Raw genomic sequence first — 40,895 nt, 5'->3', positions numbered from 1 at the left:
TCGAAAGAAGCTGTTGCGCGTGTATCGACAGGCGGGCCTGAGCGTGAGGCGCCGTAAGCGCAAGCGCATAGCGGGCGTGGAGCGGCAATTGAAGGTTCAGGCGACGATGCCCAACCAGAGCTGGTCAATGGACTTTGTATCGGATGGATTGGCTGATGGCCGCCGCTTGCGCTGCCTGAATATCGTGGACGACTTCACCAAGGAATGCCTGGCTATCGAGGTGGATACGTCGCTGCCAGGCACACGGGTTGTATCGGTGCTCTCACGGCTATCAGAGCTTCGAGGATTACCGCAATCGATTACCATCGACAACGGTCCCGAGTTCGCCGGCAAGGTGCTCGATGCCTGGGCCTATGCACACGGATTGAAGCTGAACTTCATCGAGCCAGGCAAGCCGCAGCAGAATGCCTATATCGAGAGTTTCAACGGCAAGTTCCGGGATGAATGCCTGAATGAACATTGGTTTGTTTCGATGCGGCATGCTCGTGAAATCATTGCGGCCTGGCGACGGGAATACAATTCCGAGCGGCCGCACAGTTCGCTTGGATACCTGACGCCGCAACAGTTTGCAAAGACTTTTTTAACCGCAGACTCCAAGTCGTTCTCGTACTAAATTGGGGAGCAGGTCACAATCAGCGTGGACAGCCATTGCTGCACCTGGCTCGCCGGAACGCGAGGCAGCATGCTCAGGTCATGGCCACATGAGCACAACCCAATGTAAAGCCGCTCCCCAGACAGATGCTTCCCACAGGCATCGCATTGGTCGACCAGTTGTATGCGATGCTGCGGACACGCTGTGACATAAGCGTGTTCCCAGTGATGTCGTAGGTGAGGTGATTCAGCCAGACACGCAGGGCAGACCGCATCCGAGTGCGCCCGATGTAGTCGCCCCCAATGGTGGCATTGGTCTTCTTTCTGACGGGCAAAATCCACCCATGTCCGCTCCAGACCAAGATTGCGTGCGACATCATCGGTACGCATCAGCAATGCGCGCCGATTTCGCTCGACGCCCGCCGTGATTGTCAAATGACGCCATCCGAAAAGCGCATTATCTGCCGTGAGTCGGCGGTAGTACCCGATTCCAGATTCGTCGTCTTTGGGTGCATAGGTAACGATGAGGCTCATTGCTTATCTCCTGACTTTTTACGAACTGGTACGGATGCCGCGTTACTGGTCAATACATGCACATATGCTTGTTTCATGGCAGCTGGTGGTACATCAGTATCGTCAGAGCCAGAAGTTAGGAAGGCCAATTGGTGCGGTGACCCCGCATGATTCACCTCCTCACATGCCATCTGGCAGTCAAGGTATGTGATGGGACGTGGAGCTTCATTTTTCACCACGCTGGCCAGCTCACTCATGAAATCTGCAAGGACTCCAATCAGACCACCAGTAAGCAAGTAGCTTTGTTGCACTAGCACGCGCGGACTTACTTGAATGGGATAGCCCGCAGCAGTAAACAATCGAGAATAGTTCATTACACATGCCGCATATGCCGACATCTGCTTAACATCTGCTGCGTCGTACGGTAGGAATGACCGCGGGGGACTGGCGCGGCCACGCAACTGTTCGTTCGCTAAGAAAATCCGTTCAAGTCGTGGAATGCCGAAGAGGATGAGCGTCATCTCGAGTTTGTCAGATAGAGTCTTCAGCCAATCACTGGCTGCGCGCGGTGGCACGCGCGACCCTTCATCAACAAGGTGAGATATTTCATCAAAAATCACGACACGAGTCCGAGCTAGCCGAAGCTGCGTCAGCATCAAATCGAACATCGCTGCCGCCGTCGTTCGCGGAGATACCTGGATGCCTAATGCTTCTAGAACACTCTTGGGCAGCATCTTGGCTGTTGCAGCCTGAGGAACCACTACAATCAATACAGGCACATGACGTCGACCGTCAGTTCGCGCTTCAGGGTAGTTGCGCGACAATGTCGTAATAAGCGAAGACTTGCCGACACGACTCGGACCAGGTATCCGAACGATTTTTGGTGCGAAGCCTTCAAGAGCATCATCGATGCGTCGCTTGAGCCGCGAGAGGTGCTCCATATACATGGGATGCGGGAGCTCGCAGGTCTGAATATCTCGGCGCAATTGTTCAGCAGGTGTCACAGCAGTTTTTCTCCGGTCTTTCGATTTACAATGGTCATTGATGGCGCTTCGTCATAAGAAACGGCGGTGAGCTGAGGGTCCTCAGCGGATATCGATGTGTTAGTTGAAGGCGCAGGCCCAAACGGTGCATCCGACGACAGTGGCCGTTCGATTGCACGTTCGCTGGCTGCATGCACCTTGGCACGACGTACGGTTTCCTTGTTTTCCTCGCGCTTGCTGCGAGATTTGGATTTCTTGGCGTTGCTACTTCTAGTGACCACATCGTCCAAGTCGCGCAGAAAATTCATCTTTTCGGATGGGACCGTCGAGTCAGTCTTCCCGGCGTCGAAGCGCGCTTTAGCTTCCGCAAAGGTCCATGCCGGTGTGTCCGGACGGACGTGCTCGTGCGTTAGCGTAACCAGAGGAAGACTATCGTCTTCGAACACGTACGCTTGGCGGAAATCATCGGGGTTGTAGAACACATGGAGTGGCGCGTGGTCACCGTACTTTCCCAAGAGATATGTCATGGCTTCACCTTTGTAACGGAAACCATGTTCAAGGGTGATACCGGTTTTGGCGCTCAACTTACGTTTCCTATGCTCATAGAGCGCCATCATCCATTGCTGGCGAGACGGAGGCATTGTGATGGGATGGCCCATCTCTTCAGTCATGTATTTCAGGCGCTCAAACAGTGTCTTACCTTTGACCGAATCCACCAACAATTCGTCCCAACGTAAACGCTCTAGTTCTGTATGGACCCAGCTCTCGTAAAACCAGCGGACAATCCATTTCTCAAGCTCATCGAGGGTCATCAGCTTATCGCCCAGTGCTACCGGGTCACGTACTCCATCCTGCCCCTCAAAACGTGTACAACCCGGTTGCCGCTGCAATGCCTCCTTAAGCGCCTTGTGGAGGCGCTCGATAAATGGCTTGCCTTGCGCTGCCATTGCTTTGCAGTGCATGACGTCCACCTCCAGTACCTTCAAGCGAAGGATTCGGCCACCTTTTGTCTCTGGGCCGTTATCAAAAACGAGAACACTTGGCGTGCCGTATATGTTTATTGCATTTGTAAGACCTAATTCCTTGAATCGGCTCGCTTTAGCAGGTGTGAGATACATCTCTAGGCACGACAAGGAGTCCATTTCACGCGGTGCGCCGATGACGAGATGCCATCCCACTGGATATCCTGTACATACGTCAACGGCCGAGACCAGATAGACGTTCCTAGCGATACCGTGCGGTGTGATGACCACAAACGGAAGATGCATAGCATCTTGCTCAATGCGAGCGAAAGGAAATGGGGCCCTGATTCGTCTTTTAGCGAATGATTTGCCGGCGACCCGCATTAACGGGTCCATGCGGTCGTACTCTGCATCAGCGGTCAGACCATAAATTCTGCTCGTTACAAATTTTCGGCTGATAGTGTGCTTCGCAACATGTAAGCCCCGAGAGCGGGCCTCACGGTTGATGTAATCAGTCAGGTCACGAGCCGTCCACCTCGACTCTGTAACCAGATAGAAATCCTGAATGGCCCCATCGACAAATTCACAGAGTTCGGATGAATACCTATTCGTCCTGTTGCCTTTATTCTTATCGCCTTTGAGAACCGGCAGACCAGAACTCTGTTTGTTCTGTGCACGGAATAGAGTGGCGCGCGAGGGAAACGCTAATTTCAACGGGTCATCTGCGTGTTCCTCTAAGTAGGCTTCGCGAGCAAAAGGTATTGCCGCGTCGAAAGAGATATGCTGTTTCGCCTGGATTGCCACGATGCGACGCAGACTCTCATATAAGAAGCGAACCCTGGCGTGTAATGCCGGATTATCGTACTGAGCACATACGCTGACAGCCGGCATTCCCTTGCGACGCAGTACCAAACTTCCGTTAGAAATACCAGCCCGAATGGTGGCCTCGTCGACATAACGGGATTCGCGCTTCTGTGCATCGAAAACGTTAATAGTCCCGGCGTGAATGCGGCTATCAAGCACTTCGAAATAAGCATCGGGCTTGCCAGCAACCAGCAGCTTGTCGCCCGGACGTAGGTCGGACATCATTGCTGCAATCCCTCAATAAGGAATAGGTGACCGAGGTCACCGTAAGCTGCCGATAGCTCAAGACTCGAGCAAATACGGAAATGCGCCACATCTGCTTGTAAAGCACCAACAGCTAGCAAAAGTGGAATCCATGCTGTCGGAATCTGAAGTTCCTCGCACAACGTACGCTGTAATACCGGTCCGGATTCACAGTAGCGCTCCACGCGGTCGATGAGGTCGGGCCGAAGAAAGTCACGGGCCCGCGGTATTGCTGCTTTAAGCAATTGTGCATTAACAAGGATGGGATGACGCTCGTCAGCCGGAATGACTATCGTGTGAAGCGGAAAGCAATAAGCTTCCATGATTTCACGTGCGCGCTCGATTTTCTTCCAGTAGTCAGCGTTCCCCTCGTAACCTTGCAGTTTGACTTCATACGCTTGCTGCAGCCCGTCAATTTGAACCGTGGAAAAGTCCGGCGTGTACTCCGCGGCGCCCGTACGGCTGCCACGCATTTTGCGTGCCTCTGACACTTCTTCTCGGGTGAACAGCAGTCGTTCGCCAATCAGGTCAACAGTGAACGGTTGCGGCTTGAACGACCTAACGCGAGGGTCAACGCTCAAGATGTGCGCGACCAAGCGTTCCGCTTCGGATTCCACATTGATGTGGCCGCCAGCTTTTTCTGTAAATGTGCCGATACGAGCTTTGCCATACGTGGGCGCAATCGTGCGGACGCCCGGGTTCGTGGCATGGCGGCGGCTGCGCAGGCCATAGGAAGGTGCGCTTTTCATGTCGCGGCTCCGATAGCCTGCAAGAGGGCAGGGGTCTCATTGGTTGCAATAAGTGCAACGAGTTGGTGTCGAATCCGCTTAGGGATGGGTGTGGTTTTGGCTGGCAATTTTTCCTCGCAAAAATGTCTTGCAAAGGAGGTGTAGCTCTCGCAAAAGCCAACCGGTCGTATACGACTGAAAATACTCGTGAGAAAATACCTGGAGGGCAGAGACAAGGGCTGAGTGGCGGCCGTGGGGGAAAGATGAACAGAGAGCCAGGCTCGGGTGGTCTGCGGCCTCAATCTTATGAGGCTTGGGAGCAGACGGCGAAAGAGCTGATAGAAATAGAGATGATGAGACGCGGCATCCGATACAAGCAGCTGTCCCGTCTGCTGGAAGTGCAAGGAATCTACGAGACGCCTGACCAGATAAACCGTAAGGTCAACCGCAAGCGCTTCAGCGCGGCGTTCTTGATTGCCTGCTTGTGCGCCATGGGAGTAGAAACGCTCCCCCTCAAATAGGGACAGAGTGCCGCAACACCATTGTGCTATGGTCCATTCCGTCCAGTTCGACTCTAGCCAGACCTCTTCCATGCCAGCCTCCCGCTTTCGTACCCTCTCATAAATAGGGGATACAACCGTCCAAGCGGTAAATAAGACTGGTAATGGCTCTTTTTCAGGTTACCTGATGCTGGCGTTGTACCAGCGCAGGTTTACAAACTAGGCAATAGCGCAGGGATTTTCAAGCTACCTTGCACTGCCGCATCGTCACCGCGCCCTTTTTTCGCTGCTGAGCCTAAACAGACACCAGTCATATCTCACGGTCCAAGTCTGCGGCAATTTGTGGACGATGTCTGCCGGAGGGCTTGACCGCAACAATACATTAATGCAACATGAGTGCATATGTAACGCATCATTAGGTGCAAAGTATTAACTAACGCGTTTCCAACGCTGTGCGGCGAGGTGAAATGAGCTGTGTGGAGCAAAAAACAGAGACGTTGAACCTCAGGGTTTCGCCCAAACTCAAAGCGGCCTTGCAAGCGGCTGCTCGCCGCGAACATCGAAGCATGGCGAATATGGTTGAGCACTTGGTTCTTGGATATTGTGAAGAACATGGGCTTGTCCAAGAGCTCGTCTCGGAGAATAGCGGCGACGCCTCACTGCACATCTGATGCGAATATGATGAAACTCGATGAAAGCTCCACGGGCACCCCTGCATTAATGCTGGATGGTTCGTCCATATCTCCTTGTGAACAGGCCATAGCCATACCTAATCCACAAACAAACGCAACGCTGAACATGCTTGACCTGTTTTGCGGCACGGGTGCATTGTCGTATGGCTTGGAAAATGCATCTGAAAAGTTGAAAACTGTCGGCGGAATCGATGCTGACCAAGCAGCCGCTAAAACAGCAGCACTTAATCATCCCAAGGCGAAAATAACGTGCCAGCAAATCGAGTCTCTTCGACCAGAAGAAATGCTCGCACTTTCAGGCGTTAGCAATATCGACGTCATCGTCGGGGGCCCTCCATGTCAAGGATTCTCGTCTCTCCGCCCAAGCCGCGGCGCCGGTCTTGATGACCCGAGAAACTCCCTGTACAAAGAGTTCGTTAAATATGTGCGCACACTGAGGCCCCGTGTTTTCCTCTTGGAGAATGTAGTGGGAATGCTGACAGCTGGCGAAGGAAAATTAGTTACCGAAATGCTCGCTGGATTTAAGCGCGCGGGCTATGAGGTTGACTGGCGGGTTCTAAATGCAGCCAACTTTGGTATTCCTCAAAAACGAGAGCGATTCTTTCTTCTCGGTGTTCGCAAAAATCTGGGTACAAAAATCTTGCCGGAATTTCCTATCCCGACACATTGGTTCGCTGGAAAAGTTATCGGTACGAGAATAAAGGACCGGTATGTGGTTAACCAAGAATCCGGTCTTCCCCCGGTAACCGTTTGGGATGCAATCTCTGACCTCCCCCGTCTGAAGTCCGGTGAATCCTCTACTTCGTATCTAATGGATGCACCAAACGACTACCAAGCGGCTCGACGGCGGAATAATGGGGCTGTTCTCACGCTTCATAACGCTGCCACACATAACGAAAAAATGCTTGAAGTCATTAGACACGCTGGCTCCAGCATTCACGCGCTACCGAAGGGACTGGTGAGTAGTGGATATAGCTCGTGCTACTCGCGTTTGGCTCCAGATGAGCCATCCACCACAATAACGGTCAAATTTACATCTCCAGCATCTAGTAAGTGTATCCATCCATTCGACGACCGGGCAATTACACCAAGGGAAGCCGCTCGAATTCAATCGTTTGATGATTCGTTTCTTTTTGCCGGGAGTAAGACCGATATCGCTTCCCAAATTGGAAACGCGGTCCCTCCGCTTTTCGGGGAGGCATTCGGTCCAATTATCGAGCGATTACTGGATGCCCAAGGAATCGGCGAATACTGATATATATGTCTCTCAATCACTGCGTACATCGCCCCAAAGCGGCTAGTCTTTTCTCATCTGCTGGCATTGGGGAACTTGGAATTGAAGCGGCCGGGTTAGACATCGTTCTTGCAAACGAACTTCTACCTTCGCGTGCAGCGCTCTATCGGGCCAACTTTCAACACGAGATGCTCGAAGGTGATATTTCCGAAGTGAGGGACCAGTTCATAGAGCAAACTCGCGCTCAATTGGTTGGAGACGAACTCTTCCTTCTTTACGCGACACCACCTTGCCAAGGCATGTCCAGCAATGGCATGGGTAAACTTAAGGCGGAGGTCGCCTCCGGTCGGCGCCATGAAGAGGACCAGCGAAATCGGCTCATCATTCCGGCAATGGATGTCGCAGTGGCCCTAAAACCGCGTTGGCTTTTGCTTGAGAACGTTCCTGGGATGGAAACGACTGAGATTCGAACAAATGGCAAGCGTTGGGAAAACATCATATCCTACGTCCGGAGACGGCTTGGCCAGGACTATGTGGGCGGTCCCCAGGTAATCGCATGCGATGACTTTGGCGTGCCTCAGCGGCGCAAGCGACTAATAACAATTTTCACAAGGGACGCTCACGCCAAGCAATTCTACGAGAACAATGACGGAAGTTTTTTCCCCACCGAAATGAGAGAGCCGCGCGTAACTCTTCGAGACGCCATAGGGTCCGCACCTCCACTTGATGCCAAGGCTGGGCAAAACGAGGCACGTTGGTTTCACCCGTACCACTATGTTCCAGTGATGGCGGAGCTTAAATACCATTGGGTTCAACACACTAAAGAGGGAAACACTGCGTTCAATAACCAGTGCATCAATCCGGCCTGCGGAAGCACCAATAATCCTGGTCACAGAGATGTGCAAATTGACGGCAAATGGGTTTCATCAAAAGAAATCCCTATTCATTGTCTCAAGTGTGGTCACCTTCTTCCGCGGCCGCATGTCCTAGAAAATGGGAAAGCGAGGCTACTACGTGGCTTTCACTCTGCATATCGAAGAATGAAGTGGGACGAAACAGCTCGGACGCTTACACAAAACTTTATTTATGAAGCTTCGGACAATAAGATTCATCCTACTCAGAATCGTGTTCTCTCCATCTACGAGGCAATGGTTCTTCAGACCATAGACCGCTACGAGTATGTGTTCCAAGTCAACGGAAAAGACATCAGTACCGCCCAAATTGCCGAGGTTATCGGAGAGTCTGTGCCGCCTTACCTGATTGAGAAAATTTGTCGAATGATGTTGGTGGCCTCATCCGTAAAAAGCGGAGAGCTAGAAAAGCGGGGCGAAATCTCGAAGCCTCTTAAAGCCGCTTAACCATTAGCATCCGCAAGGGTCGTTCATTAATTCCGAGCTTCCCCAGCTCTTAGGGAGGAGCAGGTTAGCTTCTTGCTGGCTAGCTAAGATGCACCATATGACAACCAGGATAAGAGAACGCGGATGCTATCGTGCCTTCATTGAAGCGGCAAAGCACTTGTCGACTCATACACTCTCATCGAGCTGTATCAATAATGCCGAGAGAAATTGTACGAAGAGCCAAGTTCGAGAGCGTTAGAAAAGAAGGCTTCAATGGATTGGTGTTTCGAATTTTAGCCTTCCAACGTGTCCTCCTCAAACAGAGTCTAAACGGTACCACTGAGCGCTATTTAGATTTGTAATGGAAAGAACGGTCTCTTCTTGACTCAGTTCATCTAAATTTGTTAACGGCGGGTCAGCGATTCCACTCTCAAGCTTCCTTAGAATGGTAAGCCCTTGGGGGTCATTTGCAGCATCGAAAATCTCGTACTGTAAGACTCTCTCCCGGCCGCGCCCAGGGCCGGTATGCCTTACATTCACCCATTGGAATCGGGCGACCGGATTTTGCATGGTACTCATCTCTGGCGCTTCGAACCGGGCAGTATTCCGTATCCCTCTCGCAAGGTTGTAGCCTATCCTTCGTCTTGCACCTTGGACTGAAACGACTTCTTCGACTCCGTTCATAAACGAAGCTTCAAGAATCTTCATTGAGATTTGTACCTGGTTTCCATTACGACGTGGTCTCACGCGCATAAGCAGCACCTCTCCTAAAGCGGAGCCAGTCGTGCGTCCAGGAGGTCTAAGAGGGCCGGGCGTTCGGCTTCCGGGTCTTACTGGGCGTATAGAGCTCCTCCCGAAGAGCGGGTTCGCCGTACCTGCCCTAATCCCATCATCGACACGGCGACGAGCTCGAACCTCCTCTTCGGTTAGGACATACCGACGGTCCTTGAGCTCTTCAAGAAGCCCTTGCGTCAACCTTCGAATTCGGGAATCGTTTTGCTCATCACGCCACATCGCAAGTGCAGTGAAAGCCCCAACAACAGTCTCGTCGGCTAAAGCGGCTGAAATACTCAATGTCGCCTCAACATTACTCTCTAATCCCGCCCCTGTCATATTGTTGGAGCCCACCATCAGACGAGTTTCATCATCATTACTAAAGAGAAAAACTTTGGGATGAAAAGTGCACGCTGGATTTTCGTCAAAAAATACATACGTCTGCATATCCGCTCCAGGCTCCAACTCCAATAGCCTGCTTAACCCCTCGTATGTTGTATGTCCGAAGTCGAGACCCACCGTCACGCGTACTCTGCACCCTGCCAAAACGAAATCTCGTAAAGGACTGAATATTTTATTCACCCCGGCGTTGTTGGCCCATGCCACAGCGAACTCGGCATTACGCCATCGTAGATGGCCAGATTGCCTGAGAAGAAGCTCTTCACAAATGAGATGACCAACACAGTGCATCGGCTGAGCGATAAACATCCGTTCTCCTTAAAAACTTCTAGCTATTTCTAGTGTTTTAATTCGAGCACATCTTGATACTCTCCCTCATTCGGGAGGCCACTTAAAAGAGGTAGCGCCCCGCCGATACAGCTTGACAGGAGCGCCGGCACTATCGAAGCCCTCTTGAACCAGACGCGGGAATTAACGTAAGCCTTGAAAAACAGGGTACAACGCCAGTAACCTGGTCTCAAAGCAAAGCTATCAAAACGCACTGAGTGATAAATATCTCAATAGATACGTCTCAAAATCTCAGGTTATGGTGCTCGCTACATTGAGATCAAACGTCAATATTCCCCGCCTGCAACGCATTGGATTCAATAAACGCCCGACGCGGCTCCACATCATCGCCCATCAATGTCATGAAGATCTGATCCGCAGCAATCGCATCCTCGATCTGCACCTTCAGCAAACGGCGCACGGTCGGATCCATGGTGGTTTCCCACAGCTGCTCGGGATTCATCTCTCCCAGACCTTTGTAACGCTGCTTGTTCACGCCACGCTCAGCCTCATCACGCAACCAGGCCATGGCCTGGCGAAATTCGGTGATGACCGATTCCTTGCGCTTCTCGCCCTGGCCACGCGCCACGATGGCACCCTTGCCGATGAGACCCTTGAAGGTCTCGGCTGCCGTCGACAGCTGCTGGTAATCCGGGCCGCTCACGAAGTCCGCATCGATCACGGTGGCCTTGATGTTGCCATGCTGGCGACGATGAATATGCAGCGCCACCTTCTCGCTATGCTCATCCACGCGCGCCTGCACGTCGATGTTGATGTCGTTGATGGCCTTCTTCAGTTCTTCCGCGGTAGCAGTGGCCTGCTCGATGTTGTCCATCTTCAGCGCGACGCCGCCGGTCATGATGGCGTTCAGGGCCGATTCATCGATCGCGCGCGACAGGCGCATGATGATGGCGTTGGCCGTGTTGTACTGCCGTGCCAGTTCCACCAGCGCTTCGCCGCTGATCGGCGCAGCACCTTCGGAAGGCTTGATCTCGGCGTCGTTCAGGGCGATCTGCATCATGTACTGCGCTTCCTCGAAGTCGTCCTTCAGGTAGCGCTCGTCCTTGCCCGCCTTGACCTTGTACAGCGGCGGCTGGGCGATGTAGATGTGGCCGCGTTCGACCAGCGCCGGCATCTGGCGATAGAAGAGCGTCAGCAGCAGCGTGCGGATGTGGGCGCCGTCAACGTCCGCATCGGTCATGATGATGATGCGGTGGTAGCGCAGCTTGTCCGGATTGAATTCGTCAGCACCGATGCTCGTGCCCAGGGTCGCGATCAGCGTCGTGATCTGCTCGGAAGAAAGCATCTTCTCGAAGCGCGCCTTCTCCACGTTCAAGACCTTGCCGCGCAGCGGCAAGATGGCCTGGAACTTGCGGTCGCGGCCTTGCTTGGCCGAGCCGCCTGCGGAGTCACCCTCGACGATGTACAGCTCGCACAGGGCCGGGTCGCGTTCCTGGCAATCGGCCAGCTTGGAAGACAAACCCAAACCATCCATCACGCCCTTGCGGCGCGTCAGTTCGCGTGCCTTGCGCGCAGCCTCGCGGGCACGCGCGGCTTCGACGATCTTGCCGCAGATGATCTTGGCGTCGTTCGGCTTCTCTGCCAGGAAGTCGGTCAGGGTCTTGGCGACGATTTCTTCCACGGGGCCGCGCACTTCGCTGGAGACCAGCTTGTCCTTGGTCTGAGAACTGAACTTCGGTTCCGGCACCTTCACCGACAGCACACAGGTCAGGCCTTCGCGCATGTCGTCGCCGGAGATCTCGACCTTGGCCTTCTTGGCGAGATCGTTTTCTTCGATGTACTTGTTGATGACGCGGGTCATCGCGGCACGCAGGCCGGTCAGGTGGGTGCCGCCGTCACGCTGCGGGATGTTGTTGGTGAAGCACAGCACCTGCTCGTTGAAGGCGTCGTTCCATTGCATCGACACGTCCACCGACACCAGCGTGCCCTGGTCGGATTGCTTCTCGCCGGTGGCCTGGAAAATGGTCGGGTTGAGGATGCTCTTGTTCTTGTTGATGTATTCCACGAAGCCGCGCGTGCCGCCTTCGAAGGCGAAGTCCTCTTCCTTGCCGGTACGCTGGTCGGTCAGCTTGATATGAACGCCATTGTTCAGGAAGGACAGTTCACGGATACGCTTGGCCAGGATCTCGTAATGGAATTCAACGTGGGTGAAGATTTCTTCGTCGGCCCAGAAGTGGACTTCGGTGCCGCGCTTGTCGGATTCGCCCACGACCTTGATCGGCGAGACCTGCACGCCGTCAACCATCTCCAGCTCGCGGTTCTGCACGATGCCCTTGGCGAATTCCATCGCGTGCACCTTGCCGTCGCGGCGGATGGTGAGCTTCAGCTTCTTCGACAGTGCATTCACGCACGACACGCCCACGCCGTGCAGGCCGCCGGAGACCTTGTAGGAGTTCTGGTCGAACTTGCCGCCGGCGTGCAGTTCGGTCATCACGATTTCGGCCGCCGAACGCTTGGGTTCGTGCTTGTCGTCCATCTTCAGGCCCGTGGGGATGCCGCGGCCGTTGTCGGTGATCGAGATGGAATTGTCGGCGTGGATGGTGACGTGGATCTCGCTGCAGTAGCCGGCCAGGGCTTCGTCGATCGAGTTGTCCAGCACTTCGAACACCAGGTGGTGCAGGCCGGTGCCGTCAGAGGTGTCGCCAATGTACATGCCGGGACGCTTGCGCACCGCCTCCAGGCCTTCCAGGATCTGGATGGAAGATGCGCCATAGCTTTGTTGCGCGGAATTGGTGTTGTCTGCGGGGCTGGAGGACATGGTTACCTTCTGAAAATGCTAGCCAAACGACTAGGGAGCTGCAAAAAACGGAATTCTGGGGACGAATCTTTGGAATTCTTAAAAGCAACCGAGGGGCCGTCTGGGACGGCCCCTCGGACGCGTGGAGCGGGTTTGCTCAGATCCGCATCGGCATGACGACGTACTTGAAGTCGGCGTTGTCAGGGATGGTGATCAGGGCCGACGAGTTGGCATCGCCCAGGGCGATGTTGACGTAGTCGTTCTTGAGGTTGTTGAGCACGTCGAGCAGGTAGCTGACGTTGAAACCGATGTCGACGGTGTCGCCGCCGTAGTCGATTTCCAGTTCTTCGACCGCTTCTTCCTGGTCGGCATTGGTGGAGCTGATCTTCAGGCTGCCCGGTGCGATCACCCAGCGTACGCCCTTGAACTTGTCGCTGGTCATGATGGCCGCGCGTTGCAGCGAGCGCAGCAGCTGGTCGCGGCTGATGGTGAAGCTGTTCTTGTAACCCTTGGGCACCACGCGGGTGTAATCGGGGAACTTGCCTTCGACCAGCTTGGAAATCAGCTCGATGTCGGCGAAGGTCAGCTTGACCTGGTTGTTGGCGATCTGCAGCTGGACTTCCTCGTCGCTGTCGTCGAGCAGACGTTGCAGCTCGATGATGGTCTTGCGCGGGATGATGACTTCCTGACGCGGGAAGTCTTCTTCGGTCTCAACCTGGCAGAAGGCCAGGCGGTGGCCATCGGTAGCCACTGCAATGACGTTCTTGCCTTCCACCACCAGCAGCAGGCCGTTGAGGTAGTAACGGATATCCTGCTGGGCCATGGCGAAGTGGACCATGTTGAAGAGATGCTTGAGGGTCTTCTGCGGCAGGTTGACCTGAGCGTTGTACTGCTCGGCCTGGGCCACCGTGGGGAACTCCTCGGCGGCCAGTGTCTGCAGGGCGAAGCGGGACTTGCCCGATTGCACGGTCAGACGCTTGTTGGAGAGCGAAATCGCCACTTCGCCGGAGTCAGGCAGGGCGCGCAGGATGTCGAGCAGCTTGCGCGCCGCCACGGTGGTGGCGGTCGCTTCGCTGCCGGAACCGACGTCGGCGTGCGTGGTGATCTGCACTTCGATGTCGGTGGACAGGAAAGACACCTTCTCGCCGTCCTTGCGAATGAGAATATTGGCCAGAATCGGCAATGTGTGCCGACGCTCGACAATACCACTCACGATCTGCAGAGGACGCAGGAGCGTGTCTCGTTGGGTTTTAACCAATTGCATAGTCAGTTTGTCCTTGCTAGTAGTGGTTTAAAGGGCGCCGTCGGCCGGCGTTCAGTCATGCCCATGTCGCGCGTGTTCCTCCTCTGGGTGAAAAACAGCTGCTCTCTGCACTGCAACCTGCCTGAAATACGCAACGCTCCTGCTCGTGCATGACCGGCCGCTGCCGGTCCGAAAACCCGTTCCCGAAAAGCTGGTGATACAGCGACCCGGTATTGTCCATCTGCGCGTGACAAGCCCGGGTAGCCAGAACCACTTGGCTATACTTTTGGAACATTTGAATACTTTTGCCGGATCTTGCCGGGTAGTTATTCGAATTTTCCGTGCTACTTCGCGGATTTTCTGCTCCATGGCCGGCCCTTGCGTCCGCCTGCGAAATAACGCCTTCCATTGTACCAATCATCCCCTCTTCGGAGTAGTGCGGCGGGGGTCCGGCGAGGGCTTTGGGAGGGAAAAAATGGACGGTGAAGCTGCCGTGTTGTCTTTTCTTTCATATGCCGCCGAAGGCGGGATTTTTCAATTATCCACAGGCGGTTTTGACGAAATTCACCATTGTTCTGCGGCAATGCCCTGTGGAAAAGAAATGCCGCCCGGTTCACGCTGGAAGCGGGCGGCATGTCGATTTATCCACAGGCGTTTTCGCCGGGAGTGAGCGGATCAACCCTTCAGGGTTTGCTCCAGCACGTGCAGTTCATGGTTGCATTCCGGGCTCTTGGCACGGTCGGCGGCGATCTTGCGCACGGCGTGCAGCACGGTGGTGTGGTCGCGCCCGCCGAAGAGGTCGCCGATTTCCGGCAGGCTCTTCTGGGTCAGCTCCTTGGCCAGGTACATGGCGATCTGGCGCGGTCGGGCGATGTTGGCCGGGCGCTTCTTGGAATACATGTCCGCGACCTTGATGTTGAAGAAATCGGCCACGGTCTTCTGGATGTTTTCCACCGAAATCTGGCGGTTTTGCACCGACAGCAGGTCCTTCAGGGCTTCTTTGACCACGTCGATGGTGATGTCCTTGCCGTGGAAACGGGAGTAGGCCAGGATCTTGCGCAGCGCGCCTTCGAGCTCGCGCACGTTCGAGCGCAGGTGCTTGGCCACGAAGAAGGCGACGTCGTCGGACAGCACCACGTCTTCGGCGGAAGCTTTCTTCATCAGGATCGCCACCCGCATCTCCAGCTCGGGCGGCTCGATGGCCACCGTCAGGCCGGAGTCGAAGCGGGAGATCAGGCGGTCATCCATGCCGCTGATTTCCTTGGGATAGGTATCACTGGTGATGATGATCTGCTTCTTGGCCGCGATCAGGGCTTCGAAGGCGTAGAAGAATTCTTCCTGGGTGCGGCTCTTGCCGCCGAAGAATTGAATATCGTCGATCAGCAGCAGGTCCAGCGAATGGTAATAGCGCTTGAAATCGTCAAAGCCCTTGCGCTGGTAAGCCGTCACCACATCGCGTACGTATTGCTCGGCGTGGATGTAGCGGATCTTGGCGCCCGGGTTATCCACAAGCACCTGATTGCCGATGGCGTGGATGATGTGGGTTTTACCCAGACCCACACCGCCGTACAGGAACAGCGGGTTGTAGGACGTGCCGGGATTGTTGGCCACCTGGGTGGCCGCTGCGCGGGCCAGCTGGTTGGCTTTACCGGTCACCAGGTTGTCGAAGGTCAGCACCGGGTTGATGCGCGACTGTTCCTGGCGCGGGGCTACCGCGCGCACCGGCTGGGCCGGTTCCGGATCGAGGTGCAGCTGCTCGTGGTTGGGCAGACCCAGGCCGCTGGCGCCACCGCCATTGGCTTGCGCGTTGGCGGCCGGGCGGCGGCCCTGGTTGCCGCGCGGGTCCAGCACGAACTGCACTTCGGTGGGCGCGTCCCAGTATTCGCAGGCCAGCGCGGTGATGCGGTTGGCGAACTGCGTCTTGACCCAGTCCAGCTTGAAGCGATTGGGCGCGGCAATGCGCAGCAGCCCGTCCTCGAAGTCGAGCGGGACCAGCGGCTTGATCCAGGCGCTGTATTGCTGAGGCGTCAGCTCCTGCTCAAGTTTGTGGGAGCAGGCCTGCCAGAAGTTTTCCATGAAGCTTTCTTGTCGGATGATTGCGGCGCCCGACTGCCGCGTCCAGGGGACGGGCCTGTGGACGATGTCGTCCGGGCGCGAAACGAGGGACGCATTTTACTCCGGTAAACTGAAGTTATCCACAGGCGAACCGGCAAAAAACCCTGAAAAACTTGATCTATCCACAGGCTGCGCAGCAGCCATCTGCGTCGCGTTCACGCAAAGGCGCTTGAGGGGCGGGTGATAGGGGGACAGAGTAACGATCTTGTGGAAAACACAAGCTCATCCTTGGGGACGCGTTTTTTTGTAACAGCCTGTGCAAAACCTGAGAGAGGGACGGATCCTGTCCCCGATTTCCCCTGTGGGCAAATGAAATGATGTGACATTCCGGCTGTGGATAAGATAAATAACCGGCGTCAGTCGACCACGGCCCCATCGACAAAGACCTTCATTTCACCGGCCTGGTATTGCGTCCAGACTTCATTGTCGGTCAGCGGCTGGGTGACGATCACGGCCACCCGGTCATTGGTGGTGGTGACTTCGGAAAAGTCGACCGACAGATCCTCGTCCGACAGCTTGGCCTTGGCAAAGGGATGCTGGCGGACGATGTAATAGAGATTGGTGGAGCAGTGGGTATAAAGCGCCGAGCCGTCCGAGAGCAGCATGTTGAAGGTGCCATGGCTGGCGATGCCCTCCACGATCCCGCGCAGTGCAGTACGCAGGTCCGCCAGCAAGGGCAGGGTATCGCCAAAGCGCTTGCGCATCTCCTGGAGGATGAAGCAGAAGGCCAGTTCACTATCGGTGGTGCCGACCGGGCGGAAAGGCCCGTCCAGTGTGGGGGTGAAGTTTTTCAGGTCACCATTGTGGGCAAATACCCAGTAGCGTCCCCACAGCTCGCGCACGAAAGGATGGCAGTTGGCCAGTGTGACACGCCCTTGTGTCGCCTTGCGGATATGGGCGATGACGTGCTGCGACTTGATCGGATAGCGCTTGATCAGCTCGGCCACCGGGGAATCCACGGCGGCCTGGTGATCGACGAAGGTGCGCACCCCGGAGCCTTCGAAGAAGGCGATCCCCCAGCCATCGCGATGATGGTCGGTCAGCCCGCCACGGGTGGCAAAGCCGGTGAAGCTGAAGACGATATCGGTGGGGGTGTTGCAGTTCATCCCGAGAAGCTGGCACATGATGTCTTGCGGTGAGGCTGTGATGATAGTCAGCTGGACAAGTTATCACGATTGCCGCCGCCCATGACGCGGGCTGTGGACAAAAAAAGCCCCGCGAGCTTGCGCTGGCGGGGCTAATCCTTCCTAAAGAGGGAGGAGGAGACACAGTACGTACTACAAAACTTCAACTACACGACCAGAAGCCGGTGGGCCTCGAACTACGGTCAGGCGGGGACTGGATCAGTCACGCGCGGCCATGTTGCGCAGTTCGGCGGCAAAACTCGGTTGGGACAGGCTGTATTCGTTGGCCATGCGGTTCAACATCATCTTGCCGCTGAACTTGTGCGCCAGGATGCGTTGCTCCAGCGACTTGCGCGGCTTGATCAGCAGCACGGCGGCTTGCGCCAGTCCCAGGATCAGCGGCTTGAACACCATCATCAGGGTCACCAGTGCTCCCAGACCCAGCGCCGGACGGACATAGGCCGCCATCAAACCCAGGAAGGACTGCGCGAAAGGCAGGGCGGCTTCTGCGGGAAAGGCAAGATTCAGGAAGGACATGATATTTCTACCTCTGATAATCTGGCCGCGACACGATTGCGCGGCGTTCAAGTTCACTGTTGTTGCGTCGCAGTATGAATCTTGGCCCCTGGATTGACTACTTTAGAGTTCTCATATCAGTTATAGCGTTTGTGAATAAGAAGGTTCCGGCATGCCGGTTCACTCTCAAGCCCGCGTAAAACCGGCCTCCTGAGCGATGCTGGCGCGTCCTTTGTCGGCAACATGGCTGCATGAGCCCCTGTTGTCTGATCGCACTGATGTGGTTTTGCAACGCCATTTGACGGCAAGGAGCGCGGCGGTGAATATCTGACTTGCGGAAATTGGCAAAAAGGCTCACGTCGGAGCCCGGAGAAATGAAGGCGCCGAGGATAACAGGCCCACCCGGCGCGGCTTTGCGGGCAGTCCACGAAAAAAAACCCCGCAGGCTGTGCCTGCGGGGTTAATCCTTCCTAAAGAGGGAGGAGGAGACAACGGATCGGTGTCCTGACGCGTTGATCGAATCAGCGTCAACATAAGCGCCGTAAGCGCCGGGAACTACCGAAATCCTTTACTACCGGCATCAAGCTCTCGGGCTGATGCCAAGGTCACGCAGAAGTCATGCGGACCGGTAAAACTGGAATCTGGTGAAGCAGAAACCTTCGATTAACCGCGCGAAGCGATGAAGCGCAGTTCAGCAGCCAGGTTCGGCTGGGTGGCTTCGAACTTGTCAGCCATGCGGTTGAGCTGGCGGCTGCCGGTGGCGCGATCCTGTTCGGCGGCGACCAGAGCAACGGCTTGCAGTTCGTGGGCCTTCACGAAGTGCACGAAGATGTTGCGCATGACGGCGGCGAACTTGCTCTTGAAGGTGCTGTTGGTGCTTTGTGCGATGGTTGCCATGATTCGATCCTTGACGTTGTGTGTTATGTTGCATTGCAGTGTAGTGAACTCACATTTGTTTGACCACTTTCCGTTTCGGATATCAGTTATATAATCTGTGAATAATATTTCTGCCGGCGATGACCGGCGTCCATACTGCCTCTCCTTACCGCCGCAAAGGCCCGCCCTATGAGCTTTCTCACCCTGGACCTGAACCTGTTGCGCGTATTCGACGCCGTCATGACCGAGCAGAACCTCACGCGCGCGGCCAATCTGCTGGCCATGACGCAGCCGGCTGTCTCCAATGCGCTACGCCGCCTGCGCGACACGCTCAACGATGACCTGGTCATTCGCACCGCCCACGGTGTGAAGCCCACTCCGCGCGCCGAAGAGCTCTGGCCGACGGTGCGCCGGGCGCTTTCCGAGCTGGAAGCGGTGATCGCCCCGGAAAGCTTCGACATCTCGCGCGCCCAGAACACCTTCCGCATGGCCATGGTCGATGCCACGGCCGCGCTGTGGCTGCCCTCGCTGGTGCGCACCATCATGCGCGATGCCCCGCGCATCAAGATCCGCATGATGCCGCTGACCACCCGCGATCCGCGCGCCATGCTGCTGCGCGGTGACATCGACCTGGCCGTGGGCTTCTTCCCCGGCGTGACCGCGCAACTGGCCGACGGCCAGGGCATGGCCAAGAGCCAGATCAGCCACGCCCGGCTCTATACGGGGCAATACGTCTGCGTGATGCACAAGAACCATCCGCTGGCCACCCAGCCGCTGACGCTGGACAGCTACTGCAGCGCCGATCACTTGTTGGTGAGCCTGTCGGGCAAACCCCATGCGGTCATCGATGACGTGCTGGCGGGCATGAACCGCGAGCGCAAGATCCTGTTGACGGTGAACCAGTTCTTCACGGCCGGGCGCATCGTGGCCAGTTCGGAACTGATCACCGTGCTGCCACGCCATCTGGTGGCCGCCACCGGCATGGCCGAGGTGCTGGTGGTCAAGGAACTGCCCTTCCAGACCCCGGAAGAACACGTCGACATGCTCTGGCATGAACGCGATGCCCGCAATCCCGCCCACAAGTGGCTGCGTGCGCACTTGTCTGCAACAACCCATGACGAATTCGGTCGTATCAACATGAAGCGCTGAGGCAGCGCGTACACGAGGCTTTCCCGATCTGACTCATCCACGGGCGTGCGGGAGACAGGCGCCCGGAAAGCCCCCGTGTTCGCGCATCGGCGCCTGTTGATAACCCCAACCAGGGAAGCCGATCCGATGCCGCGCCTGACCAGACTCCTCCTTTGGCTGCTCGCCAGCCTGTTGCTTGTGATCGCCGCCGCGGTCATCTTCCTCCTCACCTTCGACTGGAACCGGGCCAAGCCCTGGATCAACGCGCGCGTCTCTGCGGCCACCGGGCGCGCGTTCGCCATCGACGGCAATCTGTCGCTGCACTGGCAGCGCCCGCAGCCGAGCACGCCGCCTGCCGGCTTCTGGGCGCGCTGGGTACCCTGGCCGCGTTTGCAGGCCGATAACCTGCGGTTGGGCAATCCGGCAGCCCTGGCCAGCTCCGGCCAGATGGTCACGGTGCGGCAGGTCACGTTTACCCTGAATCCCTTACCGCTGCTTGTGCACAAGATCTCCTTGCCTGCGCTGGAAATACAGGAGCCGGCCGTGTCACTGCTGCGCGACCGTGAGGGTGTGAACAACTGGACATTCAAGACTGACAGCGGCAGTCCTTCTACCTGGCAGTTGCAGCTGGGGCGGATCAGCCTGCGCCAGGGCAAGCTGGCGCTCAACGATGCGGTGCAGAAGATCGACATCAAGGCCGATATCGATACCCTCGATCCGGACAAGGACAAAGTCTACGGACTGGGCTGGAAACTGACCGGCAGCTTCAACGGGGCGCCGGTGTCGGGTCAAGGCAAGGCGGGCGGGGTGCTCTCGCTGCAAGACCAGCAGCAACCCTATCCGCTGCAGGCTTTGGTCAAGGTCGGCAACACCACCATCGGCGTGCGCGGCACCCTGACCAAGCCGGCCGAGCTGGCGGCACTGGATCTGCGCCTGTCGGTCGCCGGTGCCAGCATGGGCAACCTGTATCCGCTGACCGGGGTGCTGCTGCCGGAAACGCCGCCCTTTGCGACCGAGGGTCGCCTGATCGGCAAGATTGGCCCGGACCGCAGTCAGTGGCAGTACCAGGACTTCAGCGGCAAGGTCGGCGACAGCGATCTCAACGGCAGCCTGAATTACCTCACCGGCGGGGTCCGCCCGCAGCTGACCGGGACGCTGAGCTCGAATGTCCTGCGGCTTGACGACCTGGCTCCGCTCATCGGCGCCGATTCCAATGCCGAGAAGGCGCAACGCGGCGCCGAAGAACGCCAGCCCGGCAACAAGGTGCTGCCGGTCAAGACCTTCAGCACCGAGGCCTGGGGTGCACTGGATGCCGATGTACGCTTCACGGGCAAGCGCATCACGCGCCAGAAGGGCTTGCCCATCAGCGATCTGCAGGCGCATCTTATACTCAAGGACAAAGTTCTCACGCTGGACCCGCTCAACTTCGGGGTGGCCGGCGGCAATCTCACCTCCACCATCCGACTGGACGGCCAGGCCGCCCGGATGAAGTCCGATATGACGCTTTCTGCGCGCAAGCTGAAGATCCAGAAACTCTATCCGGAGCTCGATGCGTCACGTACCAGCTTCGGCGAGATCAACGGCGATGCGCGCTTGAGCGCAAGCGGCAATTCGGTGGCCGCCATGCTGGGGTCGGCCAATGGCGAAGTGAAGACTTTGGTCAGCCAGGGCGCCATCAGCAAATTCCTGCTGGAGGCGGCGGGCCTGAATGTGGGCAATGTGGTCATCAGCAAGCTGTTCGGCGACAAGGAGGTCAAGCTCAATTGCCTGGCCGGCGACCTGCCCGTGCGCGACGGCGTCATGACCGTCAAGACCCTGCTGCTGGATACGGAAGACGCGCTCATCGTGGTCGATGGCAGCATCGACATGAAACACGAACTGCTGGACCTGAACGTACACCCGCACAGCAAGGGCTTGCGCATCATCTCCTTGCGCTCGCCGCTATACGTCAAGGGCAGTTTCAAGGATCCCGACGTCGGCGTGAACAAGGGCGTGCTGGCATTGCGTGCAGGCGGTGCCGTGGCGCTCGGCCTGCTGGCACCGGTGGCGGCCATCCTGCCCCTCATCAATATCGACGCAGACCAGAAGGCCGAGTGTGGCCGCTTGCTGGAGGAAGTGAAGAAAACGCCGCAGGCGCCGCCGGCGGGCAAATCCCGTCCGCATCAAGCCGCGCCTAAAAAATAGGCAGCCGCAAAACAGGAAGAAAATTGCCGCCGGGCCAGGGGATAACTTCCCTGGCCCGGCGGCTTTCTGGGCCTCGTCTGCTTACGCTGGCAGCCGTTTGCTTTTTCCGCCTGTGGGGAAATTGCATGAAATCATGCCTGGCGGCCCCTGTTTCTCCCCTGCCAAGGTGCGAAATCGGGGACCAAATGCCCGAAATCGGTGACTTCCTGAAATTCCACCTCGGATCGACACGAATCCATCAATTTCGGAGTTGCCTGTGGATAAAGTTCTGAATAACTTTTTCACCGATTGGGGAAAAGTCAAAAAGTTATCCAAAGGCGGATTTTTATCCAAGATCGGCGATCGCCTCATACAGAGCTTGCCCAAGGCCTTGTCCTTGCCGTAAACGGCTGATTTTTCTCGCGTAAACCAGGTTATCCACAGCAGACGCAGGGCGTTAACTATCACTACTAATTTTATAAACAGCTTGGATTTAAAACCGAAGCGCGCGAGCTTTCGCCCACGACGCGGCTTGGCCTGCAGTCGGTCAGCGACCACTGTCACTGCCTGTGCGTAGAGGCAAGCTCAATGCAGCGAGATAAGAGAAAACACGGGGCGCTGGTCTCGGAGGTACTGGAGGGCTCGCCAAGCCACGAGGGGATAAGACAGGCAGGGGGCATGCTGCTGTGGAAAACAAAGAGCGCCTGCGACCGCTGCCGGGCTCTGTTGCCTTTTTTTATCCACAGGGCGGCCTGAAATGGTCTGCGCTGGCCAGCAGCGGTGGACAAGACATCAAGCGCTCAGGTCGAGCGCTCCAGGGACTTCCAGCACCAGGTCGCTAGCCGCCTGGGCCACGCAGGGCAGGATCCAGCCTTCAGCCTTCTCTTCGCGGGTCAATCCTGGCCATTCGATCTGGTACGCGATGTCGCCTGTGGACAATTTACACATGCAGGTCCGGCAAGTGCCATTCCGACAAGAGTTGGGCAGTCGGATACCGGCACGCAGCCCGGATTGCAAAATCGACAGTCCAGGAACTTGTTCAAATTGCAAACCCGAGGGTGAAATGGTGACGCGGAACGGCTTTTGGTTATCCATACCTTGATTTGCGCGGGTTTGAAGGCGCCCTGTGGATAAGTCTCTGCATATCCGCTGGGCGTTTTGGGTATATCTCGCCGTTTTATCCACGGGCGAAATATTGTCCAGAATCTGTGCCTGGACAATGCAGAAGCTTACCAAGCGTTTATCAGAAAGCTAAAGTCTTGATTTTTTTCGTGTAAACCGACTTATCCACAGTTTTTGGCGACGTTAACTACTACTACTATTTATATATATCCACAGCTAAATTAAAGAACCGAAAGCGCGTGCGCAGTGGACATCTTTCCAAAAAGTTGACTTTCAAGCACCAAAACCAGCAGAAAAGCCCTTGGCAAACCGATCAAGCGAGGGAAAAGTCCTTTGGGTTCGGCAGGAAAACGAGGATCTCAAGTCCTTGTTGCCCGTATTCAGGCCAATTCAATATCTTTTCGGCAAGTTATTGGCAGACTTACGATTGCCAGACTTGCTGCAACAGCTGGAAAACCGCCCTGATGGCAGCCTCATGTTGTCTTTTTTCTAATGTAATGAAGCTCAGTTCAGTCGACAGATCGACTGCATCGGCTATCACCAGCCCGTGGGCATGTGCCTGGTTCAGTGCGATCGACTCGCGCGCCAGTGACAGGCCCACCCCTGACTTGACCAGATCTAGCATCGACGACTCCTGGTCGACGAGGGCAACAGTCTGCGGCTTTACCTGATGTTGCGCGAAGATCTTGCTTAATAGACGATGATGAGCCGATTCTGCCGGAGTCCATATCCATGGCAGGCGCGCCAGTTCCTTCCAACCCTTGCCGGAGACACGGTTCTTCCAACCGGCTGGTGCAATGACGTTGTAGCTGAAGGAGGTCAGCGTCATGGCATGAAACCCCTTGCCGGGGTCGCCCAGGAAAAAGCCCACGTCCAGACGGCCGGCCCTGACTTCGTTGAGTACCGAACCCGACATGTGGTGGGACAGCTGGGTCGACAATTGTGGATGGCGTTCCACCAGCAATTTCAGAAAGGCGCCGAGGCGAATGAATTCCGGATCCAGAATGGTCCCGATGGCCAGGGTGCCGGAAACAATGTTGTCGTTCGAACGCAGGTCGGTCGCCTGGCGCCGCAATGCCTGGACATCGGCCAGCACGCGCTCGGCCAGCGGCAGCAGGGCATTGCCCTCGCCGGTGAGGACCATGCCGGATGCACTCCGATTGAACAAGGCAATGCCCAGACTTTCCTGCAAGGCCTTGATCTGCAGGCTCACGGCCGGTTGAGTCAGATGCAGCTTCTCGGCTGCCCGGGTCAGGTTACCTTCATGGGCAACTGCAATAAATGCGCGTAACTGGGTGAGATCCATCGTCTTCTCCCGCCTTTGATCCCTCTTCTTGTCCTTGCTGGATGTGGATAAACCGGTGGATATCCCGGTGTACAGCTTGTGAGGATCTTGTGGGTAGCGTGTGTACAAGAAAGTCCAGATTATAAGCAATCTTTATATTGCTCTTGATAATTCCTCATTGGATGTGCTGCGGGCAGACGACTATTCTTGCTCTTCCATGCCATGGACCCGTCATGATGACGGACTGGCCCGCTTGCAGGAGGGCGCAGGAGACAGCGCCGTCCACCATTCTCCAAAACACCAAAGGAAACCTTATGAGCCGCCCGCACATCGATCACTTCATCAATGGCCAGATTTCCCGCTCCGAGAGCGGTCGCAGCCAGGACGTCTTCAACCCGGCCACGGGCGCGGTTACGGCCAAGGTCGCGCTGGCTTCGGTGCAGGAGGTCAATGCGGCGGTGGCCGCCGCCAGTGCTGCCGCCCCGGCCTGGGCCGAGACGGCGCCCTTGAAGCGTGCGCGGGTGCTGTTCAAGTTCAAGGAACTGATCGAGCAGAACCACGATGCCCTGGCCAAGGCCATCACGCTGGAACATGGCAAGGTGTTTTCGGATGCGAAAGGGGAGGTCACGCGCGGTCTGGAGATCGTCGAATTCGCCACCGGCATCCCGCAACTGTTGAAGACCCAGTTCACCGACAACATCGGCGGCGGCATCGACAACTGGAACCTGCGTCAGCCCCTGGGCGTGACGGCCGGCATCACCCCGTTCAACTTCCCGGTGATGGTGCCGCTGTGGATGGCGCCCGTGGCCATCGCCACCGGCAACAGCTTCGTGTTGAAGCCCTCCGAGCGCGATCCTTCGCCCTCGCTGATGCTGGCCGAACTGTTCAAGCGCGCCGGCCTGCCCGATGGCGTCTTCAACGTGGTCCAGGGGGACAAGGTGGCCGTGGATGCACTGCTGGAACATCCGGACGTGCAGGCGGTGTCCTTCGTGGGGTCCACCCCGATTGCCGAATACATTTACCGCAAGGCCACCGAGCGCGCCGGGACCTTCCCGCTGCGTGCCCAGGCCCTGGGCGGTGCCAAGAACCACCTGGTGGTGATGCCGGACGCCAATCTGGACCAGGCCGTCGATGCTCTCATCGGTGCGGCCTACGGATCGGCCGGCGAGCGCTGCATGGCGATCTCGGTGGCGGTGGCCGTGGGCAGCGTGGCCGACAAGCTGGTCGATGCCCTGATCCCGCGCGTCAAAGCGCTCAAGGTCAAGAACGGCATGGAAGACGATGCCGAGATGGGGCCGCTGGTCACTGCTGCCCACAAGGCCAAGGTCGAAGGCTACATCCAGAGCGGGGTGGATGCCGGTGCCAGGCTGCTGGTCGATGGCCGTGGCCTGAAGGTGCCGGGCCACGAGGAAGGATTCTTCATTGGCGGCACGCTGTTTGACAATGTCACGACCGACATGAAGATCTACCAGGAAGAAATCTTCGGTCCCGTGCTGTGTGTGGTGCGCGTGCCGGACTTCGCCTCGGCCGTGCAACTGATCAATGCTCATGAATACGGCAATGGCGTCTCGCTCTTCACCGCCGACGGCAATACGGCGCATGAGTTCTCGCGCCGCATCCAGGTCGGTATGGTCGGCATCAACGTGCCCATTCCGGTGCCGATGGCCTGGCATTCCTTCGGTGGCTGGAAGCGTTCGCTCTTCGGTGATACCCATGCCTATGGCGAAGAGGGCATCCGCTTCTATACGCGCTACAAGTCCATCATGCAGCGCTGGTCGGCTACCATCGGCAAGGGGGCGGAGTTCACCATGCCGGTGGCGAAGTAAGCAGGGCGCTGGCCGCTTCTTCGCCGGGGCAGGGGGCGGCAGCAGACCACAAGACCACAAGAACAAGCAAACGGAGACACCATGCAATCGGCAGGGCAATACGACTACATCATCATTGGCGCCGGCACCGCCGGTTGCGTCATGGCCAACCGGTTCTCGCGCCAGACCGGCAAGAAGGTGCTGCTCATCGAAGCGGGGGCCAAGGACGACTACATCTGGATCCATATTCCGGTGGGCTATCTCTACTGCATCAACAATCCGCGTACCGACTGGATGTTTCGCACCGAGGCCGATCCTGGTCTCAACGGCCGCAGCCTGATCTACCCGCGCGGCAAGGTGTTGGGGGGCTGCTCCTCCATCAACGGCATGATCTACATGCGTGGTCAGGCGCGCGATTACGATCACTGGGCCGAGGTCACGGGCGACGACAGCTGGCGCTGGCAGAACGTCCTGCCGCTGTTCAAGAAGAGCGAGGACTACCATCTCGGTGCCAGCCAGTTCCACGGTGCCGGCGGTGAATGGCGCGTGGAGAAACAGCGCCTGCGCTGGGACATCCTCGATGCTTTCCGCGATGCGGCCGCCGAGAATGGCATTCCCAAGGTCGAGGACTTCAACTGCGGCGACAACGAAGGCAGTGGCTACTTCGATGTCAACCAGAAGCGCGGCGTGCGCTGGAACGCGTCCAAAGCCTTCCTGCGGCCTGCCATGAAGGATGGCAACCTCACCATCATGACCGGCTCGCACGTGAGCCGCCTGCGCATGGAACAGGGCGAGCAGGGACCGGTGTGCACCGGCGTCGAATTCACCGGCGGCGGCAGTGCCTGGTTTGCCGAAGCCAAGGAGACCATCCTCTGTGCCGGTGCGATTGGTTCGCCGCACATCCTGCAGATGTCGGGTATCGCCGATCCGGTCCTGTTGCAGCAGCACCAGATTCCCGTGCAGCATGCGTTGCCGGGCGTAGGCGAGAACCTGCAGGATCACCTGCAGATGCGCATGGTCTTCAAGGTCGATGGCGTCAAGACGCTCAACGCCATGGCCTCGACCCTGGTCGGCAAGATGAGAATAGGGCTGGAATACCTGCTCATGCAAAGCGGTCCGATGTCGATGGCGCCTTCGCAGCTGGGCGCCTTCGCCAAGTCCGACGCCCGGCAGAGCAGCGCCAATCTGCAGTACCACGTGCAGCCGCTGTCACTGGAAAAATTCGGTGATCCGCTGCATGCCTTCCCGGCCTTCACCGCCAGCGTGTGCAATTTGCGTCCGACCTCGCGCGGTCATGTGCGCCTGGCCTCGACTGATCACGCACTGGCGCCCCGCATCACCACCAACTATCTCTCCACCGAAGAAGATCTCCAGGTCGCCGCCAATGCGTTGCGCCTGACCCGTCGCATCGCGGCCTCGCCTGCACTGGCGCGCTATCGGCCCGAGGAATACAAGCCCGGTACGCAGTATGAAAGTGAAGCGGATTTGTATCGCGCTGCCGGCGATGTGGGCACCACCATCTTCCATCCGGTGGGCACCTGTCGCATGGGGCGCAGCGATGACGCGATGGCCGTGGTCGACGCCCAATGCCGGGTGCGCGGCGTGTCAGGACTGAGCGTGGCCGATGCCTCCGTGATGCCCTCCATCACCTCCGGCAACACCAATTCGCCGACCGTCATGATCGCCGAGAAAGTCGCTTCCAGCCTGCTTTCCCGGGCATAAAACGGCAATTCTCAGGTGCTGAACCATACGGTACTTATACGTATTGTATGAATGGTACGAACCGGCTACTATGCGCCAAATATTAAAACGAGCTTCTCGATTCGCCAGTCATTAAGGGCGGTTCCTGAATCCAAAAGATTCAGATGATCCGCAGCAGGCAGGCCTTGACGACCGGACCCACCGGCGCGGGCATCAAAGGGAAAGAAGAGACCATGACAGACGTCATTCTGGAGACACGAAACCTGACGAAGGAATTCAAGGGTTTCACGGCAGTAAGCGCGGTCAACCTGCAAATTGAGCGCGGTCACATTCATGCCTTGATCGGCCCCAACGGTGCCGGCAAGACCACGTGCTTCAACTTGCTGACCAAGTTCCTGGTACCGACTTCGGGCCAGATCCTGTTCAACGGCAAAGACATCACCATGGATGCACCCGCGCAGATTGCGCGTCAGGGCATCATTCGTTCCTTCCAGATTTCCGCTGTCTTCCCGCACATGAGCGTGCTGGAAAACGTGCGCATCGGCCTGCAACGCAAGCTCGGTACTTCGTTTCATTTCTGGAAGAACGGCGAGAGCCTGAAGCAGCTCGACGAGCGCGCCATGCAGTTGCTCGACGAAGTGGACCTGACCAGTTTTGCCCGCACCACCACGGTGGACTTGCCCTACGGTCGCAAGCGTGCGCTGGAGATTGCCACGACGCTGGCCATGGAACCGGAACTGATGTTGCTGGACGAACCGACCCAGGGCATGGGCCATGAAGACGTGGACCGTGTCACGGCCCTGATCAAGAAGGTCTCGGCCGGTCGCACCATCCTCATGGTGGAGCACAACATGAGCGTGATCTCCGGCATCTGCGACCGCATCAGCGTGCTGCAACGGGGTGCGCTGCTGGCCGAAGGCAGCTATGAAGAAGTCTCGCGCAATCCGCAGGTGATGGAAGCCTACATGGGCAGCACCTCGGTCGAACTGCAAGGGGCCCACTGATGAGCACCGCCACCCTGAATGCTGATGCCATGACCACGTCTTCTTCTTCCGCACCGCTGGTGCTGCAGATCAGCGATCTGCAATCCTGGTACGGTGAATCGCACATCCTGCACAACGTCAACCTCAACGTCCACCAGGGCGAGGTGGTGACGCTGTTGGGCCGCAATGGCGCCGGTCGTACCACCACGATGCGTTCCATCATGGGACTGGTCGGTACCCGCAAGGGGTCGATCAAGATCAACGGCCAGGAAACCATCAACCTGGCCACGCACAAGATCGCCCACCACGGCGTGGGCTACTGCCCGGAAGAGCGGGGCATCTTCTCCTCGCTCTCGGCCGAAGAAAACCTGATGCTGCCGCCCTTTGTTTCAAAGACGGACAAAGGCATGTCCATCGACGAGATCTACGAGATGTTCCCCAACCTGAAGGAGCGTCGCAACAGCCAGGGCACGCGTCTGTCCGGTGGTGAACAGCAGATGCTGGCGGTGGCCCGCATCCTGCGTACGGGTGCGCGCCTGCTGTTGCTCGATGAGATTTCCGAAGGCCTGGCCCCGGTCATCGTGCAGGCTCTGGCGCGCATGATCACCACGCTCAAGGCCAAGGGCTACACCATCGTCATGGTCGAGCAGAACTTCCGCTTCGCCGCTCCCCTGGCCGATCGGTTCTATGTGATGGAACACGGCCAGATCGTCGAGTCCTTCGCTTCCTCGCAGCTGGAAGCAAAGATGCAGACCTTGAACGAACTGCTCGGCGTATGAGCATCGCGCCCGGGCAGCCTGTGTTGCTGCCTGAGCGACTGTCCCGATTTTTCCGGTATCACCAGCTTCACGACTAGAAGAAGTACTGGCAACAAGTACGTCCGCGGGGGTGAGCGACCCTCTCCCCGTTCCACCAAGTTGTCTCGCATCGAAATCATCAAGCGGGCTTCAAAACAGAGGAGATGAAAAATGAAACTCAAGGCAATGGCACTGGCCGTCACCGCAGCCGCTGCGGCATTCGCGACCGCGCCGGCTTCGGCACAGATCTCGGGTGATGTGATCAAGATCGGTTTCATCACCGATATCTCGGGTGTGTATTCGGACATCGACGGCCAGGGTGGTGCGGAAGCCATCAAGATGGCCATCGCCGACATGGGCGGTGCGATCAACGGCAAGAAGATCGAACTGCTGGTCGCCGATCACCAGAACAAGGCCGACGTGGCCGCCAGCAAGGCCCGTGAATGGTTCGACCAGCAGGGCGTGGATATGCTCATCGGTGGTACCAACTCCGGCACTGCCTTGGCCAGCGCCAAGGTCGCCGCCGAAAAGAAGAAGGTCTACATGCAGGTCGGTGCCGGCTCGGCCCGTCTGACCAACGAAGAATGCTCGCCCTACACCGTGCACTACGCCTATGACACCGTGGCCCTGGCCAAGGGTACCGGTTCGGCCGTGGTCAAGCAGGGCGGCAAGAGCTGGTTCTTCCTGACAGCCGACTATGCCTTCGGCCACTCGCTGGAATCCGATACCGCCAACGTCGTGAAGGCTTCCGGCGGCACCGTGGTGGGTTCGGTCAAGCACCCGCTGGGCGCGTCGGACTTCTCCTCCTTCCTGCTGCAGGCACAGAGCTCCAAGGCCCAGATCATCGGCCTGGCCAACGCCGGTGGCGACTTCATCAACTCGGTGAAGGCCGCCAACGAGTTCGGCATCACCAAGACCGCCAAGCTGGCCGGCCTCCTGGTGTTCATCAACGACGTGCACTCGCTGACCCTGAAGAACACCGAAGGTCTGTACCTGACCGACAGCTGGTACTGGGACACCAACGACGAGACCCGCGCCTTCGCCAAGCGTTACTTTGCCGAGCGCAAGAAGATGCCGTCCTCCCTGCAAGCGGCTGACTATTCGGCTGCGCTGCAGTACCTGAAGATCGTCAAGGAAATCGGCAGCGATGACTCCGACAAGGTGCTGGCGGCCATGCGCAAGACCAAGTTCAACGACATGTACCAGAAGAACGGCTACCTGCGTGCCGATGGCCGCGTGGTCCACGACATGTACCTGTATCAGGTCAAGGCACCGTCGGAATCGAAGTATCCGTGGGACTACTACAAGCTGGTGCAGACCATCCCTGCCGAGCAGGCCTGGACCACCAAGGCCGAGTCCAAGTGCGCGGCCTGGAAGTAAGCAAGGCGTAGCACCGTAGCAGTAAGGCCATCGCACAGCCCAGCAAAATCTGTCATTTCTGTTCACGCGGGGATGGCAGATTTTTGCTGTAAGCGATGGCGTTTTTTACCCATCTGGATGAACGGGTTTTTATGGAACTATTCGGCATACCCCTGCAAGCCTTGTTGAGCCAGCTGCTGCTGGGCCTGGTCAACGGCTCCTTCTACGCCATGCTCTCGCTGGGTCTGGCGGTGATCTTCGGCTTGCTCAACGTGATCAACTTCGCGCACGGCACGCTCTACATGCTGGGCGCCTTCCTGGCCTGGATGGGCATGAGCTATTTCGGGCTCAACTACTGGGTCATGCTCATCCTCGCACCGATCCTGGTGGGCGCCTTCGGCATCGTCATCGAAAAGACCATGCTGCGCTGGCTCTACAAGCTGGATCACCTCTACGGCCTCTTGCTGACCTTCGGCATCACGCTGATGGTCGAGGGTATATTCCGCTCCATCTATGGCGTCTCGGGCCAGCCTTATTCGGTGCCTGACCTGCTGCAGGGGGCGACCAATCTCGGCTTCATGGTGCTGCCCAACTATCGCGCCTGGGTCGTGGTGGCCTCGCTGGTGATCTGCTTCGCTACCTGGTTCGTGATCGAGAAGACCCGCCTGGGCGCCTATCTGCGCGCCGGCACCGAGAACCCCAAGCTGGTGGAAGCCTTCGGCATCAACGTGCCGCTCATGGTGACCCTGACCTACGGCTTCGGCGTGGCGCTGGCCGCCTTTGCCGGCGTGCTGGCCGCACCCGTGATCCAGGTTTCGCCGCTGATGGGTTCCAATCTCATCATTACCGTCTTCGCGGTGGTGGTGATCGGCGGCATGGGCTCCATCCTCGGTTCCATCATCACGGGCCTGATGCTGGGCCTGGTCGAGGGCCTGACCCGGGTGTTCTACCCGGAGCTGTCGGCCACCGTGGTCTTCATCATCATGGCCATCGTCCTGATGGTCCGTCCGGCCGGCCTGTTCGGCAAAGAGAAATAATCGGAGACCGGCATGAACAAGAAAATCGGAATTGCTGTTTTACTAATATTGTTGTTGGCGGCACCGTTCGGCATCTACCCGGTGTTCCTGATGAAGATGCTGTGCTTTGCGCTGTTCGCCTGCGCCTTCAACCTGCTCATCGGTTATACCGGCCTGTTGTCTTTCGGTCATGCTGCCTTCCTGGGCTGGGCCGGCTACCTGTGCGGCCAGGCGCTGAAGGTGTGGGGTTTGCCGACCGAACTGGGTCTGATCATCGGTACCCTGACCGGTGCTTTGATCGGCCTGGTCATGGGCTTGCTGGCGATCCGTCGTCAGGGCATCTACTTCACCATGATCACCCTGGCGCTGGCGCAGATGCTGTTCTTCGTGGCCTTGCAGCTGCCGTTTACGGGCGGTGAGGATGGCTTGCAGGGCGTGCCGCGCGGCAAGCTGCTGGGCTTCCTGAACCTGGAAAACGACATGACCCTGTACTACGTCGTGCTGGTCATCGCCGTGGCGGGCTTTGCGCTGATCGTGCGGACCATCCATTCGCCCTTCGGTCAGGTCTTGAAGGCGATCAAGGAGAACGAGCCGCGTGCCGTCTCGCTGGGCTATGACGTGGCCCGCTACAAGCTGCTGGCCTTCGTGCTCTCGGCTGGCCTGTCCGGGCTGGCGGGGGCCACCAAGACCCTGGTGCTGGGCTTCGAGACCCTGACCGACGTGCACTGGAGCATGTCCGGCCTGGTGGTGCTGATGACCCTGGTGGGGGGGCTGGGCACCATCCTCGGTCCCATCGTCGGTGCGGTCATCATCATCATGCTGGAGAACAAGCTGGGCGATATCGGCAACTGGCTGGCCAGCGTCACCCACATCGACTGGTTCAATACCCTGGGAGATTCGGTGACGATTGTGACCGGCTTCATCTTCATCGTTTGCGTGCTGGCCTTCCGCAAGGGCATCGTGGGCGAGATCCTGGCATTCATGGGCAAGGGGCAGGCCAAGGGATCGCACTAGTTCTTGCGCTGAACTTCAACGCTTCATCTGCCGCCGGCAAGTCACCTTGGGGTGATTTCCCGGCGGTAATTTTTTATCTTCATTTTCGGCGAACCAGAACAGCAGCCAGGTGTTTCGCAACAGTGCGCGAAGCGTCATCTCTGTGGCTGATGCCAGCCGGGGCAGAGCGGTAGAATGTGGCCGGCCTGCTCCATTCTTCATTTCACCGTCCATCCATTCCCCCTCATCCCATGTTCAGCCCTGTTTCATCCTTTGCCGATTTTTCCGATTGTTTCTTCACTTCGTCAGCGGAGGGCAAGTGATGGTCGATTATGTGGTGTTGTGCTGCGCAGCCTTCGTGGCCGGCTTGATCGATGCCGTGGTGGGCGGAGGTGGACTGGTGTTGGTGCCGACCTTGTTCTCGGTCTTTCCCAATACCCCCCCGGCGACCTTGCTGGGGACGAACAAGGTCGCCGGCGTGATGGGCACCAGTGCCGCCGCGATCAACTTTGCGCGCAAGGTGGCCGTGCGCTGGAGTACCGTGACACCGGCTGCGATGGCAGCCTTTGCCTTCTCCTTTTTCGGTGCTTATGTCGTTACCCATATTCCGACCGATCTCATTCGCAAGGCATTGCCCTTCATCTTGATGGCGGTCGCCCTGTACACGCTGAAGAAGAAGGATTTCGGGACGACCCACGCGCCGACCCTGACGGGGAGTCGTGAAATGGTGTTCGCGGCCTTGATCGGTGCGGCGGTGGGTTTCTACGATGGGGTGTTCGGTCCGGGGACAGGGAGCTTCCTGGTCTTTCTCTTTGTCCGCGTATTCAGCTACGACTTTCTCTCGGCGTCAGCCGTCTCCAAGTTCGTCAACATTGCCACCAATCTGGCGGCCTTGTGCTGGTTCGGCTATAGCGGGCATGTGATCTGGCAATTGGGTTTGTTGATGGCGGTATTCAATATTGGGGGCTCGCTGGTGGGGACCCGCCTGGCGATGAAACATGGCAGCGTCTTTGTCCGCAAGTTGTTTCTCGTGGTGGTGGGTGCATTGATCCTCAAGTCGGGCTATGACGCCTTCCTTAAATAAGGGAGAAAACTTCACCGGTTGTTTCACGTGAAACAACCGGCCCCCGACCAGAAAGACGGAGCGCGCTGCTCCGTTTTTTTATTCATATAACGCCCTCGTGGGTAAAATCCAGCCTCACTGTTTCACGTGAAACAGTCCACGTGGATGTTTCATTGATCAGCTCCTGCTATCAATCTGGCCCGGCGATAGTGTCCAGCGGGGCAGGGAAGTGCGGTAAACCAACAGCCAACGACCTCACCCCCGACCCCGTCAGATAAAAGGTCTTATAATCTCGCCTCTGTTCTCACCTCTACGCGAGGCCCGCATCATGCTATTCCCCACACAATTTGACGTCATCGTCGTTGGCGGCGGTCACGCCGGCACCGAAGCTGCACTGGCCGCAGCACGCATGGGCCAGAAAACCCTGCTCCTGACGCACAACATCGAAACCCTCGGCCAGATGTCCTGCAATCCCTCCATCGGCGGGATCGGCAAGGGCCACCTGGTCAAGGAAGTCGATGCCATGGGTGGGGCGATGGCCATTGCCACCGACGAGGCGGGGATCCAGTTCCGTATCCTCAATTCCTCCAAGGGCCCGGCCGTGCGCGCGACCCGTGCCCAGGCCGACCGTATCCTGTACAAGGCAGCGATCCGTTCTCGCCTGGAGAACCAGCCCAACCTGTGGCTGTTCCAGCAGGCCGTGGATGATCTGATGCTGGAAGGCGACCGCGTCGTCGGTGCCATCACCCAGGCCGGTATCCGTTTCGCGGGCAGGGCCGTAGTGTTGACCGCCGGGACTTTCCTGGATGGGAAGATTCACGTGGGCCTGAACAATTATTCCGGTGGCCGTGCCGGTGATCCGCCTGCGGTGTCGCTGTCGGCGCGCCTGAAGGAATTGAAGCTGCCGCAAGGCCGGCTGAAGACGGGTACGCCGCCGCGCATCGATGGTCGTACCATCAACCTGGCGATCCTGGAAGAACAGCCCGGCGACCTGGACCCGGTACCGGTGTTCTCCGTCATGGGCCATGCCGCCATGCACCCGCGTCAGATGCCGTGCTGGATCACCCATACCAACAGCCGCACCCACGACATCATCCGCGGCGGACTGGATCGCAGCCCCATGTACACCGGCGTCATCGAAGGCGTGGGCCCGCGTTACTGCCCTTCCATCGAGGACAAGATTCATCGTTTCGCCGGCAAGGATTCGCACCAGATCTACCTGGAACCCGAGGGCCTGACCACCCACGAGTTCTATCCCAACGGCATTTCCACCAGCCTGCCTTTCGATGTGCAACTGGAACTGGTGCGCTCGATGAAGGGCATGGAAAACGCCCACATCCTGCGTCCGGGCTATGCCATCGAATATGACTACTACGACCCGCGCGGCCTGAAGTCCTCGCTGGAAACCCGCCAAGTGCAGGGCCTGTTCTTCGCCGGCCAGATCAACGGCACCACCGGATATGAAGAAGCCGCCGCCCAGGGCATGCTGGCCGGCATCAACGCCGCGCTGCAGACCCAGGGCCGTGAAGCCTGGACCCCGCGTCGTGATGAAGCCTACCTCGGTGTGCTGGTCGACGATCTGGTGACCCAGGGCGTGCAGGAACCGTATCGCATGTTCACCAGCCGTGCCGAGTATCGCCTCTCTCTGCGCGAAGACAATGCCGACCTGCGCCTGACCGAAATCGGCCGCGAACTCGGCTGCGTCGGCGATGCGCAATGGGAAGCCTTCGACAAGAAGCGCGAAGCTGTTTCACGTGAAATGGAACGCCTCAAGTCGACCTGGGTCAACCCGCGCATCCTGGCGGCCGTCGAAGCCGAGCGTGTGCTGGGCAAGGCCATCGAGCGCGAATACAACCTGCTGGACCTGCTGCGCCGTCCCAACGTGACCTACGATAGTCTGATGGGCCTGACCGGCACCGAGGGTCAAGCCCTGGCCGGCCCCGGCATCGAAGAGGGTCCGGTGCGCGAACAAGTCGAGATCCAGGTCAAGTACGCCGGTTACATTGCCCGCCAGGCCAACGAGATCAGCCGCCAGGATCACAATGAAAACCTGAAGCTGCCGGCTGACCTCGATTACATGGATGTGAAGGCACTGTCCATCGAAGTGCGCCAGAAGCTCAACAAGCATCGTCCGGAAACCCTGGGCCAGGCTTCGCGCATTTCCGGCGTGACGCCTGCGGCGCTGTCGCTGCTGCTGGTGCACCTGAAGAAGGGTGGCCTGAAACAGCCGAGCGGCGCCGACAACCAGGCAGCGTGAAGAAAAATACCAGGCATCGCCCTCGAACCAGATCCAACCCAAGGCATCACGCATGAGCAACACTGCAGACCTGAACCTTTTGACCCATACCCTGAAGGAAGGCGCCCAGGCCATGGGCCTGACGCTTTCCGATGCCCAGATCGACAAGCTCATGGCATACCAGGCCCTGCTGGCCAAGTGGAACAAGGTCTACAACCTGACTGCCTTGCGCGACCCGGCGCAGATGGTCACGCATCATCTGCTGGATTCCCTGTCGGCGATGTCGGCCTTTGCCGGCGCCCGACGCGTGCTGGACGTGGGCGCGGGCGGCGGCCTGCCGGGCATCGTGCTGGCCATCTGGGCGGCCGAGGCGCAGCCGCAGATGCAGATTACCCTGGTCGATACGGTCTCCAAGAAAACCGCCTTCCTCAACCAGGTCAAGGCGCAATTGCATTTGAGCAATGTCACGGTGCTGCATGCCCGTGTGGAGCAGTTGCCTGTCGAGCAACAATACGATGTCATCACGTCGCGCGCGTTTGCGGAACTCAAGGACTTCGTGACGTGGTCGAATCATCTCCTGCAACAAGGTGGTCAGTACATCGCCCTCAAGGGTGTGCTGCCGCAAGAGGAAATCGACCGATTGCCGGCGGGGTGGACAGTGCGCCAGGTGCAGCCCCTGCAGGTACCGGGCCTGGATGCTGAACGGCATCTCATCTTCATGGAAAGAACGACCTGATGAACAAACTGAAACGGGCCCTGGTGGCCACCATGGTCTCGATGGCAGCCTATGGCGCGCTGGGCATGGCTTGCGTCCATGCCCAGGAGGTCAAGACGGTAGCTTCGGTGGACCTCAAGCGTTACGCCGGCAAGTGGTACGAAATCGCCAAGATTCCCAACAGCTTCCAGAAAAAGTGCATTTCCGGCACCAGCGCAGAGTATTCCGCGCGCAATGATGGCATGATCGATGTCGTCAACCGCTGCAAGACGGCCGACGGCATCGATGAAGCCAAGGGCGTGGCGCGGGTGGTCCCGGGCAGCAACAACAGCAAGCTGGAAGTGCGCTTTGCGCCGGCCTGGCTGTCCTGGATCCCGATGGTGTGGGGCGACTACTGGATCATGGACCTGGACGATCAATACACCCTGGCCACCGTGGGCAGCCCCTCGCGCGAATACCTGTGGATTCTCTCGCGCACGCCCACCATCAGCGACGAGCAATACGAGAACGCCCTCAACAACGCCACCAAGCAAGGTTTCGATACCGCGCGGGTGGTCAAGAGCAAACCGTAATACGGCACCTGAGATCAGGCCAGCGGCCCGGGCAGCAACCCGGGCCGCGCACATTCAAGGAGACCCACCATGCAGGCGATCTTTCATTCCCTCGGCATCACCGATATCTGGCAACTGATCGCCGCCACCATGGTGTTCCTGCTGCTGCCCGGTCCCGGTACCTTCTGCATGCTCACCTGCGCGGCCAAGGGCGGCTTGCGCGGCGGCTTCATGGCGCAGGCGGGCATCATGCTGGGCGACATCGTGCTGATGTTCCTGGCCGCGGCTGGCGTAGCCGCCTTGCTGCATGCCAATCCCTTGCTGTTCCACGGCCTGCAATACCTGGGCGCGGCCTATCTGGCCTACCTGGGCGGACGTCTCCTGTTTGCAAGAGGCGAGGGCGGTGGTACAGTCGTACCCTTTTCCAATGCCGCAGACTTCCGGCGCGGCTTTTTGGTCACCTTGTTCAACCCGAAAGCCATCGTGTTCTACATGGCCTTCTTCCCGCTGTTCCTGGATCCGGCCACGCAGCAAGGCGCGCTGACCTTCTTCACGATGGGCGCAGTCATCAGCAGTTGCACCTTCCTGTATGGCAGCTTCCTGGTCATCGTCGGCAATGCCGCCGCGCGCCGCATGGCCCGCAATCGCACCATCGCCAAGCTGGCTTCTCGCGCGGCAGGTATTTTCCTGATCGGTTTCGGCATCAAGTTGACCACGCAATAACGCTCACATAACAACGATATGGCAAAAATATTTTGTGTCGCCAACCAGAAAGGTGGCGTAGGCAAGACCACTACTGCGGTCAATCTCGCTGCCGGGCTGGCGCAACTGAATCAGCGCGTGCTGCTGGCCGACCTCGACCCGCAGGGCAATGCCACCATGGGTTCGGGCGTGAACAAGGCGACCCTGGAAGGCTCGATCTATGAAGTGCTGCTGGGCATGTCCGACATTCGTGCCGTGCGCAAGCGTTCCGAAGCCGGGGGCTTCGACGTGTTGCCCGCCAATCGCGAACTGGCCGGCGCCGAAGTGGAAATGGTCGAGCTGGAGCAGCGCGAGGCGCGCCTGAAGATGGCCTTCGCCCAGGTTGCCGAGGACTATGACTTCATCCTCATCGATTGCCCGCCCGCACTGTCCATGCTGACCTTGAACGGGCTGTGCTCGGCGCATGGCGTCATCATTCCGATGCAGTGTGAATACTACGCATTGGAGGGGCTGTCGGACCTGGTCAACACCATCAAGAAGGTGCACGCCAAGCTGAACCCGGAGTTGAAGGTCATTGGTCTCTTGCGCGTGATGTTCGATCCGCGCATGACACTGTCGCAGCAGGTCTCGGACCAGCTGGAACAGCACTTCGGCGACAAGGTCTTCAAGACCGTCATCCCGCGCAACGTGCGGCTGGCCGAAGCGCCCTCGTATGGTCTGCCGGGCGTGACCTTCGATCCGCTGTCCAAGGGCGCGCAGGCTTATATCGCATTCGGCGCGGAAATGGTCGAGCGCATCAAGACGCTATAACCGGCCCCGTCATTACGCATCGTTTTTCATCAGGCAATCGCATGGCAACTTTACCGAAAAAATCCAAGGGTCTGGGACGCGGACTGGACGCGCTCCTGGGCGGATCCTCCGACATCACCGAAGAAGTCCAGGCGCAGGCCGCGCAGGGCCTGCCCACCGTGATGGCGGTCACCGAACTGCAGGCCGGCAAGTACCAGCCACGTACCCGCATGGATGAAGGCGCGCTCAACGAGCTGGCTGCCTCGATCAAGGAACAGGGCCTGCTGCAACCCATCCTGATCCGCGCCATCGGCCAGAAGAACGGTCGCGATACCTACGAGATCATCGCCGGTGAACGCCGCTTCCGCGCGGCCAAGATCGCCGGGCTGACCGAGGTGCCGGTGCTGGTCAAGAACGTGGATGACCAGACCACGGCCGCCATGGCCCTGATCGAAAACATGCAGCGCGAGGATTTGAATCCCCTGGAAGAAGCCCAGGGCATCCATCGCCTCATTACCGATTTCGCCTTCACGCACGAGCAGGCCGCGTTGGCCGTGGGGCGCTCGCGCAGTGCGGTTTCCAATCTGCTGCGCCTGTTGAACCTGGCCAAGCCGGTGCAGACCATGCTCATGGCCGGTGACATCGACATGGGCCACGCCCGTGCGCTGCTGGCCGTCGATTCGGCAACGCAGATCCAGCTGGCCAACCAGATCGTGGCCAAGCGCATGTCGGTACGCGATGCCGAGAAACTGGTCACCCGCGCCAGCGCAGAGCAAGCCGCCAAGCCGCGCGAAGCCAAGGACAAGTCACGCGATATCGCACGCCTGGAAGAAGAACTCTCGGACCTGCTGGCCACCCAGGTCAGCATCAAGACCGGTGCCCGCAACAAGGGCCAGCTCATCATCAACTTCAACGACCTCGATGCCCTCGATGGCGTGATCGTGCGTCTGCGCGGGGAGTCGGTGGAGAGCTGATCGCGCCGGCAGGATGCACCAAAAAAAATGGGCTGCCCGATTCGGAGCAGCCCATTTTTATTGATATAAATAATTTCCGAAATATCAGAAAGTCCGCTGCACATCCGAACGCGGCGGCAGCTGATAACTCCAGGTCTCGGTCAAGGGCTTGCCATTGGCGGTGAGTGCCGCGCGCAATTCCACGGCCTGCGCAACGTTACGAATCTTCACCCGCAGCGTCAGCCGCCAGCCATTGATGGCCGGATTGGGCTGCAGCTGGGCATCGATCAGCTCGCCATTGTTGGAAACGTTCACCTGCGGCTGAACCACCGTCCCGGCGGGCAGCGAGCCCAGTGGTCCGCCGGTGAAATCCACCAGCAGGGCCGTGGTGCCATCGAAGGCGCGGATCAGGTTGGCCTGCGTGAGTTCGCCATCGGTATGGAAGGTCTGCTTGACCCAGCCCACTTCATTGTTGAGGATGGCCGGTTCATCCATGGTCCAGTGGATGCGGTAGTCATAGGCCAGCGGCGTGCCGCGCGGCGGCAGTTGCGCTGGCAGCCAGTAGGCCACGATGTTGTCGTTGGTCTCGTCGGCGGTGGGGATCTCCACCAGTTGCACGGCACCACGGCCCCAGTCACCCTTGGGCTCGATCCAGGCCGAGGGACGCAGGTCGTAGCGGTCCTTGAGGTCTTCATAGGAGGCGAAATCGCGGCCCCGCTGCAACAGCCCGAAGCCGCGCGGATGGCTGACCTCGA

35 protein-coding genes (1 of these 35 running past the window's edge) are annotated in these 40,895 nt (G+C 58.2%); 20 read left to right on the top strand and 15 right to left on the bottom strand.

The features are described 5' to 3' along the window. A partial coding sequence (locus HNO82_RS16535; protein WP_175344456.1) for an IS3 family transposase occupies window positions 1–613 on the top strand: 613 nt, incomplete at its 5' end. Here the strand turns inward: HNO82_RS16535 and HNO82_RS16530 are convergent. Genes HNO82_RS16530 through HNO82_RS16515 form a run of 4 tightly spaced genes read right to left on the bottom strand, consistent with a single transcriptional unit; the run spans window position 610 to window position 4,905 of the window. Beyond that, window positions 610–1,125 (bottom strand): TniQ family protein, encoded by a 516-nt coding sequence (locus HNO82_RS16530; protein WP_175344455.1) that lies wholly within the window; start codon window positions 1,123–1,125, stop codon window positions 610–612. The genes HNO82_RS16535 and HNO82_RS16530 overlap by 4 nt on opposite strands. Then, window positions 1,122–2,108 (bottom strand): TniB family NTP-binding protein, encoded by a 987-nt coding sequence (locus HNO82_RS16525; protein WP_349627572.1) that lies wholly within the window; start codon window positions 2,106–2,108, stop codon window positions 1,122–1,124. The genes HNO82_RS16530 and HNO82_RS16525 overlap by 4 nt, the downstream gene beginning before the upstream one ends. Next, on the bottom strand, window positions 2,105–4,138 hold the full coding sequence (locus tag HNO82_RS16520; protein WP_175344454.1) for a TnsB C-terminal domain-containing protein: 2,034 nt from the start codon (window positions 4,136–4,138) through the stop codon (window positions 2,105–2,107). The genes HNO82_RS16525 and HNO82_RS16520 overlap by 4 nt, the downstream gene beginning before the upstream one ends. Beyond that, window positions 4,135–4,905: a hypothetical protein gene (locus tag HNO82_RS16515; RefSeq protein ID WP_175344453.1), complete on the bottom strand. Its 771-nt coding sequence runs from the start codon at window positions 4,903–4,905 to the stop codon at window positions 4,135–4,137. Before HNO82_RS16515 ends, HNO82_RS16520 begins: the two co-directional genes overlap by 4 nt. Here HNO82_RS16515 and HNO82_RS22425 point away from each other — a divergent pair. From HNO82_RS22425 to HNO82_RS16505, 3 genes are all read left to right on the top strand, one after another. Further along, complete coding sequence (locus HNO82_RS22425; protein ID WP_349627571.1) at window positions 4,803–5,405, top strand: DUF6471 domain-containing protein; 603 nt, start codon at window positions 4,803–4,805, stop codon at window positions 5,403–5,405. The genes HNO82_RS16515 and HNO82_RS22425 overlap by 103 nt on opposite strands. A gap of 657 nt (window positions 5,406–6,062) precedes the next feature. Next, window positions 6,063–7,331 (top strand): DNA cytosine methyltransferase, encoded by a 1,269-nt coding sequence (locus tag HNO82_RS16510; protein ID WP_175344452.1) that lies wholly within the window; start codon window positions 6,063–6,065, stop codon window positions 7,329–7,331. Window positions 7,332–7,336: 5 nt separating this feature from the next. Continuing rightward, window positions 7,337–8,668 carry a DNA cytosine methyltransferase gene (locus tag HNO82_RS16505; RefSeq protein ID WP_175344451.1) on the top strand — a complete coding sequence of 444 codons (1,332 nt, stop codon included), beginning with the start codon at window positions 7,337–7,339 and terminating at the stop codon, window positions 8,666–8,668. A 294-nt stretch (window positions 8,669–8,962) separates the two neighbouring features. Here HNO82_RS16505 and HNO82_RS16500 read toward each other — a convergent pair whose 3' ends face one another. The 7 genes from HNO82_RS16500 to HNO82_RS16470 all read right to left on the bottom strand — a co-directional run bounded on the left by HNO82_RS16500 (window position 8,963) and on the right by HNO82_RS16470 (window position 18,800). Next, entirely contained in the window at window positions 8,963–10,129 is a 1,167-nt protein-coding gene (locus HNO82_RS16500) for a phospholipase D-like domain-containing protein (RefSeq protein ID WP_175344450.1), read from the bottom strand. A gap of 298 nt (window positions 10,130–10,427) precedes the next feature. Continuing rightward, window positions 10,428–12,926 (bottom strand): DNA topoisomerase (ATP-hydrolyzing) subunit B, encoded by a 2,499-nt coding sequence (gene gyrB, locus HNO82_RS16495; protein ID WP_175344449.1) that lies wholly within the window; start codon window positions 12,924–12,926, stop codon window positions 10,428–10,430. Between the two features lie 136 nt (window positions 12,927–13,062). After that, entirely contained in the window at window positions 13,063–14,169 is a 1,107-nt protein-coding gene (gene dnaN, locus HNO82_RS16490; protein ID WP_008333931.1) for a DNA polymerase III subunit beta, read from the bottom strand. A 654-nt stretch (window positions 14,170–14,823) separates the two neighbouring features. Beyond that, window positions 14,824–16,224 (bottom strand): chromosomal replication initiator protein DnaA, encoded by a 1,401-nt coding sequence (dnaA, locus tag HNO82_RS16485; protein ID WP_008333930.1) that lies wholly within the window; start codon window positions 16,222–16,224, stop codon window positions 14,824–14,826. A gap of 395 nt (window positions 16,225–16,619) precedes the next feature. Beyond that, complete coding sequence (locus tag HNO82_RS16480; RefSeq protein ID WP_175344448.1) at window positions 16,620–17,387, bottom strand: class II glutamine amidotransferase; 768 nt, start codon at window positions 17,385–17,387, stop codon at window positions 16,620–16,622. A 219-nt stretch (window positions 17,388–17,606) separates the two neighbouring features. Beyond that, entirely contained in the window at window positions 17,607–17,924 is a 318-nt protein-coding gene (locus HNO82_RS16475; protein ID WP_008333926.1) for a hypothetical protein, read from the bottom strand. A 642-nt stretch (window positions 17,925–18,566) separates the two neighbouring features. Next, on the bottom strand, window positions 18,567–18,800 hold the full coding sequence (locus HNO82_RS16470) for a hypothetical protein (protein WP_008333924.1): 234 nt from the start codon (window positions 18,798–18,800) through the stop codon (window positions 18,567–18,569). A 168-nt stretch (window positions 18,801–18,968) separates the two neighbouring features. Here HNO82_RS16470 and HNO82_RS16465 point away from each other — a divergent pair, with 168 nt between their 5' ends. Continuing rightward, window positions 18,969–19,928, top strand: a complete 960-nt coding sequence (locus HNO82_RS16465; protein ID WP_008333922.1) for a LysR family transcriptional regulator — start codon at window positions 18,969–18,971, stop codon at window positions 19,926–19,928. A 126-nt stretch (window positions 19,929–20,054) separates the two neighbouring features. Then, window positions 20,055–22,091, top strand: coding sequence for an AsmA family protein (locus tag HNO82_RS16460; protein ID WP_175344447.1), 2,037 nt, complete (start codon window positions 20,055–20,057; stop codon window positions 22,089–22,091). Window positions 22,092–22,172: 81 nt separating this feature from the next. On the opposite strand, the gene HNO82_RS16455 is transcribed toward HNO82_RS16460, so the two are convergent. The 3 genes from HNO82_RS16455 to HNO82_RS16445 all read right to left on the bottom strand — a co-directional run bounded on the left by HNO82_RS16455 (window position 22,173) and on the right by HNO82_RS16445 (window position 24,498). Continuing rightward, window positions 22,173–22,634, bottom strand: a complete 462-nt coding sequence (locus HNO82_RS16455) for a hypothetical protein (protein ID WP_175344446.1) — start codon at window positions 22,632–22,634, stop codon at window positions 22,173–22,175. Window positions 22,635–22,862: 228 nt separating this feature from the next. After that, on the bottom strand, window positions 22,863–23,165 hold the full coding sequence (locus HNO82_RS16450) for a 2Fe-2S iron-sulfur cluster-binding protein (RefSeq protein WP_175344445.1): 303 nt from the start codon (window positions 23,163–23,165) through the stop codon (window positions 22,863–22,865). A gap of 448 nt (window positions 23,166–23,613) precedes the next feature. After that, window positions 23,614–24,498, bottom strand: a complete 885-nt coding sequence (locus tag HNO82_RS16445; RefSeq protein ID WP_008333910.1) for a LysR family transcriptional regulator — start codon at window positions 24,496–24,498, stop codon at window positions 23,614–23,616. A gap of 293 nt (window positions 24,499–24,791) precedes the next feature. On the opposite strand from HNO82_RS16445, the gene HNO82_RS16440 reads away from it, so the two are divergent. The 14 genes from HNO82_RS16440 (at window position 24,792) to HNO82_RS16375 (ending at window position 40,161) form a co-directional block, all read left to right on the top strand. After that, window positions 24,792–26,303, top strand: coding sequence for a CoA-acylating methylmalonate-semialdehyde dehydrogenase (locus HNO82_RS16440; protein WP_008333908.1), 1,512 nt, complete (start codon window positions 24,792–24,794; stop codon window positions 26,301–26,303). A gap of 81 nt (window positions 26,304–26,384) precedes the next feature. Beyond that, window positions 26,385–28,004, top strand: a complete 1,620-nt coding sequence (locus HNO82_RS16435) for a GMC family oxidoreductase (protein WP_175344444.1) — start codon at window positions 26,385–26,387, stop codon at window positions 28,002–28,004. Between the two features lie 212 nt (window positions 28,005–28,216). Further along, window positions 28,217–28,987 carry an ABC transporter ATP-binding protein gene (locus HNO82_RS16430; RefSeq protein WP_034351715.1) on the top strand — a complete coding sequence of 257 codons (771 nt, stop codon included), beginning with the start codon at window positions 28,217–28,219 and terminating at the stop codon, window positions 28,985–28,987. Window positions 28,988–29,016: 29 nt separating this feature from the next. Next, a complete protein-coding gene (locus tag HNO82_RS16425; RefSeq protein WP_034351713.1) occupies window positions 29,017–29,745 on the top strand; it encodes an ABC transporter ATP-binding protein in 729 nt (242 codons plus the stop codon). 189 nt (window positions 29,746–29,934) lie between these two features. Continuing rightward, window positions 29,935–31,143, top strand: a complete 1,209-nt coding sequence (locus tag HNO82_RS16420) for an ABC transporter substrate-binding protein (RefSeq protein ID WP_008333899.1) — start codon at window positions 29,935–29,937, stop codon at window positions 31,141–31,143. Window positions 31,144–31,274: 131 nt separating this feature from the next. After that, the gene (locus HNO82_RS16415) at window positions 31,275–32,159 is read left to right on the top strand and encodes a branched-chain amino acid ABC transporter permease (protein WP_008333897.1); all 885 of its coding nucleotides are present in this window, start codon (window positions 31,275–31,277) and stop codon (window positions 32,157–32,159) included. 12 nt (window positions 32,160–32,171) lie between these two features. Further along, window positions 32,172–33,152: a branched-chain amino acid ABC transporter permease gene (locus tag HNO82_RS16410; RefSeq protein ID WP_008333895.1), complete on the top strand. Its 981-nt coding sequence runs from the start codon at window positions 32,172–32,174 to the stop codon at window positions 33,150–33,152. 301 nt (window positions 33,153–33,453) lie between these two features. Then, window positions 33,454–34,215 carry a sulfite exporter TauE/SafE family protein gene (locus tag HNO82_RS16405; protein WP_008333886.1) on the top strand — a complete coding sequence of 254 codons (762 nt, stop codon included), beginning with the start codon at window positions 33,454–33,456 and terminating at the stop codon, window positions 34,213–34,215. 307 nt (window positions 34,216–34,522) lie between these two features. Then, window positions 34,523–36,451 (top strand): tRNA uridine-5-carboxymethylaminomethyl(34) synthesis enzyme MnmG, encoded by a 1,929-nt coding sequence (gene mnmG, locus HNO82_RS16400; protein WP_175344443.1) that lies wholly within the window; start codon window positions 34,523–34,525, stop codon window positions 36,449–36,451. Between the two features lie 52 nt (window positions 36,452–36,503). Further along, entirely contained in the window at window positions 36,504–37,166 is a 663-nt protein-coding gene (gene rsmG, locus HNO82_RS16395; protein ID WP_175344442.1) for a 16S rRNA (guanine(527)-N(7))-methyltransferase RsmG, read from the top strand. Then, window positions 37,166–37,717 carry a lipocalin family protein gene (locus tag HNO82_RS16390; protein WP_175344441.1) on the top strand — a complete coding sequence of 184 codons (552 nt, stop codon included), beginning with the start codon at window positions 37,166–37,168 and terminating at the stop codon, window positions 37,715–37,717. The genes rsmG and HNO82_RS16390 overlap by 1 nt, the downstream gene beginning before the upstream one ends. Window positions 37,718–37,786: 69 nt before the next feature. Then, window positions 37,787–38,419, top strand: coding sequence for a leucine efflux protein LeuE (leuE, locus tag HNO82_RS16385; RefSeq protein ID WP_008333879.1), 633 nt, complete (start codon window positions 37,787–37,789; stop codon window positions 38,417–38,419). Between the two features lie 18 nt (window positions 38,420–38,437). Further along, the gene (locus HNO82_RS16380; protein WP_008333877.1) at window positions 38,438–39,208 is read left to right on the top strand and encodes a ParA family protein; all 771 of its coding nucleotides are present in this window, start codon (window positions 38,438–38,440) and stop codon (window positions 39,206–39,208) included. A 41-nt stretch (window positions 39,209–39,249) separates the two neighbouring features. Beyond that, a complete protein-coding gene (locus HNO82_RS16375) occupies window positions 39,250–40,161 on the top strand; it encodes a ParB/RepB/Spo0J family partition protein (RefSeq protein WP_008333870.1) in 912 nt (303 codons plus the stop codon). Between the two features lie 84 nt (window positions 40,162–40,245). On the opposite strand, the gene HNO82_RS16370 is transcribed toward HNO82_RS16375, so the two are convergent. Next, window positions 40,246–40,895, bottom strand: the end of a protein-coding gene (locus HNO82_RS16370; protein ID WP_175344458.1) for a glucan biosynthesis protein G. Its footprint extends 907 nt past the window's final position; only the last 650 of its 1,557 coding nucleotides appear in the window; the start codon falls outside the window, past its right edge — the gene reads right to left on this strand; its stop codon occupies window positions 40,246–40,248.

This window comes from Herbaspirillum sp. C9C3, assembly GCF_013359625.1.
Classification (GTDB): Bacteria; Pseudomonadota; Gammaproteobacteria; order Burkholderiales; family Burkholderiaceae_D; genus Herbaspirillum.
This window is presented reverse-complemented; position numbering and strand designations above follow the sequence as displayed.

Bases quoted from the DNA above. Each gene is read 5' to 3' on its own strand.
- HNO82_RS16515 (WP_175344453.1), bottom strand. From the start codon at position 4,905: ATGAAAAGCGCACCTTCCTATGGCCTGCGCAGCCGCCGCCATGCCACG.
- HNO82_RS16460 (WP_175344447.1), top strand. From the start codon at position 20,055: ATGCCGCGCCTGACCAGACTCCTCCTTTGGCTGCTCGCCAGCCTGTTG.
- HNO82_RS16440 (WP_008333908.1), top strand. From the start codon at position 24,792: ATGAGCCGCCCGCACATCGATCACTTCATCAATGGCCAGATTTCCCGC.
- mnmG (WP_175344443.1), top strand. From the start codon at position 34,523: ATGCTATTCCCCACACAATTTGACGTCATCGTCGTTGGCGGCGGTCAC.
- dnaN (WP_008333931.1), bottom strand. From the start codon at position 14,169: ATGCAATTGGTTAAAACCCAACGAGACACGCTCCTGCGTCCTCTGCAG.
- rsmG (WP_175344442.1), top strand. From the start codon at position 36,504: ATGAGCAACACTGCAGACCTGAACCTTTTGACCCATACCCTGAAGGAA.
- HNO82_RS16470 (WP_008333924.1), bottom strand. From the start codon at position 18,800: ATGGCAACCATCGCACAAAGCACCAACAGCACCTTCAAGAGCAAGTTC.
- HNO82_RS16435 (WP_175344444.1), top strand. From the start codon at position 26,385: ATGCAATCGGCAGGGCAATACGACTACATCATCATTGGCGCCGGCACC.
- HNO82_RS16415 (WP_008333897.1), top strand. From the start codon at position 31,275: ATGGAACTATTCGGCATACCCCTGCAAGCCTTGTTGAGCCAGCTGCTG.
- HNO82_RS16510 (WP_175344452.1), top strand. From the start codon at position 6,063: ATGATGAAACTCGATGAAAGCTCCACGGGCACCCCTGCATTAATGCTG.
- HNO82_RS16480 (WP_175344448.1), bottom strand. From the start codon at position 17,387: ATGTGCCAGCTTCTCGGGATGAACTGCAACACCCCCACCGATATCGTC.
- HNO82_RS16475 (WP_008333926.1), bottom strand. From the start codon at position 17,924: ATGTCCTTCCTGAATCTTGCCTTTCCCGCAGAAGCCGCCCTGCCTTTC.
- HNO82_RS16390 (WP_175344441.1), top strand. From the start codon at position 37,166: ATGAACAAACTGAAACGGGCCCTGGTGGCCACCATGGTCTCGATGGCA.
- gyrB (WP_175344449.1), bottom strand. From the start codon at position 12,926: ATGTCCTCCAGCCCCGCAGACAACACCAATTCCGCGCAACAAAGCTAT.
- HNO82_RS16465 (WP_008333922.1), top strand. From the start codon at position 18,969: ATGAGCTTTCTCACCCTGGACCTGAACCTGTTGCGCGTATTCGACGCC.
- HNO82_RS16430 (WP_034351715.1), top strand. From the start codon at position 28,217: ATGACAGACGTCATTCTGGAGACACGAAACCTGACGAAGGAATTCAAG.
- HNO82_RS16445 (WP_008333910.1), bottom strand. From the start codon at position 24,498: ATGGATCTCACCCAGTTACGCGCATTTATTGCAGTTGCCCATGAAGGT.
- HNO82_RS22425 (WP_349627571.1), top strand. From the start codon at position 4,803: ATGTGCCGATACGAGCTTTGCCATACGTGGGCGCAATCGTGCGGACGC.
- HNO82_RS16530 (WP_175344455.1), bottom strand. From the start codon at position 1,125: ATGAGCCTCATCGTTACCTATGCACCCAAAGACGACGAATCTGGAATC.
- HNO82_RS16425 (WP_034351713.1), top strand. From the start codon at position 29,017: ATGACCACGTCTTCTTCTTCCGCACCGCTGGTGCTGCAGATCAGCGAT.
- HNO82_RS16380 (WP_008333877.1), top strand. From the start codon at position 38,438: ATGGCAAAAATATTTTGTGTCGCCAACCAGAAAGGTGGCGTAGGCAAG.
- HNO82_RS16520 (WP_175344454.1), bottom strand. From the start codon at position 4,138: ATGATGTCCGACCTACGTCCGGGCGACAAGCTGCTGGTTGCTGGCAAG.
- HNO82_RS16405 (WP_008333886.1), top strand. From the start codon at position 33,454: ATGGTCGATTATGTGGTGTTGTGCTGCGCAGCCTTCGTGGCCGGCTTG.
- HNO82_RS16505 (WP_175344451.1), top strand. From the start codon at position 7,337: ATGTCTCTCAATCACTGCGTACATCGCCCCAAAGCGGCTAGTCTTTTC.
- HNO82_RS16375 (WP_008333870.1), top strand. From the start codon at position 39,250: ATGGCAACTTTACCGAAAAAATCCAAGGGTCTGGGACGCGGACTGGAC.
- dnaA (WP_008333930.1), bottom strand. From the start codon at position 16,224: ATGGAAAACTTCTGGCAGGCCTGCTCCCACAAACTTGAGCAGGAGCTG.
- HNO82_RS16500 (WP_175344450.1), bottom strand. From the start codon at position 10,129: ATGTTTATCGCTCAGCCGATGCACTGTGTTGGTCATCTCATTTGTGAA.
- leuE (WP_008333879.1), top strand. From the start codon at position 37,787: ATGCAGGCGATCTTTCATTCCCTCGGCATCACCGATATCTGGCAACTG.
- HNO82_RS16450 (WP_175344445.1), bottom strand. From the start codon at position 23,165: ATGGATAACCAAAAGCCGTTCCGCGTCACCATTTCACCCTCGGGTTTG.
- HNO82_RS16420 (WP_008333899.1), top strand. From the start codon at position 29,935: ATGAAACTCAAGGCAATGGCACTGGCCGTCACCGCAGCCGCTGCGGCA.
- HNO82_RS16410 (WP_008333895.1), top strand. From the start codon at position 32,172: ATGAACAAGAAAATCGGAATTGCTGTTTTACTAATATTGTTGTTGGCG.